General features: G+C 46.0%; 58 protein-coding genes, 1 tRNA gene, 5 pseudogenes and 1 riboswitch (2 of these 65 running past the window's edge). Of the genes and pseudogenes, 22 read left to right on the forward strand and 42 right to left on the reverse strand.

Features of this window, described 5'->3' with window-relative positions; all coding sequences use genetic code 11:
- Positions 1-593, reverse strand: partial view of an arginine--tRNA ligase gene (gene argS / locus BQ1619_RS07880; RefSeq protein WP_114663295.1) — the 5' portion only. Its footprint begins 1135 nt before the window's first position; 593 of the gene's 1728 nt are visible here — the first part of the coding sequence; the start codon lies at positions 591-593; its stop codon lies beyond the left edge, outside the window.
- A gap of 35 nt (positions 594-628) precedes the next feature.
- Here argS and BQ1619_RS07885 point away from each other — a divergent pair, with 35 nt between their 5' ends.
- The gene (locus BQ1619_RS07885) at positions 629-946 is read left to right on the forward strand and encodes a DUF1840 domain-containing protein (RefSeq protein WP_114663297.1); all 318 of its coding nucleotides are present in this window, start codon (positions 629-631) and stop codon (positions 944-946) included.
- On the opposite strand, the gene metH is transcribed toward BQ1619_RS07885, so the two are convergent.
- From metH to BQ1619_RS10765, 7 genes and pseudogenes are all read right to left on the reverse strand, one after another.
- Positions 943-3693 carry a methionine synthase gene (gene metH, locus BQ1619_RS07890; protein ID WP_114663299.1) on the reverse strand — a complete coding sequence of 917 codons (2751 nt, stop codon included), beginning with the start codon at positions 3691-3693 and terminating at the stop codon, positions 943-945. The two genes, BQ1619_RS07885 and metH, sit on opposite strands and share 4 nt — an antisense overlap.
- A complete protein-coding gene (locus tag BQ1619_RS07895; protein ID WP_114663301.1) occupies positions 3690-4754 on the reverse strand; it encodes a homocysteine S-methyltransferase family protein in 1065 nt (354 codons plus the stop codon). The genes metH and BQ1619_RS07895 overlap by 4 nt, the downstream gene beginning before the upstream one ends.
- 160 nt (positions 4755-4914) lie before the next feature.
- Positions 4915-6747, reverse strand: coding sequence for a glutamine--fructose-6-phosphate transaminase (isomerizing) (gene glmS, locus BQ1619_RS07900; RefSeq protein WP_114663303.1), 1833 nt, complete (start codon positions 6745-6747; stop codon positions 4915-4917).
- Entirely contained in the window at positions 6747-8261 is a 1515-nt protein-coding gene (gene glmU / locus BQ1619_RS07905; RefSeq protein WP_114663305.1) for a bifunctional UDP-N-acetylglucosamine diphosphorylase/glucosamine-1-phosphate N-acetyltransferase GlmU, read from the reverse strand. Before glmU ends, glmS begins: the two co-directional genes overlap by 1 nt.
- Positions 8258-9166 (reverse strand): tRNA 2-thiocytidine(32) synthetase TtcA, encoded by a 909-nt coding sequence (ttcA, locus tag BQ1619_RS07910; protein ID WP_114663307.1) that lies wholly within the window; start codon positions 9164-9166, stop codon positions 8258-8260. Before ttcA ends, glmU begins: the two co-directional genes overlap by 4 nt.
- Positions 9167-9191: 25 nt before the next feature.
- The gene (locus BQ1619_RS07915; protein ID WP_114663309.1) at positions 9192-9575 is read right to left on the reverse strand and encodes a dihydroneopterin aldolase; all 384 of its coding nucleotides are present in this window, start codon (positions 9573-9575) and stop codon (positions 9192-9194) included.
- Positions 9576-9598: 23 nt separating this feature from the next.
- A pseudogene (locus tag BQ1619_RS10765) lies at positions 9599-10413 on the reverse strand (SDR family oxidoreductase).
- A 25-nt stretch (positions 10414-10438) separates the two neighbouring features.
- On the opposite strand from BQ1619_RS10765, the gene BQ1619_RS07925 reads away from it, so the two are divergent.
- Positions 10439-11626, forward strand: coding sequence for a class I SAM-dependent methyltransferase (locus BQ1619_RS07925; protein ID WP_114663312.1), 1188 nt, complete (start codon positions 10439-10441; stop codon positions 11624-11626).
- Here the strand turns inward: BQ1619_RS07925 and BQ1619_RS10770 are convergent.
- The 3 genes from BQ1619_RS10770 to BQ1619_RS07940 are packed head-to-tail and all read right to left on the reverse strand — an operon-like array spanning position 11623 to position 15640.
- Positions 11623-12756 (reverse strand): polynucleotide adenylyltransferase, encoded by a 1134-nt coding sequence (locus BQ1619_RS10770; RefSeq protein WP_114663314.1) that lies wholly within the window; start codon positions 12754-12756, stop codon positions 11623-11625. The two genes, BQ1619_RS07925 and BQ1619_RS10770, sit on opposite strands and share 4 nt — an antisense overlap.
- Positions 12757-13665, reverse strand: a complete 909-nt coding sequence (locus BQ1619_RS07935) for a complex I NDUFA9 subunit family protein (protein WP_114663316.1) — start codon at positions 13663-13665, stop codon at positions 12757-12759.
- Positions 13666-13681: 16 nt separating this feature from the next.
- The gene (locus BQ1619_RS07940) at positions 13682-15640 is read right to left on the reverse strand and encodes a lytic transglycosylase domain-containing protein (protein ID WP_114663318.1); all 1959 of its coding nucleotides are present in this window, start codon (positions 15638-15640) and stop codon (positions 13682-13684) included.
- A 78-nt stretch (positions 15641-15718) separates the two neighbouring features.
- Here BQ1619_RS07940 and BQ1619_RS07945 point away from each other — a divergent pair, with 78 nt between their 5' ends.
- A complete protein-coding gene (locus tag BQ1619_RS07945; protein ID WP_114663320.1) occupies positions 15719-16345 on the forward strand; it encodes a 5-formyltetrahydrofolate cyclo-ligase in 627 nt (208 codons plus the stop codon).
- Position 16346: 1 nt separating this feature from the next.
- On the opposite strand, the gene metF is transcribed toward BQ1619_RS07945, so the two are convergent.
- The 3 genes from metF to metK all read right to left on the reverse strand — a co-directional run bounded on the left by metF (position 16347) and on the right by metK (position 20069).
- Positions 16347-17177: a methylenetetrahydrofolate reductase [NAD(P)H] gene (metF, locus tag BQ1619_RS07950; RefSeq protein WP_114663322.1), complete on the reverse strand. Its 831-nt coding sequence runs from the start codon at positions 17175-17177 to the stop codon at positions 16347-16349.
- A gap of 30 nt (positions 17178-17207) precedes the next feature.
- Complete coding sequence (ahcY, locus tag BQ1619_RS07955) at positions 17208-18653, reverse strand: adenosylhomocysteinase (RefSeq protein ID WP_114663324.1); 1446 nt, start codon at positions 18651-18653, stop codon at positions 17208-17210.
- A gap of 61 nt (positions 18654-18714) precedes the next feature.
- A riboswitch (S-adenosyl-L-homocysteine riboswitch) is annotated at positions 18715-18826 on the reverse strand.
- A gap of 76 nt (positions 18827-18902) precedes the next feature.
- Complete coding sequence (gene metK, locus BQ1619_RS07960; protein ID WP_114663326.1) at positions 18903-20069, reverse strand: methionine adenosyltransferase; 1167 nt, start codon at positions 20067-20069, stop codon at positions 18903-18905.
- A 202-nt stretch (positions 20070-20271) separates the two neighbouring features.
- On the opposite strand from metK, the gene BQ1619_RS07965 reads away from it, so the two are divergent.
- The 4 genes and pseudogenes from BQ1619_RS07965 (at position 20272) to dapF (ending at position 22941) form a co-directional block, all read left to right on the forward strand.
- Entirely contained in the window at positions 20272-20922 is a 651-nt protein-coding gene (locus tag BQ1619_RS07965) for an LpxL/LpxP family acyltransferase (RefSeq protein ID WP_197711915.1), read from the forward strand.
- A 34-nt stretch (positions 20923-20956) separates the two neighbouring features.
- Positions 20957-21121 (forward strand): hypothetical protein, encoded by a 165-nt coding sequence (locus BQ1619_RS09345; RefSeq protein ID WP_197711916.1) that lies wholly within the window; start codon positions 20957-20959, stop codon positions 21119-21121.
- Between the two features lie 479 nt (positions 21122-21600).
- Positions 21601-21927: pseudogene (locus BQ1619_RS10090) on the forward strand (LpxL/LpxP family acyltransferase); the annotation flags it as partial.
- A 159-nt stretch (positions 21928-22086) separates the two neighbouring features.
- Positions 22087-22941: a diaminopimelate epimerase gene (gene dapF, locus BQ1619_RS07975; RefSeq protein ID WP_114663328.1), complete on the forward strand. Its 855-nt coding sequence runs from the start codon at positions 22087-22089 to the stop codon at positions 22939-22941.
- Between the two features lie 10 nt (positions 22942-22951).
- Here dapF and pyrE read toward each other — a convergent pair whose 3' ends face one another.
- Entirely contained in the window at positions 22952-23620 is a 669-nt protein-coding gene (gene pyrE, locus BQ1619_RS07980) for an orotate phosphoribosyltransferase (protein WP_114663330.1), read from the reverse strand.
- 8 nt (positions 23621-23628) lie between these two features.
- On the opposite strand from pyrE, the gene BQ1619_RS07985 reads away from it, so the two are divergent.
- On the forward strand, positions 23629-24453 hold the full coding sequence (locus tag BQ1619_RS07985) for an exodeoxyribonuclease III (RefSeq protein WP_114663332.1): 825 nt from the start codon (positions 23629-23631) through the stop codon (positions 24451-24453).
- Here BQ1619_RS07985 and BQ1619_RS07990 read toward each other — a convergent pair.
- From BQ1619_RS07990 to gatC, 12 genes and pseudogenes are all read right to left on the reverse strand, one after another.
- Positions 24429-25760 (reverse strand): AmpG family muropeptide MFS transporter, encoded by a 1332-nt coding sequence (locus BQ1619_RS07990; RefSeq protein WP_415066280.1) that lies wholly within the window; start codon positions 25758-25760, stop codon positions 24429-24431. The two genes, BQ1619_RS07985 and BQ1619_RS07990, sit on opposite strands and share 25 nt — an antisense overlap.
- 3 nt (positions 25761-25763) lie before the next feature.
- Complete coding sequence (gene metW, locus BQ1619_RS07995; RefSeq protein WP_114663336.1) at positions 25764-26354, reverse strand: methionine biosynthesis protein MetW; 591 nt, start codon at positions 26352-26354, stop codon at positions 25764-25766.
- Complete coding sequence (gene metX, locus BQ1619_RS08000; protein ID WP_114663338.1) at positions 26351-27490, reverse strand: homoserine O-succinyltransferase MetX; 1140 nt, start codon at positions 27488-27490, stop codon at positions 26351-26353. The genes metW and metX overlap by 4 nt, the downstream gene beginning before the upstream one ends.
- On the reverse strand, positions 27487-28137 hold the full coding sequence (slmA, locus tag BQ1619_RS08005) for a nucleoid occlusion factor SlmA (protein ID WP_231968602.1): 651 nt from the start codon (positions 28135-28137) through the stop codon (positions 27487-27489). Before slmA ends, metX begins: the two co-directional genes overlap by 4 nt.
- A 10-nt stretch (positions 28138-28147) precedes the next feature.
- On the reverse strand, positions 28148-29050 hold the full coding sequence (gene argB / locus BQ1619_RS08010) for an acetylglutamate kinase (protein ID WP_114663341.1): 903 nt from the start codon (positions 29048-29050) through the stop codon (positions 28148-28150).
- A gap of 12 nt (positions 29051-29062) precedes the next feature.
- A complete protein-coding gene (gene dksA / locus BQ1619_RS08015) occupies positions 29063-29440 on the reverse strand; it encodes an RNA polymerase-binding protein DksA (protein ID WP_071466393.1) in 378 nt (125 codons plus the stop codon).
- 233 nt (positions 29441-29673) lie between these two features.
- Positions 29674-30730, reverse strand: a pseudogene (locus BQ1619_RS08020) (CobW family GTP-binding protein).
- A gap of 69 nt (positions 30731-30799) precedes the next feature.
- A complete protein-coding gene (locus tag BQ1619_RS08025) occupies positions 30800-31801 on the reverse strand; it encodes a tyrosine recombinase XerC (protein ID WP_114663343.1) in 1002 nt (333 codons plus the stop codon).
- On the reverse strand, positions 31782-32453 hold the full coding sequence (locus tag BQ1619_RS08030) for a DUF484 family protein (RefSeq protein WP_114663346.1): 672 nt from the start codon (positions 32451-32453) through the stop codon (positions 31782-31784). The genes BQ1619_RS08025 and BQ1619_RS08030 overlap by 20 nt, the downstream gene beginning before the upstream one ends.
- 34 nt (positions 32454-32487) lie before the next feature.
- Positions 32488-33957: an Asp-tRNA(Asn)/Glu-tRNA(Gln) amidotransferase subunit GatB gene (gene gatB / locus BQ1619_RS08035; RefSeq protein WP_114663589.1), complete on the reverse strand. Its 1470-nt coding sequence runs from the start codon at positions 33955-33957 to the stop codon at positions 32488-32490.
- Positions 33957-35474 (reverse strand): Asp-tRNA(Asn)/Glu-tRNA(Gln) amidotransferase subunit GatA, encoded by a 1518-nt coding sequence (gene gatA, locus BQ1619_RS08040; RefSeq protein WP_114663348.1) that lies wholly within the window; start codon positions 35472-35474, stop codon positions 33957-33959. The genes gatB and gatA overlap by 1 nt, the downstream gene beginning before the upstream one ends.
- Positions 35471-35764, reverse strand: coding sequence for an Asp-tRNA(Asn)/Glu-tRNA(Gln) amidotransferase subunit GatC (gene gatC, locus BQ1619_RS08045; protein WP_114663350.1), 294 nt, complete (start codon positions 35762-35764; stop codon positions 35471-35473). Before gatC ends, gatA begins: the two co-directional genes overlap by 4 nt.
- A gap of 61 nt (positions 35765-35825) precedes the next feature.
- Here gatC and BQ1619_RS08050 point away from each other — a divergent pair, with 61 nt between their 5' ends.
- From BQ1619_RS08050 to rodA, 5 genes are all read left to right on the forward strand, one after another.
- Positions 35826-36869, forward strand: a complete 1044-nt coding sequence (locus tag BQ1619_RS08050; RefSeq protein ID WP_114663352.1) for a rod shape-determining protein — start codon at positions 35826-35828, stop codon at positions 36867-36869.
- A 24-nt stretch (positions 36870-36893) separates the two neighbouring features.
- Positions 36894-37757 (forward strand): rod shape-determining protein MreC, encoded by an 864-nt coding sequence (gene mreC / locus BQ1619_RS08055; protein WP_231968603.1) that lies wholly within the window; start codon positions 36894-36896, stop codon positions 37755-37757.
- 66 nt (positions 37758-37823) lie between these two features.
- On the forward strand, positions 37824-38348 hold the full coding sequence (mreD, locus tag BQ1619_RS08060) for a rod shape-determining protein MreD (protein ID WP_114663353.1): 525 nt from the start codon (positions 37824-37826) through the stop codon (positions 38346-38348).
- Between the two features lie 8 nt (positions 38349-38356).
- The gene (gene mrdA / locus BQ1619_RS08065) at positions 38357-40264 is read left to right on the forward strand and encodes a penicillin-binding protein 2 (RefSeq protein ID WP_114663354.1); all 1908 of its coding nucleotides are present in this window, start codon (positions 38357-38359) and stop codon (positions 40262-40264) included.
- Positions 40246-41397: a rod shape-determining protein RodA gene (rodA, locus tag BQ1619_RS08070; protein ID WP_114663355.1), complete on the forward strand. Its 1152-nt coding sequence runs from the start codon at positions 40246-40248 to the stop codon at positions 41395-41397. Before mrdA ends, rodA begins: the two co-directional genes overlap by 19 nt.
- A gap of 51 nt (positions 41398-41448) precedes the next feature.
- Here the strand turns inward: rodA and BQ1619_RS08075 are convergent, their stop codons facing one another.
- Both BQ1619_RS08075 and BQ1619_RS08080 read right to left on the reverse strand, forming a co-directional pair.
- Positions 41449-41733 carry an HU family DNA-binding protein gene (locus tag BQ1619_RS08075; RefSeq protein ID WP_162784629.1) on the reverse strand — a complete coding sequence of 95 codons (285 nt, stop codon included), beginning with the start codon at positions 41731-41733 and terminating at the stop codon, positions 41449-41451.
- Between the two features lie 116 nt (positions 41734-41849).
- A complete protein-coding gene (locus tag BQ1619_RS08080; RefSeq protein ID WP_231968604.1) occupies positions 41850-42209 on the reverse strand; it encodes a hypothetical protein in 360 nt (119 codons plus the stop codon).
- Between the two features lie 75 nt (positions 42210-42284).
- Between BQ1619_RS08080 and BQ1619_RS08085 the strand changes: the two are divergent.
- Positions 42285-43271: pseudogene (locus BQ1619_RS08085) on the forward strand (aspartyl/asparaginyl beta-hydroxylase domain-containing protein).
- Positions 43272-43273: 2 nt separating this feature from the next.
- On the opposite strand, the gene BQ1619_RS08090 reads toward BQ1619_RS08085, so the two are convergent.
- The gene (locus tag BQ1619_RS08090) at positions 43274-43570 is read right to left on the reverse strand and encodes a DUF167 domain-containing protein (protein WP_114663357.1); all 297 of its coding nucleotides are present in this window, start codon (positions 43568-43570) and stop codon (positions 43274-43276) included.
- Between the two features lie 22 nt (positions 43571-43592).
- On the opposite strand from BQ1619_RS08090, the gene can reads away from it, so the two are divergent.
- The 6 genes from can to BQ1619_RS09355 are packed head-to-tail and all read left to right on the forward strand — an operon-like array spanning position 43593 to position 47325.
- Positions 43593-44258, forward strand: coding sequence for a carbonate dehydratase (can, locus tag BQ1619_RS08095; RefSeq protein WP_114663358.1), 666 nt, complete (start codon positions 43593-43595; stop codon positions 44256-44258).
- Positions 44176-45135, forward strand: a complete 960-nt coding sequence (locus tag BQ1619_RS08100) for an LpxL/LpxP family acyltransferase (protein WP_197711917.1) — start codon at positions 44176-44178, stop codon at positions 45133-45135. The genes can and BQ1619_RS08100 overlap by 83 nt, the downstream gene beginning before the upstream one ends.
- 54 nt (positions 45136-45189) lie before the next feature.
- Positions 45190-45939 (forward strand): metallophosphoesterase family protein, encoded by a 750-nt coding sequence (locus tag BQ1619_RS08105; protein ID WP_114663359.1) that lies wholly within the window; start codon positions 45190-45192, stop codon positions 45937-45939.
- Entirely contained in the window at positions 45929-46189 is a 261-nt protein-coding gene (locus BQ1619_RS09350; RefSeq protein WP_197711918.1) for a hypothetical protein, read from the forward strand. The genes BQ1619_RS08105 and BQ1619_RS09350 overlap by 11 nt, the downstream gene beginning before the upstream one ends.
- 11 nt (positions 46190-46200) lie before the next feature.
- Positions 46201-47121: a serine/threonine-protein kinase gene (locus BQ1619_RS08110; RefSeq protein ID WP_197711919.1), complete on the forward strand. Its 921-nt coding sequence runs from the start codon at positions 46201-46203 to the stop codon at positions 47119-47121.
- Positions 47122-47136: 15 nt separating this feature from the next.
- Positions 47137-47325, forward strand: coding sequence for a universal stress protein (locus BQ1619_RS09355; RefSeq protein ID WP_197711920.1), 189 nt, complete (start codon positions 47137-47139; stop codon positions 47323-47325).
- A gap of 69 nt (positions 47326-47394) precedes the next feature.
- Here the strand turns inward: BQ1619_RS09355 and BQ1619_RS08115 are convergent, their stop codons facing one another.
- Positions 47395-48666 carry a dicarboxylate/amino acid:cation symporter gene (locus BQ1619_RS08115; protein ID WP_174222105.1) on the reverse strand — a complete coding sequence of 424 codons (1272 nt, stop codon included), beginning with the start codon at positions 48664-48666 and terminating at the stop codon, positions 47395-47397.
- A gap of 100 nt (positions 48667-48766) precedes the next feature.
- On the opposite strand from BQ1619_RS08115, the gene BQ1619_RS08120 reads away from it, so the two are divergent.
- Both BQ1619_RS08120 and BQ1619_RS08125 read left to right on the forward strand, forming a co-directional pair.
- On the forward strand, positions 48767-49504 hold the full coding sequence (locus BQ1619_RS08120; RefSeq protein ID WP_114663361.1) for a pseudouridine synthase: 738 nt from the start codon (positions 48767-48769) through the stop codon (positions 49502-49504).
- Between the two features lie 56 nt (positions 49505-49560).
- Positions 49561-51189: a peptide chain release factor 3 gene (locus BQ1619_RS08125; protein ID WP_114663363.1), complete on the forward strand. Its 1629-nt coding sequence runs from the start codon at positions 49561-49563 to the stop codon at positions 51187-51189.
- A 28-nt stretch (positions 51190-51217) separates the two neighbouring features.
- Here BQ1619_RS08125 and BQ1619_RS08130 read toward each other — a convergent pair whose 3' ends face one another.
- From BQ1619_RS08130 to BQ1619_RS08185, 11 genes and pseudogenes are all read right to left on the reverse strand, one after another.
- Positions 51218-51784, reverse strand: a complete 567-nt coding sequence (locus BQ1619_RS08130) for a hypothetical protein (RefSeq protein WP_114663365.1) — start codon at positions 51782-51784, stop codon at positions 51218-51220.
- A complete protein-coding gene (locus BQ1619_RS08135; protein WP_162784630.1) occupies positions 51778-52191 on the reverse strand; it encodes a patatin-like phospholipase family protein in 414 nt (137 codons plus the stop codon). Before BQ1619_RS08135 ends, BQ1619_RS08130 begins: the two co-directional genes overlap by 7 nt.
- 664 nt (positions 52192-52855) lie before the next feature.
- On the reverse strand, positions 52856-53215 hold the full coding sequence (locus BQ1619_RS08140) for a DMT family protein (RefSeq protein ID WP_114663369.1): 360 nt from the start codon (positions 53213-53215) through the stop codon (positions 52856-52858).
- A gap of 230 nt (positions 53216-53445) precedes the next feature.
- Positions 53446-53970: pseudogene (locus BQ1619_RS10095) on the reverse strand (MBL fold metallo-hydrolase).
- Positions 53967-54350, reverse strand: coding sequence for a hypothetical protein (locus BQ1619_RS08155; protein WP_114663376.1), 384 nt, complete (start codon positions 54348-54350; stop codon positions 53967-53969). The pseudogene BQ1619_RS10095 and the gene BQ1619_RS08155 overlap by 4 nt, the downstream one beginning before the upstream one ends.
- Positions 54351-54406: 56 nt before the next feature.
- Positions 54407-55378: an NAD-dependent epimerase/dehydratase family protein gene (locus BQ1619_RS08160; protein WP_114663378.1), complete on the reverse strand. Its 972-nt coding sequence runs from the start codon at positions 55376-55378 to the stop codon at positions 54407-54409.
- A 104-nt stretch (positions 55379-55482) separates the two neighbouring features.
- Positions 55483-56133 (reverse strand): aquaporin, encoded by a 651-nt coding sequence (locus BQ1619_RS08165; protein WP_114663380.1) that lies wholly within the window; start codon positions 56131-56133, stop codon positions 55483-55485.
- Between the two features lie 160 nt (positions 56134-56293).
- Positions 56294-56611, reverse strand: a complete 318-nt coding sequence (locus BQ1619_RS08170; protein ID WP_231968605.1) for an arsenate reductase ArsC — start codon at positions 56609-56611, stop codon at positions 56294-56296.
- A complete protein-coding gene (locus BQ1619_RS08175) occupies positions 56608-56931 on the reverse strand; it encodes an ArsR/SmtB family transcription factor (RefSeq protein ID WP_114663382.1) in 324 nt (107 codons plus the stop codon). The genes BQ1619_RS08170 and BQ1619_RS08175 overlap by 4 nt, the downstream gene beginning before the upstream one ends.
- A gap of 116 nt (positions 56932-57047) precedes the next feature.
- Positions 57048-57123, reverse strand: a tRNA-Phe gene (locus BQ1619_RS08180).
- 58 nt (positions 57124-57181) lie between these two features.
- Positions 57182-57671, reverse strand: the 3' portion of a protein-coding gene (locus tag BQ1619_RS08185) for a response regulator (protein ID WP_114663384.1). It continues 191 nt past the right edge of the window; the window shows 490 of its 681 coding nt (coding positions 192-681); its start codon lies off the right edge, out of view; its stop codon occupies positions 57182-57184.

A 57671-nucleotide genomic window follows, 5' to 3' on the forward strand; every position in this document is an offset into this window, starting at 1 on the left:
TCGCCAGGCTTTAGGCCCTTCAAACGCGCTTGTACAGAAAGTGCAAGATTTGCAATTTGCACTCCAGCATCGTTGTAATAAAACTCCCGATGTACCTTAATGCCCTGGGTAGCCAATAAGTTTGCTAGAGCATCCCCGAGAGCCGCCTGCCTTCCATGACCTACATGCAATGGGCCCGTTGGGTTTGCCGAGACAAACTCAATCATGGCGCTATCAACCGGACTATTGCCATGCTTCATTTCGCCGAAATGGGTGCCAGCAGCAAGAATCTCCTTAACTACAGCCGTTTTGGCCTGGTTACTGAGGCGAAAATTGATAAATCCTGGTCCAGCAATTTCACAAGAAGCAATCAGTTGGTTATAGCCGTCTTGGCTTTGCAAGCGCGCAACCAGGGCTTGCGCCAACTCACGTGGATTAAGCTTCCATGCCTTTGAAAGCTGAAGCGCGATATTACAGACTACATCGCCATGATCCACAGCTTTGGGGCGTTCCAGACGGGGCGCAGGCGGCTCACCTAAACCGCGTTCTTGAGCCAACCCCTGGAGGGCTCCACTTAACATTTCAATTAAACGATTTTTATTAGTTCGCAACATAGATGAGTGAGTTTATCAGGTGGTAAGCTAACGAAATGATCTATCAATTTCGCTCCAAGGCCGGTCCAGACGTCATTATGTTGGCTGATCTGACGCAACGAATTTTTGATATCTTTGGCCACCTATTAGAACCAAGGGGTATTCTCACCGAAGAACAGCTCCCAGCTCTCATTATCAAATTAGAGACTGCCATTCTTAAGGATATGGAGGATCGTACTAAAGCGAAAGCGGAGGTCGAAGCAGGGGTTGAAAAACCAAAGTTGGCAGATCGTCTGGGCCAAAGAGCATATCCGTTTTTAGAGCTGATGAAGCAGGCTAATTCTAAAAACGAGCCCGTTATATGGGGCGTCTAGTCCACCAAGCTGGCTAACTGGCGACGGATTTGATCCACGGTTTGTCCCCGTCGCTTGGCAAGGTCCTCAATCTGATCGACTGCAATTTTTCCAACATTGAAATATTTCGCATCAGGATGAGCCAAGTAAAAACCACTCACGCTAGAAGCTGGGTTCATAGCTAAAGACTCCGTTAAAGTCATCCCAATATTTTCAGATCCCATAACGCGCAATAAATCTTGCTTAACTTCGTGCGCAGGGCAAGCAGGGTAACCAGGTGCAGGACGAATGCCACGATACTCTTCATCAATCATCTGATCATTCGTCAATACTTCGTCAATCGCATAACCCCATAGGTTGGTACGAACGCGATGGTGCATTAATTCAGCAAAGGCCTCCGCCAATCGATCGGCAAGCGCCTTCAACATAATCGCACTGTAATCATCATGCTTGGCCTGAAACTCAGCCGCTTTCTTTTCAACACCGTGACCGGTGGTGACTGCAAAGCAACCCAAGTAATCTACAACACTGGACTCTTTTGGAGCAACGTAATCCGCTAAACAGCGGTTTGGTCGGCGAACACCATCAATGATTGGACGCTCGGACTGCTGACGTAGGTTATGCCATACAAATAATGGATGCTGACGAGCCTCATCGCTATATAAAACTATGTCATCACCCACAGAATTGGCAGGATAAAAAGCCACCACCCCATCAGCTTGTAACCATTGACCTTTAATGAGCTTATCCAACATAGCTTGAGCATCTTGATAAACCTTGCGCGCTTCGACGCCTACCACCTCATCTTCCAAGATTGCTGGGAACTTGCCCGCCAAATCCCAGGTTTGAAAGAAAGGGGTCCAATCAATATATTTTGCAATATCAGCTACAGCAAAATTTTTAAACACTCGGCGCCCAATGAACTTTGGCTTCTCTGGCACATAAGACACCCAATTAATCATCTCGCGATTTTTGCGGGCAGCAGCCAATGAAATGGTTGGGGCCACTTTTTTATTAGCATGCTGCTCTCGAATACGTTGATAATCATCACGCAAGTCTTGAACAAATTTCTTAGCACTCTCGTCAGACAATAAACTTGAGGCAACCGATACAGAACGCGAAGCGTCAGGCACATACACCACGGGCCCATCGTAATGAGGAGCAATTTTTACAGCGGTATGCACACGAGAGGTGGTGGCGCCACCAATCATCAACGGAATTTGACGCTCACGGAAATACTCATCACGCTGCATCTCCTGTGCGACATAAGTCATCTCTTCAAGCGATGGTGTGATTAAGCCTGAAAGGCCCACAATATCGGCGTTCTCCTCTTTGGCGCGTTTGAGAATTTCAGCACAAGGCACCATGACACCCATATTGGCTACTTCAAAGTTATTACATTGCAACACTACCGTCACAATATTCTTGCCAATATCGTGAACGTCACCTTTTACCGTAGCCATCACAATCTTACCTTTTGCCTTGGCTTCTCCACCAGCAGCGATATGTTGCCGTTTTTCTTCTTCGATGAACGGTATTAAAGTAGCAACCGCTTGCTTCATGACGCGCGCACTCTTCACCACTTGCGGCAAAAACATTTTGCCAGCGCCAAACAAATCGCCAACAACATTCATGCCATCCATGAGAGGACCTTCAATCACCTCGATTGGCCTGCCACCTGCGCCCATAATTTCTGCACGCAGCTCTTCGGTATCCGCCTCGATAAAGGTAGTAATCCCATGCACTAAAGCATGCGTAAGACGCTCACGAACAGGAGCCTCACGCCATACCAAGTTCTCCACCTGCTTGGCACCATCTCCCTTAAATTGGTCAGCAATCGCCAACAATCTCTCGGCAAGGGATTGCCCATCTTTCTCTTTGAAACGATTGAGCACAACGTCTTCAACGCGTTCACGCAATTCTGGGTCCAAATCAGCATAGACCCCCAATTGACCAGCATTAACAATGCCCATGTCCATCCCAGCTTGTATGGCGTGATAAAGGAACACGGTGTGAATTGCTTCACGCACACGATCATTGCCGCGGAATGAAAAGCTGACATTCGACACGCCCCCGCTGACCTTAGCGCCGGGCAGATTTTCTTTTATCCAACGCGTGGCTTCAATAAAATCAACTGCATAGTTATCGTGCTCTTCGATACCAGTGGCAATTGCAAAAATATTAGGATCAAAAATAATATCTTCAGCAGGAAAACCAATTTCATTCACTAAGATGTTGTAGCACCGCTGACAAATCTCGGTTTTGCGCTGAAATGTATCCGCTTGACCAACTTCATCAAAAGCCATGACCACGGTAGCAGCGCCATAACGCCGAATTAAGCGAGCTTGCTTGCGAAACTGCTCCTCACCCTCTTTCAAAGAGATGGAGTTCACAATTGGCTTACCCTGAATACACTTGAGACCCGCTTCAATTACACTCCATTTAGAGGAGTCGATCATGATCGGTACGCGCGCAATATCTGGCTCAGATGCAATCAAGTTCAAGAAACGCGTCATCGCCGCTTCCGAATCCAACATTGCCTCATCCATATTGATATCGATGACCTGCGCCCCATTCTCAACTTGTTGACGCGCCACCGCAAGAGCCTCATCAAATTGATTATTCAAAATCATGCGTGCAAACGCTTTTGATCCTGTGACGTTGGTTCGCTCACCAATATTGACAAAGCCAACATCCGTTGTCACATTGAATGGCTCAAGACCAGAAAGCTTCATTGCCGGCATAGCGTGTTTGTTCGTCGTTATCATGCCGGCACCTCGGCATTGTCACGACAAAAAGCACGTGGCTTACGTTTAGCGACCGCACTAGCAATCGCACGAATATGGTCAGGAGTAGTTCCACAGCAACCGCCGACCAAATTTACTAATCCATCTTTGGCAAAACCATCGACTAACTTCGACGTAATGTCGGGCGTTTCATCAAAGCCTGTATCGCTCATCGAATTTGGTAATCCTGCATTTGGGTAGCACGATACTGCCGTGTCACAGATGCGTGAAAGCTCAGCAATACATGGGCGCATCAGCGCAGCGCCTAAGGCGCAATTCAAACCAAAAGTCAGCGGCTTGATATGGCGCAAGCTATTCCAAAAAGCCTCAACGGTTTGGCCAGAGAGAATTCGACCAGAAGCATCCGTGACTGTTCCGGAGATCATGACTGGCAAACGCCCACCAGTTTCTTCAAAGAACTCATCCAATGCAAACAGTGCGGCTTTTGCATTCAAGGTATCAAAAATTGTTTCGACCAAAAATAAGTCAACACCACCTGCAAATAAACCTTCAATTTGCTCTCGATAGGATGCGCGTAAGGCATCAAAGGTCACATTCCGTGCGCCCGGATCATTCACATCAGGAGAGATGCTCGCCGTCTTTGGTGTGGGTCCAATAGCGCCAGCAGCAAAACGCGGTTTGTCTGTGGTGCTGTATTTTTCACAAGCAGCTCGCGCTAATCTTGCTGACACCTCGTTCATTTCGCGAGCCAAACCAGCCATTTTGTAATCTTCTTGCGCTACGGATGTTGCACCAAAGGTATTTGTCTCAATAATATCGGCGCCTGCATCCAAATATTGCTCATGGATTTTGCTAATAATTTGCGGCTGGGTCAAAACCAATAACTCATTATTGCCCTTGAGATCTCCGGGATGATCCACAAAACGAGAATTACCTGACAAACCACGGTAATCCGCTTCGCTCAATTTATATTGTTGAATCATGGTTCCCATCGCGCCATCCAAAATGAGGATGCGCTGTTTTAGCAGCTCAGGAAGAACCTGGCCGCGGGTATAGGGCTGGGACAAACCATTAAATTGCATTGCTTGATCGAATTACTCTCTAGAATCCCTTATTCTATTGGAAAAGCTACTTTCTATTTATCTCGGAGTTTCTATGTTTGGAACTATTCCAGAATTTAAGACATTTGAACACAAAAACGATGTCTAAACTTTCCAAAGCCCTATATGTCAGAGCAAAGAATTACTCGACTGTCACGCTTTTTGCCAGGTTTCTAGGCTTATCTACATCTGTACCACGAGCGCATGCCGTGTGATATGCCAGTAACTGTAACGGCACAACGTGCAAGATCGGTGACAGGCTGCCGTAGTGTTCAGGCAAGCGAATCACATTAATGCCATCGCTACTCAAGATTTCAGTATCTTGAGTAGCAAAAACATAAAGCTTCCCGCCTCGCGCTTTTACCTCTTGCATATTCGATTTGAGCTTTTCTAAAAGCTCATCATTTGGTGCCACAGTAACTACCGGCATCTTCTCAGTCACGAGGGCTAAGGGTCCATGCTTCAATTCACCTGCAGGGTATGCTTCCGCATGAATATAGGAGATCTCTTTGAGCTTTAACGCACCCTCAAGCGCAATTGGATAGTGTCGGCCACGACCCAAAAAGAGTGCGTTTTCGCATTTCGCAAATGCATCACTCCAGGCCATAATTTGTGGCTCAAGCGCCAATACAGCATGAAGCGCCTTTGGCAAATGACGCAAATCTCGGAGAAGTTCCTTTTCGCGCTCAGCAGAAACTCTGCCTGAACGCTTCGCTAATGAGGCTGCTAAAAGATATAACGCAAGTAATTGGGTGGTAAACGCTTTAGTTGATGCAACACCAATTTCGGCCCCAGCCTTCGTTAAGAAATGCCAATCAGTCTCACGCACCATCGCGCTACTAGCTACATTACAAATAGCTAGGGTGTATGTATGCCCTAAAGATTTTGCATGGCGTAAGGCAGCCAAAGTATCTGCTGTCTCGCCCGATTGGGAAACCACCACAATCAATGTCTTAGGATTCGGAACGGTAGTGCGATAACGGTACTCACTGGCGATTTCTGCCTGAGTAGGAATACCAGCAATATCTTCTAACCAATACTTTGCAACACATGCAGAGTAGTAGCTCGTGCCACAAGCTAATATTAAGATTTGATCAAAAGCATTCCAGTTTGCCGCGTTTGCTCCAAATAACTCCGGCCCAAATGCGGCAATATTTGCAAGCGTGTCTCCAATTGCTCTTGGCTGCTCAAAAATTTCTTTTTGCATGTAATGCTGATAAGGGCCAAGTTCAACAGAATCTGCCTGCGAAGGCATAGGCTTTTGTTCACGCTTTACTGATTTTCCTGACTGATCCAAAACATCAACACTACCTGCCTTAAGGATGGCTACATCACCTTCCTCTAAATACATCATGGAATGCGCTCGACCAGCCAAAGCCAAGGCATCTGAAGCTAAGAAGTGTTCTTGATCACCAAGCGCTACCACCAACGGCGAACCAACTCGGGCACCAACTAATGTCTCAGGGCTATTTTGAGCTATCACCCCTATGGCATAAGCACCAAATAACTTAGGCAACACTGCTTGTACTGCTTTTGCAATATCTTTTCGGTCTGTCCGCTCGTACTCCTGATGAATTAAATGAGCAATTACTTCTGTATCCGTTTCAGAGGTAAACACATAGCCAGCCGTTTTTAATTCTGCACAAAGCGCCCCGTAGTTCTCAATAATGCCGTTATGAACAACGGCAATTAATCCGCCAGAGATGTGTGGGTGCGCATTTTGCGTATCGGGTTTGCCATGAGTGGCCCAGCGAGTGTGTGCAATACCCAATGTTCCCCGAAATTCTTTACCCTGCTCAGCCAGCTCAGAGACACGGGCAGTTGTTCTGGCACGCTCAATCGGATGCTTCAGGTCGTCGCCATTGATGACTGCAAAACCACATGAGTCATAGCCACGGTACTCAAGGCGACGTAGACCTTCCACCAACACATCAACGATATTCTTATGAGATGCTGCGCCAACAATACCGCACATTATTTTTTACCCTTTACAACCTTCTTAACAACTTTCTTTGCCACTTTCTTTTTAGTAGCTTTATTTATAGCTACTTTTTTAGTGCTGACTTTTTTTGCTGTAACAGCCTTTTCTTTTTTAACTGGGCGTTGCCACTGCAAAGAAATTTGTTTAGCCCTGGATACAGTTAACTGATTAGCGGGCGCATCTTTAGTAAGCGTTGTTCCAGCTCCAAGTGTTGCACCGCGACGAACACGTACCGGGGCAACCAGCTGAGTGTCCGAGCCAATAAACACATCATCTTCAATAATGGTTTGGTGCTTATTTACACCATCATAATTGCATGTAATCGTGCCCGCCCCAATGTTTACTCTTGCACCAACAATCGAGTCACCGACATACGCTAAGTGATTGGCCTTGCTGTTCGCGGAAATTTTGCTATTTTTCACTTCAACAAAATTACCAATATGCACATCATTCGATAAATCTGCCCCGGGACGTAAACGCGCATAAGGCCCGATCACCGAGTGGCTACCAACTTTTGCGCCATCGAGATGGCTATAAGCGTGAATCGAAACCGCTTTACCGATTTCGCTATTGCGAATCACGCAGTAAGGGCCAACCTTTGTACCTGAGGCTAATGTAACGCAGCCTTCAAATATGCAACCTACATCAATGGATACATCAGTGCCACACTCTAACGTTCCACGCACATCAATGCGTTCAGGGTCCGCAAGAGATACACCCGCATCCATTAATTGGCTAGCAATATTAAGTTGATGAACTCGCTCAAGTGCAGCCAGTTGATCGCGACTGTTAACACCAATCGTCTCAAACTCATGGTCGGCTTGAGCGGTGCGAATAGGCACACCATCTTTAACAGCCATCGCAATGACATCTGTTAAATAGTATTCACCTTGTGCATTGCTAGCACGTAACGCTTTGAGCCATTTTTTTAGAGCATTTGTTGGGAGCACCATAATGCCCGTATTAATTTCTTGAATCGCTTTTTGGGAGGCTGATGCATCCTTCTCTTCGACAATCTCTTTAACGGATCCATCCGCATCGCGCACGATACGGCCATAACCCGTTGGATTCAGTAAATGCTGAGTAAGTAGTGCCAATGCTGAATCTTTGCCACGAACACCATTTGCTAACTTTGCTAGGGTGCTCAACGTTTTCTGCGTGGTAAGCGGTACATCGCCATACAACACTAAAGTAGGTTCGCTTACATCAAGCTTGGGAAGGGCTTGCAAGAGCGCATGCCCTGTGCCTTTTTGTTGTGCTTGAAGTGCGGTGCTTACTTTGCTAAATCGAGAGTCTTCTTTTGCAGCAATAGCCAAAAATGCTTCTACATCTTTTGTGCCATGACCGACTACGGCGATCGGACCCTTTTTCGAGGTCTTACCTTGTAAAGATAAAGCAGTATTCAGAACATGCTGAAGCAGCGGCCTGCCTGCCAGGGTTTGCAAAACCTTGGGCAACGCAGACTTCATCCGCTTTCCTTGCCCTGCAGCCAATATGACGATATTCATAAAAGAGGATTATAAGCCCCCTGAATTAGGGTTCCGCAAGCTAATTCGTCTAATTCTGCCTCATCGATCGCCTTATCTCCCGCAGATCTAGCAGCAATTCCAGTTAACTCAGTCGAGAGCTTCAGATTTTGAAAATCAAATGCTTCGCTATCCATCAAATGGGAGGGTACGATGTGGTGCATGGAGCGGAACACATTTTCTACACGCCCAGGATGCTTTCTCTCCCAATCACGCAACATCTCTTTCATAACTTGGCGTTGAAGATTAGGCTGACTGCCACATAAATCGCAGGGAATAATTGGGAAGCTCATATCTCCCGCATAACGCTCTAGTAATTTTTCTGGAACATAGGCCAAAGGGCGAATCACGATATGCTTGCCATCATCCGATCGCAGCTTTGGTGGCATCCCTTTAAGTTTTCCAGCGTAAAACATATTGAGCATCAAGGTTTCTAAAATGTCGCCGCGATGATGTCCTAGCGCAATTTTTGTGGCGCCCAATTCATCTGCAACACGATACAAAATACCGCGCCGCAAACGAGAACATAAGCCACACGTTTTTTTACCCTCCGGGATAACCCGCTTCACAATATCGTAGGTATCTTGCTCTTCAATATGAAACGGGATATCTAAGCTCTTAAGATAGCTTGGCAGTATCTCTGCGGGAAAATTCGGCTGCTTTTGATCCAGGTTTACTGCAACAATATCGAAACGAATAGGGGCACGTTTACGCAGCTTCATCAATATGTCGAGCATTGCATAACTGTCCTTGCCTCCAGACAGGCACACCATGACTTTATCGCCGTCTTCGATCATGCCAAAGTCGCCAATAGCTTGCCCGACTAGGCGGCAGAGTTTTTTCTCTAGCTTATTTTCTTCAAAGAGAACTTTTCGTATATCGCCCATGACTATTCTATTTTTCTCAACCCTTTTACGGGGATTTAATTCTAAAAACCTCGATTCCTACAGAGTGGCAATCCGGATAAACATCTGGCTTTGAGGTGCTAACCCGCGCCGCCAAGACTTTGGGATGAGCCAACATCGCACTCACAATGTCATCACAGAAGGTTTCCTGCAAATGAATATGGCCTTTCGAGGCAATCGCACGAATGGTCTCGCGCATAAAGTCATAATCTACCACCTCATCCAGTTGATCTTTAGTGGGTGTATTCATCGACAAGGGAATATATAAGTCCACATTGGGAATGACGCGTTGCTCTGCTTTTTTCTCAAAATCGTGTACACCAATATTGATGTAAATCTCATAGTCACGCAAAAACAAACGTCGACAATCAATGAGAGCGTGATGAGGCATATAAAGTGGTTTTTTAGAACGAATTAAATTGTTTTAAACATCACATCTCGGGTAGATGGCAATAAGTGTTGGCCACCGTCTACATAAAGAGTGGTGCCGGTGATCGCATTTGCTTCTGCCAAAAATACTGCAGCCCTTGCAATATCTATTGGAGTGGAAGATTTTCCTAGAGGTGTCATTTGATGGGCTTTCATAAAACCTGCTTCTGTTTGATCACCTGAAGGCAAAGAAATTCCTGGCGCTAGCCCAACGACTCGTAGATATGGTGCGAAATCCATTGCTAATAGTTCAACCGAAGTTGCTAGCGCTGCTTTTGATAAGGTGTAAGACAAAAAATCTGGATTTGAGTTGATCAACTTTTGATCAAGCAATTGAATAACCGATAGGACTGAATCCAAGCGCTCCGTCACTTGATTTCTTTATGAAACTCAAACATCTGCTGTGCTAGCAAAATTGGAGCCGTTAAATTTACGCGCATATGCTCCACCAAACGTTTGCTACTTAATGGCGCCTCTGAATTTGCGCGATCGTATTCAAAGATTGATGCGCTATTTACCAAAGAATGCAAATTCAAAAATTGCTGGCTTACTTGAGAAAATAGGTCCTGAACTGCTTGCTCACTTGCTAAGTCTGCCTGGAATGCCTCTGCGTTGACACCGAATGCCCGAATCTGAGCAACTGTATCTTGGGCCTCTTTTTCAGATCGACCATAATGAACAGCAACATCCCATCCTTGACGCCCAAAATGAATGGCAATCTCTCGACCGATGCACTTTGCTGCGCCAGTCACCAAAACGGCTTTTCTGGGTTCGGATGGGGTGGTTGAACTAGGGTTCAATTAAATTCTCTTAGACTAGCGAGCTATGGATATTACCTTGACCAGCCTTGAAACGGAGCATAGCGAGCTTCTGAAGGCCAAAATAGCCTCTCAAATCGCCTCCAATGGTGGCTGGATACCCTTTTCACGTTATATGGAAATGGCTCTCTACGAGCCAGGAATGGGCTATTACAGCGCTGGCGCTCATAAGCTCGGGTCTGGCGGAGACTTTACAACTGCGCCAGAGTTAAGCCCATTATTTGGGGCGGCAATTTGTTCAACCCTCATTCCAGTTCTTGAGGGACTCAAAGCCCAAGGTTTACCCACTCAAATTTTGGAGTTTGGCGCTGGCACAGGAAAGCTGGCGACATCCATTTTGATGCGTTTAAATACGCTTGGTTTTCGATTGGATCGCTATGACATCGTGGAAATTTCTCCAGACCTAGCGCAACGCCAACAAGAACGCATTTTTAATACGATCACGCAACTCAATAGTAAGACGCAATGTGATTGGGTTACATCACTACCGAATGATTTCAAAGGGGTGATTCTTGCTAATGAAGTAATTGATGCCATTCCATGTGATGTCATCATTTATCGACAAGGATTTTGGTATTGGTACGGGGTTTCATTTAAACATGGCAAGCTGGCGTGGAAAGTTGGCAACCCAGTAAACCAAGCGATGCTTCCTGAAACATTATTAATTAGCAGCTTTCCAGAGGGTTATGTTACTGAACTACATGCTCCCGCTAATGCATGGATGCATCATGTTGCAAAACAACTTCACAGCGGACTATTTTTGACATCTGATTACGGCTTTCCAGAGGGCGAGTACTACCACCCACAAAGAATCTCTGGCACCCTGATGGCACACCATCGTCATCATGCCATTCAGGATCTGTTCCATTTGCCAGGTCTGTGTGATATCACCACTCATGTGCAATGGTCACAGATCGCTCAAAATGCTCTTGCTGAAAATGCCGATGATGTTTTTTTGACAAACCAGGCCGCCTATTTGTTGGACGCCGGGATTGGAGAAATTGCATTGGAAGAGGGTGACCCAAGCAATCCGGAAACATTTTTGCCCATCTCAAATGGATTGCAAAAATTATTATCTGAGGCGGAGATGGGCGAACTGTTTAAAGCCTTTGCTTTTTCAAAAAATCTTCAAGTGTTATTGCCCGGAGCCACCCTAGAAGATCTGCCGGGACTTCGAGGTAGAAATAGAATTTAAGAATTCTTCTGAAGTGCGGCTGTAATAACTGCCAAGCGCGCTACCTCAAATGCGCTACCAATTCGCTCTCCATTTGACCGATCCTGCGCGGCAACACCAGCAATAATCTCTGCGGTATTGAGAGCTTGAGCATCTCGCATTGCTTGAATCAATGGAAAAACATTGAATCCGATTTTTTGCGCCAGATCGAGTAGTGTCTGAGCCCGATCTGGCTTGCGCCAGATATCTGCGCGATTAAACCACGCCAAAACATCAACAGCTTGATATACACCATTGGTCCGATTCATAAAAGCAATGAGCTCGCTGAAGATCTCGCTGAAGTCTCGAACATCCGCTGGCATACGAATACAGTCTGCCCAAGACCGAATCTCACTGGCTGGCATATGCATTACTAAGATTGCGCAGCGCTCACTCAAGTCATTTTTTTTGAAATCGAAATACGCAATCAGCGTTTCACGAAAAGTCTCTTGTGCAAACAGCGTATTTAACGTTGGGGGGAGAATCGTTTTAGCTGCTCCCGTATTCAGAAGCACTTGAAACATGTGCATCGGTTTGCTGGAGACCAAGCCTTTCGCAAGTTCTTGCCAAATACGCTCAGCCGATAGGGTAGTCAATTCATCCGCCTGCACAATCGCTTTTAATGCCTGCATAGTTTCATCTGCAATACGAAACTCTGGAAAGCGCGCAGCAAAACGGGCAATCCTCAATAGTCGCAGTGGGTCTTCTGCAAATGCGTCGGATACATGACGAAACACTTTTGCCGCTAAATCCTCTTGCCCGTTATAAGAATCGAAAATTGGGCCGACCAATTCTCCATTCTCATTTACTTCCTGAGCCATGGCATTGATTGTCAGGTCACGGCGTTGTAAATCCTGCTCTAAGCTAACTGATGGATCGGCATAAAAATGAAAACCTTTATAGCCTTTACCTGTTTTACGCTCTGTACGCGCTAATGCATACTCCGCCTGTGTTTCGGGGTGCAAAAAAACCGGGAAATCTTTGCCCACTGGACGAAAACCTTTAGCAATCATTTCTTCGACAGAAGAACCGACCACGACATAATCAATATCGTGCGTCGGCAAGCCCATCAAGGCATCCCGAATAGCGCCACCAACGGCGTAAATCTTCATTTACTGATTGCCTTCTAAGCTACGATGACTTAAGTTAAAGACTTTCGTTAGAGCATCGACCCCCTCAGGAGATAATGTATTGGGTAAACTCATTGAAGCAATATTGTCCCGAGACATTAATGTTGGTCCCGGCAAGAATTCAAAAGCGAATGCCTGCAGATACCCCACAACTGCAGGCACAGGAATAATGGCGCAAGATGTTTTTGCTTTGCGCGCAGCAAATTCCACGATCTCTTTCATGGAGTAAACCTTGAGACCCACCAAATCATAGGATTGATGAATGGTTTTGGGCATGGTCAATGACCTTACAAATGCACTCGCAACATCATCTACACTTACCGACTGAAATTTAGCTTGGTGATTGGCCAATGGCATCGCTGGAAATAGCTTGGTGAGCTTTGCAAATAAATTGATAAATTGATCTTGCGCACCAAAAATGACGGATGGTCTAAAAATAGTCCAATTTAAGTCGCTTGCTCTCACTACGGCTTCACCATCGCCATTACTTCGCTGATACATAGATGGCCCATGGGGGTCTGCGCCAAGGGCACTCATGTGAAGGTAGCGCTTGAGGCCATGCAACTGCATAGCAGTAATAATGTTCTTAGATAGATCTACGTGTGCCGCTTTAAATACCTTGCCATAAGGTTGCAAAGGCTTATCGTGTAACACACCAACCAAATTAATGACTGCTCCATTTCGCTGAATGCGAGAGCACAGATACTGCAACTCATCAAAGTCATGAATATCAGCCTCTTCTAAGTGAATTTTTGGCAACATTCTGAGCTCACGTCCTGCAGTAGGATGCGCAGATGGAATTAACACTGAATATCCAGCGGTCTGTAATTGTGCGGCCATAGTGCGCCCAACAAACCCATTGCCGCCAATTAACAAAATGTCATATTGCATAGCATCTCCACTTTAATTAGGGCAATTCAGAGGGTGTTGCCGCTTTTGGCGCAATGACACTGAGCCGTTGTTTTAAAGATTGCACTTGCCCATTCATTACAGATGAATAGTAATTTGCATTTGATAAAACATTCTTGACATAAGTACGCGTTTCATTAAGCGGAATCGTTTCAGTAAAAATAGCGCCTTCAGTAGGGCCTGTCAGCTTTTCGCGCCAGGCCTTCGAACGTGAAGGGCCTGCGTTATAAGCTGCTGAAGCCAGCACCCAAGAGCCATTTAAATCAATTAGCACCATATTGAGGTAGTTGCTGCCAAGAGTTAAGTTTGTATTGGTATCGCTTAACTTATCGTTTGTGTAATTTGTCATGCCGATTTTCTTAGCAACATACTTTGCAGTGTTTGGCATGACCTGCATCAGACCAGATGCACCAACTGAAGAAGATGCATTCATAATGAAGCGAGACTCTTGACGAATGAGCCCATATGCCCAAGCAAGATTTAAATCGCTTTGTCTTGCAATCGGCGAAAGCTCATCGCGGAATGGGGTTGGATAGCGCAAACTAAAGTCATGCTCTTGTTTAGTGCGATCAGCAGTATTAACAACGCGGTCATATAAATGGATACGCTTGGCATGCTCAGCAGCAGCTAATAGTTGTCGGTCTGTCATGTTGCGTAATTCCCAATTCCACTCACGATTTCCTTCAAAGCGCAGATTCATAGCATATAAACGCTCTCCGCGTATAAAGCCCTTACGAGTAGCCATTGCATCAATTTCTTGTTCAGTCACTTTTGTGCGTGAAGGTGCATGGTTCGATTTGCCCAACTCCTCTCGTGCTAATTGACCATAAAAGTTATATTGATCTGCAATCAGCTCAAAGCTCTCTTTGGCTTTTGCCTCTTGCCATTCCGCCTTCAATGCACGGCCATACCAGTATGTCCAAGCAGGATCTTTGCTGCGCACTGCAGGATTCATACCATCAATAGCATTCTTTACAAGTGCCCAATCTTTGGCGCGCAAGCCAGCGCGAACTTTCCACTCTTGCGACTCCACTGAAAGCAATTCGTTGTAACCCAACTCTTGTTGAAAGCGATAAGCGTCATCAGCATTAGGGTCTAATTTTTTGGCTAAAAATTGTCCAATGACACCCCAAGCTACTGCTTGATTTTCTTTGCTATAGTGCGATGCAGTTTGCAAAAAGTCTCGATACGCTTTTGCAGGATCAGCTTTAGCAGCTTTCACAATATCGTCAATAGGATCATCGCCACCAAGGCGTTTGGCCATGGTATCAAAACCCCGTTCACTCGCAGCACGGCCAATTGCTTTTGCCTCGCTTGGCGTCATCCCACCAGCCCCTACTAAAGAGGGCACCAATTCCTGACATGCTTGGCCAAAGTAACTGGGGTCCAACAGAATGGCCCTCGAATCAATCGCCAACTTTGTAGGGTTTTCACCCTGCGATAACTTTGATAGCAAAGAATAGCATTTCACTTGGGTGTCATCATCCAGGACAAACTTCGCATATTCAGCATCAAAGCGCGCCCAATCTTTTCGTTTACCCAAAACTAATAGCCAATCATTGCGCAAGCGATCTGCTAGAGCAGTACCCTGATACTGGTTCAAGAATGCAGCTACTTGCGCATCTGCACTATAGTCATTGCGGGCTCCGCCAGCACTGTCAAACAATTGAGGCTTAATTCGAAAGTAAGCCACGTAGTCATCAAATTGGTAATTCACCAAATTGGATGAGAGCTGTTGTGTCCGAAACACATCATTCTTCTTAGCGGCCTCACGCAGATCGATAAACATCCGATCGGTGTCGGTAATCTCGGGGGGCGCTGACTTACTTTCAAAGGACTTAGGTAAGTGTGGCTTTTTGGACTTTTCAGCAAACGCATAGGGCGAATTTAGGGCCAGGCCCAAAATTAAAATCTTGACCCACTGATGGCAAATACGAATTTTTGACTTCTTTTCCACTATCCAACCTTATACAAATATCTTCAATACTTCTTTTGCATCAACTTAATTACTATATCTTCTAATTTTCACCCGATAATGGCCGATATGCACGGGAATTCACCAAAAACACTTCGCCAAGAATTATTAAAACAACGCAAAGAATTTGCTGCGGGGAATAACTACGCACCAGCTTCCGGCGCAATCATTACCAGTCTGAATACCTTTTTAGAAAACGAAGGAGCTTATTTAAAAGCAATCGCCTTGTACTGGCCTATCCAAGATGAGCTGGATTTGCGACCAGCACTTATAGAATGGTCAAATCAGTCTGCAGACCGTCAACTGGCGCTCCCCTTCGCGCGGCCCGATAAGCAGCTCGATTTTTATCGATGGGCAACGGGAGACAGCCTCATTCCAAATCAGCATGGCGTACCTGAGCCAGACCCGAACAATCCAAATAGACCCGCAATCTCACCCGAGTGCATCTTGATACCTTGCGTGGGGTGGTCAAGGTCAGAATTAAACGGAAAATCGCGTTATTGGCGCTTTGGTTATGGAGGCGGCTATTTTGATCGTACGCTTTCCGTTTTACGCAAAAAAAATCCCAAGCTTATTTGCATTGGGATTGGATTTGGTTGGCAAAAATTAAATGGCAATCAATGGACAGCGCAAAACCACGACGAGCCTCTAGATAAGCTACTCACAGAATCAGGTTTGCACCACTAAGTTATTTCGTTAAGGCTAAGTTTTCGGCAATTGCCAACACTGCGTCGGCTTGATTCAAAGAGTAAAAATGCAAGCCTGGAGCCCCTGCTGTCAATAGCTGATCACACAAGTCTGTTACCACCTCTTCCCCAAAAGCCCGAATGGAAGCAATATCGTCCCCATAAGACTGTAAGCGCAGCCGAATCCAACGCGGAGTCTCAGCGCCGCATGCATCTGAAAATCGCAACAACTGGCTGCTATTCGTAATCGGCATGATTCCAGCAATAATAGGCTCTGTAACACCTAAGTCATATGCTTCATCCACAAAACGAAAATAAGCATCCGTGTTGTAGAAATACTGTGTAACAGCGGAGTTGGCACCAGCCTTCATTTTCTGAACGAAGAAGTCTACGTCGCTTACGGGTGATTTTGCTTGCGGATGAGTCTCTGGATAAGCAGCTACATCAATATGAAACCAATCGCCTGTTTCAGAACGAATAAATTCCACTAACTCATTGGCATGATGAAACTCGCCATACTGCCCCATGCCTGACGGCAAATCACCGCGCAAGGCAACAATCCGCTTCACACCTAGAGCTCGATACTGCTTCAGCATCTCACGTACGCTTTCACGCGAACTACCGACACACGATAAGTGCGGCGCGACCGCTGCACCAGCAGCGTGGATGTCGCTAACAACCTTTAATGTGCCTGACTGAGTGGATCCACCAGCCCCAAACGTCACAGAATAGAACGAGGGTTTGAGCGTTTCGCTGAAACGCTCGCGCACCAAGTGCAACTTATTCTCACCTTCCGGTGTTTTGGGAGGAAAGAACTCGACGCTTAATTCCATGATGTTGAGCCTAGGGTTTTGTGAATTGGATTAATAGCGATAATGTTCTGGCTTGTAAGGACCTTCTTTCGTTACACCAATATATGCTGCTTGCTGATCAGTCAGTTCCGTTAACTGAGCATTGAGCTTCTTCAGTTGCAAGCGTGCAACCTTCTCATCCAAATGCTTTGGCAGCCTGTAAACACCTATAGGGTATTTATTGGTGCCCCCTGCATTCCATAACTCAATTTGTGCAATCACTTGATTTGCAAATGAAGAGCTCATTACATAAGAAGGATGGCCAGTGCCACAACCAAGATTAACCAAGCGGCCTTTCGCTAAAATAATCAAACGCTTTTCTGGCTGACCATTCGCGGCCGGGAAAATAACATGGTCAACTTGGGGCTTAATCTCTTCCCATTTGTATTTTTCAATACCAGCTACATCGATTTCGTTGTCAAAGTGACCAATGTTACAAACAATCGCTTGGTCTTTCATTTTCACCATATGGTCATGCGTAATCACATGGTAGTTGCCGGTTGCTGAAACAAAGATGTCCGCTTTGTCGGCAGCGTAGTCCATCGTCACAACGCGGTAGCCTTCCATTGTCGCTTGAAGAGCGCAAATCGGATCGACTTCAGTTACCCATACCTGAGCAGATAAGGCGCGCAGAGCTTGCGCAGAGCCTTTACCCACATCGCCATAACCGCAAACGACAGCGACTTTACCTGCAACCATCACATCGGTTGCGCGCTTAATAGCGTCAACTAAGGATTCGCGGCAACCATAAAGGTTGTCAAACTTACTCTTGGTCACAGAGTCGTTGACGTTAATTGCGGGAAACTTCAACTCGCCTTTGGCAAACATTTGATACAAACGATGCACGCCTGTAGTTGTCTCTTCAGTAACGCCTTTTACTTTTTCCAAACGCGTGGAGTACCAAGTTGGATCTTCAGCCAACTTTCTCTTGATTGCCGCAAAAAGAATGGTCTCCTCTTCGCTAGTTGGGTGGTTGAGGCAAGCCCGATCTTTTTCCGCGCCCCACCCCAGGTGCAACAACAAGGTAGCATCGCCGCCATCATCCAAAATCATATTGGTATAGCCGCCATCCGCCCATTCAAAAATGCGATGAGTGAAATCCCAATACTGCTCAAGGGTTTCGCCCTTAATGGCATATACAGGTGTGCCATTAGCTGCAATCGCTGCTGCAGCATGATCCTGCGTAGAAAAAATATTGCATGAGGCCCACTGCACTTCAGCGCCAAGAGCCTCAAGGGTCTCGATCAGTACTGCTGTTTGAATGGTCATGTGCAATGAGCCAGTGATACGCGCTCCACGCAAAGGTTGTTGCGCAGCAAATTCATCGCGAATAGCGATCAATCCTGGCATTTCAGTTTCAGCAATTGCAATTTCTTTGCGACCAAAGTCGGCCAAAGTGATGTCGGCAATTGCGCAACGCGTTACTACAAAGTTTTTTAAATCAGTAACAGTATTCATGAATGCTCCAGCTAAATACGATCCAATGCTGGAGTACAAACTCGCTAGCCGTTGAATCATGGGTTAGCGAGCGCAGTTGCAATTAGCAAATCAGAGAATCAACTCAGAATTCACTCCCTTCAAGCCTGGGGAAATGTTGGATCTCAACACTCCTTGCAACGCTCCTTGAAGGTGTGGCGTAATTGTAAACAATTACCCATATTTCGCCTTACTACATCAACAAACAGCCTTTCTATGCATCCAAAGGCTTTATAGACCTGCCACAGCGCGCAGCGCAGCTGCTTTATCAGTCTGCTCCCACGCAAACTCTGGCTCTTCGCGACCAAAGTGGCCGTAGGCCGCAGTTTTACGATAAATGGGGCGCAACAAATTGAGCATCTTCACAATACCCTTTGGACGCAAGTCAAAGTGCTCAGAAACCAACTGAGCAATCTTCTCATCTGAAATTTTGCCTGTGCCAAACGTGCTCACCATCACTGAAGTTGGCTTCGCAACACCAATCGCATAAGAAATCTGAATCAAACACTTACTTGCCAAACCGGCAGCAACCACATTCTTAGCAACATAACGTCCAGCATAAGCAGCGGAACGATCAACCTTTGATGGGTCCTTGCCGGAGAACGCGCCACCGCCGTGAGGGGCTGCACCGCCGTAGGTATCAACAATAATTTTGCGACCCGTTAAACCACAATCCCCTTGTGGGCCGCCAATAACAAAGCAGCCAGTGGGGTTCACCAAGTAATTAATTGCACCCTTAATTAAATGTTTAGGCAATACTGGTTTAATAATTTCTTCGATCACCGCTTCGCGCAACTTTTCGAGAGAAATATCTTCGTCATGCTGAGTAGACAGAACCACGGTATCAATCGAATCGGGCTTACCATCCACATAACGCAAAGTTACTTGTGACTTTGCATCTGGGCGTAACCAAGTTAAGCGTCCATCACGACGCAATTGAGATTGGCGATTAACTAAACGGTGTGATAAGTGAATTGGTAGTGGCATGAGTTCGGCCGCCTCATCACAGGCATAACCAAACATCAACCCTTGATCGCCGGCGCCTTGATCTAAGCCATCATCATGCGCTTTGTCTACGCCTTGGGCGATATCGGGGCTTTGCTTATCGTATGCCACTAGTACAGCGCATCCTTTGTAATCAATACCGTAGGCGGTATTGTCATATCCGATTTCGCGCAAAGTATTGCGAGCGACTTGAATGTAGTCTACGTTTGCATTGGTAGTAATTTCACCAGCTAATACAACCAAGCCGGTATTACATAAAGTCTCCGCTGCTACACGAGCGGTGGGATCTTGAGCCAGAATGGCATCAAGGATCGAATCTGAAATTTGGTCTGCTACTTTATCGGGGTGACCTTCAGAGACAGATTCTGAGGTAAAGAAGTAATCATTTGCCATTGCATATTCCTTAAAAATTAACACGATCTTTGGGACAACTCGACGCGCCTGGAACCACAACGGCGACGCTTTAGCAGAATTTTTGAATCGCCCCGCAAGTTGTCTTAACTCAGCGATGTTGTAATTTTATCTGAAATCCATGGAATCGATCAAGGTACGCTGAAATTTGGTCTATATGGCTTGATTGAATATCATCGGGGGGGTGAGAAAATTCCTACTCAAGCTTGGTCTAGATTTGGTTGCCGTGCTTCCCTTAGCGGTAGTGCAGGTATTAGGCGCCTTTTTGGATCTTCTCGCATATATTGGATCAAAGCAATATCGCTCACTCTTTAAGCCTCAATATGCTGCGGTTGTTAAGTCTCGCAATCTTCCTTTTGAGCTATGGAAGGCAGTCCGAGCCTCAGGAATGCTCTTCTCAGATAGTCTTTGGATTTGGCGCAATCCTAAAAAGGCGCTTCATTTAGTTGAGGTTCAAGGCTGGAATATTGTCGAATCCGCCATTAATGAAGGTCATGGCTTAGTCATGTTGACCCCCAATCTAGGAGGCTTTGAAATTATTCCGCGCGTTCTTGCGCAGCATTTTCCGGCCACGATTTTGTATCGCCCCTCACGACAAAATTGGCTCAATGAAATAGTTGAAGAAGGCCGCGCCTATCCCAACATGCATTTCGTGCCGACCAATCTCAACGGCGTCCGCCAAATGACTCGAGCACTAACGCGCGGTGAAGCAATCGGCATTCTTCCTGATCAAGTACCAAGCGGTGGAGAAGGAGTATGGGTTCTTTTTTTGGAAGGCCGGCCTACACAACACCTTTACCTGCAAGGCTGGCAAACCGAAATAACACGCCCGTAGTGATGTTTACCGCAAAGCGTAAGTCACTAGGTTAATGCAAGCAACACGTCTTACGCCTTTTGCGGAAGATGCTACTTTGGCCGCAACAGAGTTAAACATCGCCATAGAAAATGCAGTACTAGTGGCTTCAGAGCAATTTATTTGGTCCTACACCCGCTATAAACATCCTGCGGGCGCAGGATTGCCTCCGAGTAATTAGCGCTCTATTTTTGCAATGACTTTGCTATCAAATTTCTTTAATTTCCTTGGGCTCAGCTTATTGCGTCTGTTTGCCTTTCTGCCCTACGCTGTAACCATTTATGTAGGCTATGGCTTAAGGTGGCTAGCAACACATATTCCAAATAGTCGAGCTAGGGTTGTCAAAAAAGTCTTCGTCTGTGCTTTCCTAGTTTGAGCGAGGATGAGATTAATCGACTTGCAACAGAGCATTGGAAGCTTTTGGTCGAAGCGTATTGGAAAAAAGTCGTATTTGGCTTGGTAGCGGAAATCAAATCAGGGATATTGTGACAATTGATTCCGAAATTCCGCTTGGTGATCTCAAGCCACGTCTTCTCATTAATCCACATTTTGTTGGTTTAGAGGGTGGGTTTATGGCGCTCTCTGTTTTGGCCAACAAACATGGGTGGCCAAAGGGGGCTGGGCTTTACCAAAGCATGAAAAATCCCTTCTTCAAAAAAAATGATCGAATGGCGCAATCGCTTTGGAGGGAAGTCCATTGAACGGCAAAGCAAGCTGCGCGACCTCATTCGAGAAATTCAAACTGGGAACTTTATCTTTATCGCGCCAGATATTGATTTAGGCCCACGAGATTCTGTCTTCGTTCCGCTCTTCGGAATACAAACCAACACGATCACATCTGTGTCAAAACTGGCAAAGCTCAGCGGAGCAGAGGTATGCTTAATGACCACTACTCTGAATCAAGACCGTAAAGGTTATACCTGCAATATCAGAAAGCCCTTACCAAACTTTCCGAGCGATGACGTTGAAAAAGATACTGCCCGACTAAATCAATACATCGAAGAGCTTGTTCGCCAAAGACCAGCAGAGTACTATTGGTTCATAAACGCTTTAAACATCGCCCTCCTGGCAAACCGAGCCTTTACGATTAGAGATATTTTGAGTAATTATCAAAACCATACTATACGAAAACTGCGCTTCACAAAAATGCATGGTGCTGGCAATGATTTCATTGTACTCAACGGAATTGATCAAGATTTAAGCGGCCTTACAAGGGAACAATGGCAAACCTTGGCTCATCGCCAGTTTGGCATTGGTGCAGATCAAATCTTGCTAGTTGAAAAAGCGACTCGGGCGGATGCTGACTTCAAGTATCGAATTTTTAATGCCGATGGCGGTGAAGTAGAGCAGTGTGGAAATGGCTCTCGTTGCTTTGTGCGCTTTGTGATAGATCAAAATTTGTCCGACAAAAATCCTTTGCGCGTTGAAGTGGCGCACACTGTCCTCACTCTCAAATCGCATCCCGATGGTCAAATCGAAGTGGATATGGGCGCACCTATTTTTGAGCATAGTCATATTCCGTTTAATTCAAACGGGTTGGCTAGCATGCAAAAGTTTCATGAGACGCTGTATGCCCTGTCGTTAGATATGCCAGCAACGCATGACAGCTTTGTCGGAGTGCTTTCAATGGGCAATCCACATGCGGTTCAATTGGTAAGCGATGTTGCTAGCGCGCCCGTCCTCGAAGAAGGCCCCAGCATTGAACAGCATCCCGCATTTCCGAATCGAGTCAATGCGGGCTATATGCAAATCGTTAATCGCAATGAAATTCAATTGCGTGTATACGAGCGTGGCGCTGGCGAGACCCTAGCGTGTGGAACTGGTGCTTGTGCAGCAGTTGTATCAGGAATACGCAGAGGCCTATTAGACTCTCCAGTCAGAGTGCATACCCGTGGCGGTGACCTTCAAATCGCTTGGGGCGGCCTAGTAAATGGCATAGCGCAGAATGTCATCATGACTGGGCCAGCAGTTACTGTCTTTGAAGGCAAAACAACTATCTAAGAAATACTTCTTAGATGCCGTACTTATCCAGATACGCTGTTACGGCTGGCAAGTAATTGCTGAGTTGACTATCGCTTGATGCAGTTAAAAATGACATTAAGCCGGTTAAATTCGCAATTGAAATTACCGGCAAACCAAATTCTTGCTCAACCGCTTGAACAGCAGACTTTTCGCCAATCTCCGTTGCGGTTCCCGATCGCTCCATCCGGTCGAGCGCAATCAAAACGGCTGCTGGCTCTGCGCCTGCTTTTCGTATTAAATCGACCGACTCCCTAACTGAGGTGCCTGCAGAAATAACGTCATCAATAATGACCACCCTACCTTTGACGGGCGCACCAACCAAAACACCGCCCTCACCATGATCTTTTGCTTCTTTACGGTTATAGGCATAAGGAACATTAATACCGTTATCAGCCAGTGCAATTGCAGTAGCAGCTGCTAGCGTAATGCCCTTATAAGCTGGGCCATACAACATGTCAAACTTCAGATGAGATTCTTGTAAAGCTTTGGCGTAATAACGGCCTAAGGCTCCCAAGCGAGCTCCATCATCAAATCCACCGACATTAAAAAGATAGGGCGAAAGTCTGCCAGCTTTAGTTTTAAACTCTCCGAAGGACAAGACCTTTGCGTCTAAAGCAAAGCGAATGAAATTATCTTGATTTGAAGTATTTGAGCTCATAGGCCTACATGTTACGCATCATTTCAGCGAACCTCAACGGCATTCGATCCGCAGTCAAAAAAGGCTTTTTGCCATGGGCAATCAAGCAAAAAGCTGATTTTATTTGCCTACAAGAATTTAAGGCGCAACGCGACGATCTCGAAGATACCATTCTGAATCCAAACGGCATGCACGGATTTTTCCATGATGCTGAGAAAAAAGGATACAGTGGTTGCGGTATTTATACCCCTCACAAACCTGAAGAAGTCCTCTATGGATATGGCAATCCCGAGTTTGATGCTGAAGGTCGATATGTCGAGGCTCGCTTCAAAGAACTCTCCATCATTTCTGTTTATATGCCCTCAGGCTCAAGCTCGCCAGAGCGCCAAGAGGCCAAATACCGCTACCTCGATAGCTTTCTACCACACCTCGTCAACCTCAAAAAATCGGGCCGTGAAATCGTATTGTGCGGCGACGTCAATATCGCTCATCATGAAATCGATCTTAAGAACTGGAAGGGTAATATTAAAAATTCTGGGTTTCTGTCTAAAGAACGAGCATGGCTTACCAATCTTTTTGACAATGTAGGCTACGTAGACGTTTATCGCAAACTCGAGCCTAAGGCTAGTGAGTCTTGTTATACGTGGTGGAGCAATCGTGGGCAAGCGTATGCAAAAAATGTGGGGTGGCGCATTGACTACCAGATCGCAACACCAGGCATCGCTGCTAACGCAAAAAAAGCTACTGTATATAAAGACGAAAAATTTTCAGACCACGCGCCGCTTACGATCGATTACGACTGGAAACTTAAACATCTATCCCAAAGAAATTATTCATCTTCTTTTTTGATCTGAACAATCTTGAAATGCATTGTTACCCAAATCAACAAAAGAACTGGGGCACCAATAACAGCTGTGCCATAGAAAAAAGCTTGATACCCAAAGTGATCAACAAATACACCCGAAAATCCTGCGAGCCACTTGGACAATAACAACATCATGGAGCTAAATAGAGCGTATTGAGTAGCCGAATATCGAATATTTGTGAGCGCCGATAGGAACGCTATAAATGCTGCACTAGCAATCCCTGAGCTCAAGTTATCCGCCGATATTACCCAAATCAAGCCCTGCAGATCATGGCCTTGGTTTGCCAACCACGCAAACAATACATTGCTCACGGCGGATAACACTGCGCCTAAAAATAAAATGCGCAAGACCCCAAAACGCAATGTCAGCACGCCACCAACAAATGCGCCGACCAAAGTCATCACAACCCCAAATCCTTTGCTTACTGCAGCCACCTCATTTTTGGTGTAACCCATATCGACGTAGAACGGATTGGCCATGATTCCCATTACAACATCGCTAATGCGATAGATAGCAATCAACGCCAGTATCAAAACAGCATGCCAACGATATCGAGTGATAAATTCCGCAAAGGGCTCAATTAGAGTTTGATAGAGCCAATCTTTGGCATTGCAAGCTTGCGGTAGGGCATACGCTGCGGGCTCGGCACTAAGTAGGGCGGTTAAAACCCCAACGCCAATGGAGGCGGCCATACAAAGGTAAGCGAACTGCCATGCAGCGGCATCATAGCCACTGCCGATCTCCGCCCTTGCAGCAAGCCATAAAACTCCTGCTCCAGCCCAAATCAAAGCTAATCGATAACCCGTTTGGTAAGTCGCTGCTAGGGCCGCTTGATGATCGCTATTCGCAGATTCAATTCGGAATGCATCTAGGGCTATATCTTGAGTTGCAGAACCAAACGCAACCAAGAGTGCGCACCAAACCATAGGATTGAGTGCAACTTTGGGATCCAATGTCGACATCCCCAGAAGACCCAAAATAATGAGTGCTTGCGCAAAAATCAGCCAACTTCTTCTACGACCGAATAATTTTGTAAGCACTGGAATTTGCAGGCGATCTACTAAAGGCGCCCAGACCCACTTAAATGCGTATATCAAGCCAACCCATGTGAGATACCCGATCGTGCTGCGATCGATACCGGCCTCACGCAACCAAAAACTGAGTGTTCCCAAAATGAGAAGTAATGGCAAGCCCGCGGAATACCCTAAAAAGAGCATTCTTAGACAAGGCCATTCGAGGTATACCCGAAAGTCTTTTAGCCAAGATTGAACTGCAGTGAACACCGGAGTATTGATTTTCTAGGCTCGGCGAACGCGAAACAATGCCAAACTTCCGAATAAATTTGGCAGCAATGCCACCTGTCGACCATCATGCAATATGCATTGATCAATCTCTTGTAGCCCAAGGCGAGAGGCAAGCTTCTCAAAATCTGCCACTGTTAATACGAGCACATTCGGCGTGTTGTACCACTGATATGGCAGACTCTTCGACACAGGCATGCGTCCCAACGCAACTGCCAAGCGGTGGGACCAATGGCCAAAATTTGGGAACGATACGATGGACTCTTTGCCAATACGCACCACTTCACGCAAGATCTTCTCAGTCTGATGAATTGTTTGCACGGTTTGCGAGAGAACAACGGTGTCAAAACTATTGACCTCAAATAATGCTAAACCGCCTTCTAAGTCTTGCTGGATAACGTTCAAACCTTTTTGAACGCATGACAAAGCTCGAGCATCATCAATCTCTACACCATAGGCGTGGACTGGTTTTTGCTTTTGTAAAAACTCCAAAAAGCTACCGTCACCACAACCAAGATCGAGCACCTGACTATTGGGCGCAATCCAATTTGCAATCGCAGCAAAGTCAGCGCGTTTATTCATCATCATACCTGAACCTCACGCATCTGCTTAAAGTACGCTCTAACTAAATTGTGATATCGAACGTCATCCAATAAAAAAGCATCGTGGCCATGAGGCGCATCAATCTCTGCATAGGTCACCTCACTCTTGTTGCTCAAAAGCGCTTGCGCGATCTCACGGCTTCGATTCGGCGGGAAGCGCCAGTCCGCAGAAAAACTCACGACTAAGAACTTTGCCTGTACCTCAGCTAAGGCACGGTTCAAGCTACCATCGCAACGCCGGGCTGGATCAAAATAATCTAGAGCGCGAGTGATCAACAGGTACGTATTCGCATCAAAGTACGTTGAGAATTTGTCACCTTGATGGCGCAAATAGCTCTCTACCTCAAACTCCACGTCAAAGCTAAAACTGTAGTCATTTGACTCTCCATTTGGACGCTGTAATTCACGCCAAAACTTCTCTGCCATATCATCATCAGATAAGTAGGTAATGTGCCCAACCATGCGGGCCAATCGCAAAGCGCGCTTTGGAACAACAGCATGCTCGTAGTAGTTACCGCCATGAAAATCGGGGTCAGACAAAATAGCGTTGCGCGCAACTTCATTGAACGCAATATTTTGCGCGCTTAATTTAGGAGTATAGGCAATCACTACACAATGCTCTAAACGCTTCGGGAACTGAATTGCCCAAGCCATTGCCTGCATTCCACCCAAACTTCCACCCATCACTGCTGCAAACTTCCGAATGCCTAACTTGTCATCTAGGCGAGCTTGAGTATTGACCCAATCCTCTACAGTCACAACCGGAAAATCAGCGCCGTACGGCTTACCAGTGGCAGGGTTGATACTCATGGGGCCAGTAGAACCAAAGCAAGAGCCTAAGTTATTAACGCCGATGACAAAAAAATGATCGGTATCTGCTGGCTTACCAGGACCAATCATGTTGTCCAACCAGCCAATATCTTCTGGGTCTTCTGGGCTTGAGCCAGCGACATGATGTGACGCATTTAGGGCATGACAAACCAAAACGGCATTGCTCTTATCGGCATTCAATTTGCCGTACGTTTCAATTACTAAGTTATAGCCAGATAATATTGCGCCGCTCTGTAAAGGCAGAGGCTCGGCAAAATGAATCGTGTTTCTAGAGAAGTGTAGCTCGCTCATTCTGACAAGAGCAAACGCAGACTGACATCGGAAGCATCCGTTGGCAACTTCTTAAAACCACTACGAGCAAAACGATGCCAGCGACCCAGCACAAAGCTCATCAACATTGCAGCACGAATACCAACCTCTTCTTGACCCAGCTTAGACCAAGTGCCACCCTGGGTTTGGGCGATACGCAAAGCCTGTTTTAGAGAAACTTCCACACGATCGAGCACTTGAGTAATGCGTTCTTGCAAGCGGTCATCCTCTTGCAATAAGGCATCGCCCAGTAGCACACGGGTCATGCCAGGATTCTTTTCTGCAAAAAACAATAGCATTTGGAGAATGCCGCGCGCTTGCGCCAGGCCAGACTCTTTTTTTTGGTTGATTTGATTAATTAATCCAAAAACCGTTTGTTCGATAAACGAAATTAAGCCCCAGAACATCTGCGCCTTACTCGCAAAATGTCGGTACAAAGCCGCTTCAGAAACATCAATTTTGGCCGCCAATGCAGCTGTAGTGGCACGCCCCCCCTTTAGGGTTTTGCAACATTTCTGCAAGTACTTGCAAAATCTGCAGGGGCGCTCTCCGGGGCAAGGGCGCTTGCATGCCTTACCAGCGTCAGCACTGCTGCTGTCGATATCTGCTGGCTCTATAGATTCACGCATAGCTCTCTTCTTATCTCGACCGAATCATCGTGCCGAATGCTTGCTCGGTCAAAATTTCTAGCAACAAAGAGTGTTCGATGCGGCCATCAATAATATGCACAGAATTGACACCACTCTTTGCAGCATCTAAGGCTGAAGAAATCTTGGGCAACATACCGCCAGCAATCGTGCCGTCTGCAAATAATGCATCAATTTCACGAGCAGTTAAATCGGTGAGCAATTTACCGTCTTTGTCCATCACTCCCGGAGTGTTAGTCATCATGACCAACTTTTCTGCATGCAGAATTTCAGCCATCTTGCCAGCAACTAAATCAGCATTAATGTTGTAAGCCTGACCCTCTTTGCTAAAACCGATTGGGGAAATTACTGGAATAAACGCGTCGTCCTGCAATGCTTCTACAACCGCCGGATTGATTGCCTCGATTTCACCAACAAAGCCGATGTCCACCTTTTCGCCTGGCGCAGTATCGCTAGGAATCATCATTTTCTTAGCGTGGATCAAACCCCCGTCCTTGCCAGTCAATCCTACCGCCTGGCCGCCAAAGTGATTAATGAGCATCACAATATCTTGCTGCACTTCACCGCCAAGAACCCACTCAACCACTTCCATGGTCTCTTCATCGGTGACGCGCATGCCCTGAATAAATGTTTTAGTCTTACCAATCTTTTTCAGTGCTTCATCAATTTGCGGTCCGCCACCATGAACCACCACTGGATTCATGCCAACCAACTTCAACAAAATCACATCGCGTGCGAAGCTCTCTTTGAGACGTTCCTCAACCATGGCATTGCCACCGTACTTAATTACGATAGTTTTGCCGTGATAGGCACGAATATAGGGTAGAGCTTCAGCAAGAATCTCCGCCTTCAACAAAGGCGAGATATCACCAAGAGTAGGCAAATGCTTGGTCATTACAGATTCGCTTTATTCGCCGAATAGTTTTTGACGAAGTTCGCGGCGCTCTTGTGCCTCAAGAGATAAATTGGCTGTAGGCCTTGCAATTAAACGGTTTAAGCCGATTGGCTCTCCGGTTTCTTCGCACCAACCGTAATCACCAGACTCGATGCGGCCCAGTGCTTGCTCCACTTTCTTCAATAACTTGCGTTCACGATCGCGCGTACGCAATTCCAATGCGTGCTCTTCTTCAATGGTTGCGCGATCCGCTGGATCTGGAACCAAAATATTTTCACGTAGATGCTCTGTTGTCTCAGAAGCGTTCTTCAGAATGTCTTCTTTGAGGGTTAGTAATTTTTGACGGAAAAAATCCAGCTGTGCAGCATTCATGTAGTCCTTGTCAGACATCTTGAGCAATTCAGCTTCAGTCAAAGGCGCGCCTTTAACCGCTTTCGTGCTTGCCGCCTTGCTGCTCGCTTTTGATGTGCTTGCAGGTTTTGTTGCTGTTTTTACCGTCATCTCGTTCTTTCCTGAATTGGAAGCATTAATGCCTCATTCTGCCAAACTTTTGTTGCCTAAGAATCAATATTTTTCCGTATTAAACATTCTTGACCGTGGCGGCGGATTGTACCCGAATCCGCCTAGACCAAATATCCCTCTAGCCCAGCCAGCAACGTATCTTTCGGCAAATCAATGCCAATAAAGACCATACGGGTTTGCTTGGGCTCTGTGCCCCATGGACCAGCTAAATCGCTCCCCATCATCTGGTGGACACCCTGAAACACCACTTTTCGGCTGGCTCCCTTCACATAAAGCACGCCCTTGTAGCGCAGCATCTTTTCCACAAATACCTCAAAATGCCCCCCAAAAAATCTTCGAGCTTTTTATGATCAAAGGGTTTATCACTACGAAAAACGAATGACTGAATGCGATCGGTATGTCCTGCATGACCATGATGATGGTCGTGGCTATGATCATGCCCGCATGTGCTGTGATCGTGATCATGAGGGTGGTCATGGCCGCAATGTGCGTGGTCATGATCCTCGTGCTCCAGGAAATGGGGATCAATATCCAACTTTGCATTGAGATTAAAACCCTTCAGGTCCAAGACCGCATTTAATGGCACTACCCCTTTTGAAATCGCGCTAATTGGCGCTCGTAGATTCATGTGCATCAAACGATGACGCGGCGCCTCTACTTCTGCAGGCGATACTAAATCGTTTTAGTAATAAATATCTGATCCGCAAAGCCCACTTGGCGCTGGGCCTCTTCATGTTCATTCAGTTGTTGTTGACCATGCTTAGCATCCACCAATGTCACCACAGCATCCAATACATAGTGATCCGCAACTTCATCATCCATAAAGAAGGTTTGCGCTACCGGCCCTGGATTGGCGACACCCGTGGTTTCGATGACTACGCGGTCAAAGTGAATCTTTTTATCCTTACGCTGCTCCCACTAAGCGCTTAATGCTTCTACAAGGTCGCCACGAATCGCGCAGCAGATGCAGCCTACTCATTTGGACGATATTTTCTTCATGGTTCTGAACCAGAATATCGTTATCAATATTTTCCTCACCGAATTCGCTTTCGATGACTGCAATTTTCTTACCGTGATCCTCAGTAAGAATGTGCTTTAACAGGGTGGTCTTTCCACTCCCCAAAAGGCCCGTCATATGGTTACCGGAATTAATGCCATGAATGATCCAATCGATTTCTTTAGATGATGCATTTCCCAACTAGGAACCCTACTATCTTACCGAGTTCCTCAGCCTTTGCCAGCCTTCGCACGGGGATGCGCTTTATCGTATGCCTGAGCAAGATGCTGAAAGTCAAGCGAGGTATAAATCTGGGTACTAGCGATACTGGCGTGCCCCAACATCTCCTGCACAGCACGCAAATCTTGCGAAGACTGCAGTACATGACTCGCAAAACTATGGCGCATCATGTGGGGATGCACATGTGTTGGCAACCCCGCACGAATGGCTAGGGTGCGCAAACGTGCCTGTACAGTGCGCGGCGATAATCTCTTGCCGCTGGCAGATAAAAATAGAGCAAGCGATTGATTGGGGTGCGCACCAGAGCCCCGAATTTCACGCCAGGTAAGCAGCGATTTCATCGCAGGGGCGCCAACTGGAACTGAACGTCTTTTTCCACCCTTACCCAATACGGTCACTTCAGCGGCATCCCAATCAAGCCAGCCAGCAGACTCTTGCTGGCGATCTTTACTTTGCATTACACCAATCCCCAGCAGTTCAGATAAACGCAAACCCGAGGAATACAACAAGTCAATAATGGCAGCATCTCGAATCGACTCTAGGTCTTTTTTCTCCTCCGCCTCTTTAACGGCTTGATTAACCAAGGCTAGCGCCTGCTCCACCGATAGCGCCTTTGGCAAGGACTTAAGACGCTTGGGAGCCTTGACATCATCCACCGGATTGGCAATTAAGTTGCTAGCAACTTTACCAACTCGTACATCACGACGAGCATCTTTTTCTGTTATCCAGTCATACCAACCACGCCATGCTGAGAGTGCTCTCGCAATGCTTCTAGACGATTTTTCTTTGGAGTGTAAGCGACCAGCCCATCGACGCACATGTGCATTACTAACTTTTAATAAATCTACCGAATCTTCTGCTGCAAAACCTTGAAGATCGCTTAAATCCATCCCATATGCCTTAAGCGTATGCTTCGACAGTTGCCGCAGTACATGAAGCTCATGCAAGTACTCTTGCATGAGTGGATGAAGTTCAGTCGACTTTAACTTCATAAGCTTGGATGCGATCCAAGGCTGCGGCAGTAAGCTCTGCAATTTGACGCAAATAAAATGCGCCCATGTCTGCCATAAAACGCGTTTCGTCTTTGCTTGCCAGCAGTACGGCAAGGTGACTGTTGATGCCCATGCTCTTTCCTAGAGGCAAGCCAATGGCTACCATGCTCTGCCACCCGGGAGAAATAGCTACTTGGGTAACAAGCAGGTCTGTGCTCGCCGCTGCCAACTCTTTTGCCGAGCCACATAATGGCGTATCAACCCAAGGACTAAATGCCGAATTGGGTGACAGCAATTTTGCGGCCTCCACCTCAAACACTTCTGCCAATCCAGTAATAATGGCGGCCTCGACATCCGCTTTTGTATTCGCTTTCATCAAGCGCAATAACCACGCAACCAAGCTTTGCTGAGTTTTATCATTGCGGCTACCAAAATGCAGCATCTCACTTAAACGGCGATTGAGCTCTTGATTTTGAGTTCGTAATACCGTCATTTGACGTTCTTGCAATGAGATGGCGCGATCTTCATGAGGGTGTTTAATCCGAATCTCATTAAAGAGATTGGCATAGCACTCAAAGAATCCAGGAGTGGCTCGCAACCATTCTGCGACCAATTCTTCTTGTTCTGCCTGCTTTGGATCAATTGCACTCATCGATTTCTCTTTCAAATACTGCCAATCATTGTTCTTAACTTAATTTATTGCGCAACAACTCATTTACTTGCCCAGGATTTGCCTTGCCCTGGGAAGCCTTCATAATTTGACCAACTAACGCATTAAAGGCCTTCTCTTTTCCAGAGCGGAACTCTTCTACAGACTTCTGGTTAGCCACCAACACTTGATCGATGATGGCTTCAAGCGCTCCGCTATCGCTAATTTGTTTAAGGCCTTTAGCATCAATGATTTGATCAACCGAGCTAATCCCTTTGCCAGAAACTGCCTCTTCCCAAAGGATTGCAAAAATATCTTTGGCAATCTTGTTTGAGATAGTTTCATCCGCAACGCGCGTAAGTAGGGGCGCTAAATGTTCCGCTTTTAATGGCGCATTTGCTGTAGCGATTCCCGCACGATTTAAAGAAGAAGCAAATTCACCGGCAATCAGATTTGCCGCCGCTTTTGCCAATGGTTTACCAACAATAGCTAATAGATCTTCAAATACTTTTGCGGTATCACGATCTTGGGTAAGTAACTGAACATCGTAGGCACTCAATCCATATTCACTTTGCCACTGCTCACGAAGCTGCGCAGGCAATGCTGGCGTGCTACTGCGCACTTGATTAATCCAAGCTTCATTGATGACTACCGGCAATAAGTCTGGGTCAGGGAAATACCGATAATCATTTGCATCTTCTTTGCTACGCATACTGCGCGTTTCGCCACGGTCAGGATCGTAGAGTCGCGTTTCTTGAACCACTGTTCCGCCATCCTCAATCAATTCAATCTGACGACGCACTTCATATTGAATAGCCTCCTCAAGAAAGCGGAAAGAGTTTAGATTCTTAATCTCACAACGAGTGCCAAATTCTGCCTGCCCTTGCGGACGCACCGATACGTTGGCGTCGCAACGGAAAGAGCCTTCCTGCATATTGCCATCACACACGCCCAACCACACTACCAGGTTATGCAGCGCCTTAGCGTAGGCAACAGCCTCAGCAGCGCTGCGCATGACTGGCTCAGTAACAATCTCCAAAAGTGGAGTACCTGCACGATTTAGATCAATGCCGCTAGAGGGCTCACCATAGGGACCAATAAAGCCCTCCTCATGAACCGATTTACCAGCATCTTCTTCCATATGCGCACGGGTTAATTCAACGGTCTTAACCTCATCGCCAACCAGAATGTAGATTTTTCCGCCCGCCACTACGGGAATTTCAAATTGACTGATTTGATATCCCTTTGGTAGATCGGGATAGAAATAATTCTTGCGCGCAAAAATACTTGTAGGTGGAATAGTCGCGCCCACTGCCAATCCAAAACGAATCGCATGCTCTACTGCTTGACGATTTAATACTGGCAATACTCCTGGCAACGCTAAATCAACTGCACAAGCTTGCGTATTAGGTTCTGCGCCAAAACGGGTGCTAGCACCACTAAAAATTTTGGATTGCGTTTGTAGTTGTGCATGGGTCTCAAGACCAATAACGACTTCCCACTGCATCATGCCACCTCGCTTGCTTGACGTAAATGCCAATCAGTAGACTGCTGATATTGATGGGCTACTTGTAATAGGCGCGCTTCAGAAAAATAATTTCCAATTAATTGCATGCCAATTGGCAAATTATTCGCATTAAATCCGCAAGGGGCGCTCATTGCTGGCAAGCCTGCCAAATTGGTTGAGAGCGTATAAATATCCTCTAAATACATTTGCACAGGATCGTTTGATTTTTCACCTAAGCGCCAAGCCACATCTGGCGCTACAGACCCAAGGATGACATCACATTCTTTAAATGCCGCCTGAAAATCCGAAGCAATAATGCGTCGGATTTTTTGTGCTTGCAAATAGTAAGCGTCATAGTAACCGTGACAAAGAACGTAAGTGCCTATCAAAATACGCCGCCTGACTTCTGCACCAAAACCTTCGGTTCGAGATCTTTGATACATATCGCCTAAGTCTTTGTAGTTGCTTGCACGATGGCCATAACGCACACCATCGAAACGACTCAAATTGCTTGATGCTTCCGCAGGAGCTAAAACGTAATAAACCGGAATGGAGAGTTTCGTTTTAGGAAGACTAACGTCAACCAGCTTAGCCCCTAAGCTTTCTAAAATTTTGGCAGCTTCATTAACTGATTTAGCAACATCACTCGCCAAACTCTCTGCAAAGAATTCTTTTGGCAATCCAATACGCAATCCCTCTAATGGCTTCGCAGAATTTGCATTGCTATCTTGCCAAGGTTGATTGAGGTAACGACCATAGTCCTCACCAGCGTCTGCCAGCGAGGTGGAATCTTTTGGATCATGTGATGACATTGCCGAAAGCAATAACGCGCAATCCTCAGCCGTCTTGCCCATGGGGCCAGCCTGATCCAAAGAAGAAGCATAGGCAATCATCCCGTAGCGGGAAACGCGCCCGTAAGTAGGCTTAATCCCCGTTAATCCACAAAATGCGGCAGGCTGACGAATTGAGCCGCCCGTATCGGTCCCAGTGGCAATCGGAGCTAAGCCTGCTGCAACTGCAGCCGCAGATCCGCCAGAGGACCCCCCAGCCACGTGAGCAGCATTCCAGGGATTGAGAACCGGTCCATAGGCTGAATTTTCATTGGATGAGCCCATCGCAAACTCGTCCATATTGGTTTTACCCAAGCAAACCATGCCTGCACCATGGGGGTTACCTTCACCCGGAATTCCGAGGTTGGCAACCACGGTGGCATCAAAAGGACTTTGATAGTTGGCCAAAATCTTGGAGGCTGCAGTGGACTTCCAGCCACGGGTCACGAATACATCTTTGTGCGCAATCGGAATCCCCGTCAATTTGCCGGCATTTCCAGAAGAAATTAATGAATCTGCTTTATCTGCTTGCTCTAAGCTTAAGTGAGCATTCACATCTATAAACGCATTCCACCGTTTTCCAGTCTCAATGCGCTCTAAAAAGTGCTGTGTAAGCTCCTTACTGGAAACCTTTTTTTCAGCTAAAGCTTTCGCCATCAAGGCAATTGGGGTGTTGTGCCAACTCATTCAATCACCTTTGGAACCAAGAAATAGCCATCCTGTTGAGCGGGGGCAGATTGCATATTTTGAGCACGGTCATCAGATTCGGTGACGTGATCGGCGCGCAAAGGTTGGGCCAGTTCACGTAAAAATAAAATGGGGTGGGCGAGTGGCTCTAGCCCGATTGTATCGACAGCCTGCATTTCTTCCACAAGGGAAAAAACCGCCTGTAGTTGGGGCAAAACTGCCTCGGCTTCTGCCTGACTTAACTCAAGCCTGGAAAGGTGCGCAATGCGCTGGACATCATTAAGTTTCATGGAGCGCTAGAGTATCATTCTCATATATTTTCATTAACACTTTCTATTTTCCCACTACAGCATGTTTGGTTTTTTCCGTAGCTTCTTTTCCAATGACCTAGCCATCGACCTAGGAACCGCGAACACCTTAATTTATATGCGTGAGCGGGGCATTGTCCTTGATGAGCCATCGGTTGTGGCAATTCGCCAAGAAGGCGGTCCAAACGGCAAAAAGACCATTTTGGCAATTGGAAAAGAAGCAAAAGCAATGTTGGGACGCGTTCCCGGCAATATTGAGGCCATTCGCCCCATGAAAGATGGTGTTATTGCTGATTTCACCATCACCGAGCAAATGCTCAAGCAATTTATCAAGTTGGTACATGAAAGCAAATTATTAAAGTTTAGTCTGCGCATCATCATTTGCGTTCCCTGCGGATCTACTCAAGTTGAACGTCGCGCGATTCGCGAGTCTGCTTTGGGTGCTGGTGCTTCACAAGTCTTTTTGATTGAGGAGCCTATGGCTGCTGCAATTGGTTCTGGACTACCAGTTTCCGAAGCGGCGGGTTCAATGGTAGTTGATATCGGTGGTGGCACAACCGAAGTTGGCGTGATGTCATTGGGTGGCATGGTCTACAAAGGATCAGTACGCGTTGGTGGTGATAAGTTTGATGAAGCGATCACCAATTACATCCGTCGCAACTACGGGATGTTGATTGGCGAACAAACTGCTGAGCTCATTAAGAAGACTATTGGCTCCGCCTTCCCAGGCACTGAGGTGCGTGAGATGGAAGTAAAGGGTCGCAATCTTTCAGAAGGTATTCCACGTAGTTTCACTGTTACCAGCAATGAAATTCTTGAGGCACTAACAGATCCATTGAATCAAATCGTGACTGCAGTTAAGGCGGCGCTTGAACAAATTCCACCTGAGCTCGCATCAGATATTGCCGAGTGCGGCATGATGCTGACAGGCGGTGGCGCCTTATTGCGTGACCTTGATCGCCTGTTGTTAGAAGAAACCGGTTTGCCAATTCATGTTGCAGAAGACCCATTAACTTGCGTAGCACGTGGTTGTGGTATTGCACTTGAGCGCATGGACAAGTTAGGCGGAGTGTTCTCGCACGAATAAGCGACTTACACGTCGAACAGGGAATTGCAACATAGCGCTCCACCACTTTTCAGACAGGGCATTCCGGCTCTACTTAAACTGATTGTCTGTCTGTCGATCAGCATCGCTCTGATGCTGATCGATTTTCGTTTTAAAGCACTCGACCCGATTCGCAGCAACGTCAATTGGATTTTGCGTCCACTCGAATACGTGATGATGGCGCCACGTAATGCATTCGAAGCGCTCTCGGAATATTTCACAACTCGCGCAAGCCTTGATCAAGAAAATCAAGTAATGAAAGTTCGCCAAGCAGAGCTCTCGTTGCTTGCAAATCAGTCCGAGTTCTTAATGGTTGAAAACCAAAACCTTCGCGAATTAATGGCGCTTCAAAAACAGGTGCCATTCAAAACATTGCCTGTTGAAATTCTGTTCAACCCACCTAACCCCATTTCACAGCGGATTGTGATTAACCGTGGCAGCAATGATGGCTTAAAACTTGGCAATCCGATTGCTAATGGTGCTGGCATTCTTGGTCAAGTCGTCAGACTTTACGAGCGTTCTGCAGAGGTCTCCCTGCTCGAGGATCGGGATTTTTCCGTCCCCGTCCAAGTGGCTCGAAATGGCCTCCGCGCCGCGGTTTTTGGGGCGGGGCGCGGAAACCCTCTGGAATTACGTTATTTGCCGGTAGCAAGCGATCTTGAGGTAGGTGATATTTTGCTGACCTCTGGAATTGACGGGGTGTATCCACCGGGTTTTGCAGTGGCTGTTATCAGCAAAATTGAGCGAAACACGGATAAAAATTCATCCAATGTATTTTGCGTACCTGTTGCCGCAGTCAATCGTTACCGACAAGCGCTTGCCTTGTTATATGACCCACAATTTGACGCCAAGGCTCCGAACCTTGAATAACAAATCCTCTAACGGCACTTCATCAACAAACACACCTAGTCGTCAAACGCGTGCGCGAGGAATGCAATGATCGACTTTCAGAGCGGTTACATTCTTAGACCGGTCAATCCCGTTTTTATTTATTTCAGCCTGTTTTGCGCGCTGTTATTAAATTTATTACCAATTGGCAATTATGGTTGGGTGCCTGACTGGTTGATTGTTTGCATCGTCTTTTGGAATATTCACCAGCACCGTTATGTGGGCGTGATCTGGGCATTTATTCTGGGATTAATGATGGATGTACATAATTCTGATTTATTGGGTTTACATGCATTTAGCTATTCTTTAGTTGCTTACATTGCTATTTCTTGGCATCGTCGCATCATTGCGCTCAGCGTTCTCTCCCAAGCCTTACATCTTCTCCCCATTTTTTTACTGGTCTCACTTTTTCCAGCCTTAGTTCACTGGGCATTAAGCGGGGAGCTTTATTGGTGGGCCTTGACAGGCTCCATCCAGGCTGTAATTGAAGCGATGCTTTGGCCGATTTCCACTCGAATTTTGCTTGCTCCACAGCGTCGCCCAATCGACGTTGATCACAATCGTCCACTTTAAGAAGCTGCATGGTTTCTTTTAAAAAGCCTGATCTCGATTCATTTCAAGAACGCATTCATATTGCGACTTTATTTGTTGCGTTTTGCTTTTTATTGTTAGTCGCTCGCTTGGTATGGTTGCAGTTAATCAGTCATAGTAAGTACGCTTTATTAGCAGAGAGCAATCGCATCGCATTGGTACCTGCACCAGCAAATCGTGGCCTCATCATCGATCGCAACGGGATTGCGATTGGTCGAAATTACTCTGCTCTCACCTTAGATGTCAATGCCGAAGAAGTAAACGGCAATGTAGACCAGCTCATCAGCGACCTTTCTGAAATCATCGATATTTCTCCGAGGGATAAACGTAATTTCAAGCGATCCCTTGAAGATTCTCGCAATATGGGCACTTTCCCCCTGCGCTCGATGCTCAATGAGGCAGAAACCGCCCGTTTCATAGCCAATCGTTACCGGTTTCCAGGGGTCGAGATCCGCGCCAGAAGCTTTAGAGAGTGCCCCTACAACGAGTTGGCATCGCATTTAATAGGGTATATCGGTCGCGTTTCCCAGCGGGATAAAGAGCGGATGCAATCCGAAATTGAGAACTCGAGATCGGACGACCCCGATGCATTGCAGGCCTCTTTTTTACCTGGCATTCAATATGTCGGAAAAATTGGCTTAGAGCAGAGTTATGAGAATGTATTGCGCGGAGTGCCGGGCTACGATCAAGTAGAAATTACTGCTGGCGGTAAACCAGTGCGTACTCTCTCTAGCTCGCCATCGATCCCTGGTAAAAATATTGTTCTCTCTGTTGATATCAAGTTGCAGTATTTAGTTGAGCAACTTTATGGAAATTTTCGCGGGGCTTTTGTGGCGATTGAGCCAGAAACTGGGGACATTTTGGCGTTTGTCTCTAAACCCAATTTCAATCCCAATGATTTTGTTGAGGGCATAGATTCGGTAACGTGGAAAGAGCTGAACGACTCACCGCAAAAGCCTCTCTATAACCGTCCCCTCAAAGGTATTTATCCTCCGGGCTCAACCTATAAACCGTTCATGGCGCTGGCCGCACTAGAAAATAAAAAGCGCACGCCCTCACAAACCATATCTGATCCTGGCTACTTCGATTTTGGTAGCCATACCTTCCGCGATGACAAAAAGGGTGGTCATGGGATTGTCGATATGCAAAAGTCGATCGTTGAATCATGCGACACCTACTACTACATGCTTGCTCGTGACATGGGCGTAAACATGATGCATGACTTTATGAAGCCATTTGGTTTTGGTCAAATCACTGGCATTGATTTGCAAGGCGAAGCTAGGGGGGTTTTGCCATCGACTGAGTGGAAAAAAAATACCTTCAAGAAACCTGAACAACAAAAATGGTATGAAAGCGAAACAATTTCTCTCGGCATTGGTCAAGGCTACAACGCATTTACCATTTTGCAGTTGTCACATGCTATGGCCAACCTAGCCAATAATGGCGTGGTGATGAAACCTCACTTAGTTAAGGCAATTGAAGATCCTTTTACTCGCAATAGAGTACTGACCACCCCTAAGGAAAGTTATCGCATAGATCTAAGCCAAGAGAATATCGACATTATTAAAAAGGCTATGGTTGAAGTCAATATTTCTGGAACATCGGCCGCAGCATTTAAAGGTGCCGGATACGTTGCCGGCGGCAAGACTGGAACAGCACAAGTGTTTAGCTTGAACTCCAAGGAATACAAACATGGGGCGACGGCAGAATTTTTGCGCGACCACGCGCTCTACATTGCATTTGCGCCTGTAGAGAAACCAACCATCGTGATTGCGATGGTGGTGGAGAACGCGGGTTTTGGTGCGCAGTATGCTGCGCCAATTGCGCGCAAAGCACTCGACTACTATGTCGAGGGCAAGTGGCCCAAGGAGATTCCTGAATGGAAAAGAGTCCCTTAAATAAAATCCAAACACTTTTTTTTAGTTTTTTCTCTGGTTTAGATCGCCAGCTAGGCCTGATTCTGCTTGGCTTGGCGGCTGCGGGGTTTTTTACTTTTATTTCGGCAAGCCAAAATACGCTTGTACAAATCGCCGATGAATTACGCAACCTCGCACTCTCTGTTGTAGTGATGTGGCTAGTCTCTCGTATTCCACCAAAGTGGTTAGAGATGGGTGCGGTTTGGATTTATGGGCTTGGCGTTTTGCTATTAGTTGTGGTGGCAGTATTTGGTTTAATTAGAAAAGGTGCGCGTCGCTGGCTCAATATTGGTGTTGTAATACAACCATCTGAAATCATGAAGATTGCGATGCCACTCATGCTGGCATGGTATTTTCAAAAGCGGGAAGGCATTCAAAAAACTTGGGACTATGCTGTCGCAGGAATTATTTTGGCTATTCCTGTTTTCTTAATAGCCCGCCAACCCGATCTTGGAACAGCTTTATTGGTATTTGCAGCGGGCCTATACGTCATTATCTTGGCGGGATTACCCTGGAAATGGATCTTACCTTTCGTGGGCATTGGTGCGATCGGTATTTTGCTCATCATTATTTTTGGTAGCGCCATCTGCGCTCACGATGTAGCTTGGCCATTTGTACATAATTACCAAAAGCATCGCGTCTGCACACTACTTGACCCGAGCAGCGATCCGTTAGGCAAAGGTTTTCATACGATTCAGTCTATGATTGCAATCGGCTCTGGTGGCTTTTTCGGTAAGGGCTGGTTTCAAGGAACACAAGCCCACCTGGAATTTATTCCAGAAAAACATACTGACTTTGTGTTTGCAGTCTTCTCAGAAGAATTTGGATTGCTTGGTAATTTCATTTTGCTAGCGCTGTTCTTTGCATTAATTAAACGCGGTCTTGCAATCTCCGCTAGCGCGCCAAATTTATTTACTCGCTTATTGGGCGCTGCTGTCACCCTAATATTTTTTACTTATGCATTTGTAAACATTGGAATGGTTAGCGGATTGCTACCGGTTGTTGGCGTGCCATTACCGTTTATTAGTTATGGTGGCACGGCTCTAGTAACCCTAGGATTTGGAGCGGGAATTTTAATGAGCATTCATCGTCATCGTAGATTGGTGCAGAGTTAGGTCAAAAAACACTCATTGTTAACAGCAATCTTTTTTATCAACAAGGAAGAATCACTTCTTACGCTTGTTAACTGAATCTTTAAATGCTTTACCAGCAGAAAACTTAACAGTTTTAGCAGCGGCGATTTTGAGTGGCTCGCCAGTTTTTGGGTTGCGACCCATACGTGCAGCGCGCTTACCAGATGCGAAAGTACCAAAGCCGATCAGTTGTACTGAATCACCTTTAGTAACAGCTTTGATAATGTTCTCGATAGCGAAATTCAATGCGAATTCAGCTTTAGCTTTAGAGATCTCCGCGTCGTCAGCAATTGCTGCGATTAGTTCGGCTTTGTTCAAGTGAAGCTCCTTATAGATATTGATGTCGGCGCACATTGCGCTTACATGATTTTAACCACAAAAAATTACGAAAATAAAGCTGCGTAACAACAATTTTTAAAACAACAACAAATTATTCATCCAGCACTTCTATGCCATTGACAAAATATTCGGTATCTCCAAAATAGGTTGTCGGCAATCCAATGTGCTGTGCGTATTTTAGAGCCACTTTTTCCTAAGTTAGCATTAATTTTTTGCGCCACAGCATCATCGCGCACCGTAAAGAGGAATTTTTCCGACATGGTTCCTGGCATGGAAACCATCGCCAATTCACCTTCCCAAGTTTTACAAATGTAGCCACGATTCGAGAATTTCTGCACATATCCAGCCCGCTCTCCACTGCCATAGCTCCAAGTGAGCATGATCCAGGTATACGCTGAAATACCCGCTAAGCCAATTAAAACAAGGCTTAAGAGCCACTTTATAAAGCTATTCATTCGATTTCTCCAGGCTATATCCACACAAACCCTAAGCAGCAATAGGGCATCTATTTTCTGCGTTTCTTTAAGTATATGAGGATAACTATAGAAGAAATAGTCGATTCACCGCCTCTATCCAAATTAAAATGGCACTCATTACTTTGGATTGGCAAATCGAATGCACGCGCGTCACATCATCTTTTTATCTTTGTAATATCGGCAATTTACGTCTACTTTAGGGGTAGAGTACGCTTTGGGGTGGTTCGATCGCTTACCGACTACCAGGTTTTGCTAGCCCCCATCAACTCTCTGTTTTACTTATTTTCTAAGGTAAAGGCGAGCGCATTTATTCCCGTGAGCCAGTCTCCTGAAATGTAGCCCCTGAAAGATAGCTGGGAGATCATTTGTCAGGAAGCATTAGCCCTCAACGCTGATGGCGCCATAGCAGCGGCTACCGGCTATAACGATATTGGGTTTAACTCGTTCTTCAGGACAGGGTGGAAACGCTTCCACCTCTACTGGTACGGCAAAGACTTGCCATCGGCCCAGGTGAGCTGCCCAAAGACCGTTGCGCTGCTCAAATCCATTCTCTCTGTTAAGGCCGCTATGTTTGCCTCCCTGCCGCCCGGGGCAACGCTGGTGCGCCATCGCGACCCTTATGCCGGATCCTTACGCTATCACGTAGGCTTGGTTACGCCCAATGATCCAAAGTGTTTCATTGATGTTGATGGAGAGCGTTATTTTTGGAAGGACGGAGAGCCCGTGATGTTTGACGAAACCTACATTCATTACGCTGCCAACGAGACGGATCAACAGCGCATCGTTCTATTTTGCGATGTGGAGCGCCCTGTTCATACCAAAGTAGTGCAATTGCTGAATCGTTAGTTTGGACGTTATGTCATGAGTGCTGCAGCATCACAGAATGTTGAGGGCGAAAAAGTTGGCTTTGTAAATGTCTTGTTTACTTATTTTTATCAACTGCGTGCACAAGCAAAAAAGCTTGAAGCCAAACATCGTTCTGTCTATTACATTGGAAAGTGGGTATTAATTTTAGGAATTTTGTGGGCGCTCTTTTGGTAGGTCTAAGGCTTCAATAATTGGGTTATTTGCTCAGCATCTATTGAGCCCCAAATTTCAAGTCTCTTCTTGCGACTATTTTGGCCAGATAAAAATTGGATTTGCTTTTGTGGGATCTTCAGTTGCTTAGCTAACCAGGCCAACAAATGCTCATTAGCCTTATTTTCTAGTGCTGGGGTCTGCAGTGAGATCTTCAGACAGCCATCATGTACGCCCACTACCTTGGTCTGTTTTGCACCAGGCTGACAGTAGAGGCTCAGGGCGATTCCCGTGGGGGTTTGTTTTAACCAAATCGGCGTCATAAAAGTACTTTAAACTTAATCCATGCCACATAAACATTCTCAAGCTCTTGAACAGCTATTTGCCAATAATCGCACCTGGGCTGAGAGCATGGTGGCAAAAAATGCCGACTTCTTTAAACGCCTGGTTTCTCAGCAGGTTCCCGAATATCTTTGGATTGGGTGCTCTGATAGTCGTGTGCCCGCAAATGATATTGTGAACTTACTTCCAGGTGAATTGTTTGTTCTTCGAAATGTAGCAAACGTTGTTGTTCATACCGATCTAAATTGTTTATCAGTTATTCAATTTGCGATTGATTTATTAAAAGTAAAACACATTCTGGTTGTGGGTCACTATGGTTGCTCTGGAGTTCATGCGACGCTAACTGACAAACGTGTAGGCCTTGCAGATAATTGGTTGCGTCATGTCAAAGATGTTCATCAGAAATATGAACGCTATTTATGTGATGCCATTCCAACGCCAAAGCGCCAGGATCGATTGTGTGAGCTCAATGTCATTGAACAAGTCGTCAATGTTTGTGAAACCACGATTGTTCAAGATGCGTGGGCGCGTGGACAAGAGTTAACCGTGCACGGCTGGGCTTATCGCCTCGAAACCGGACTCGTGAATGGTCTCGGAATGTCGAGCAGCTCTACCGAGGAAATGCTCGAGCGCTTCGCCAAATCCATCAAGCGATACGAAGCGGAATAGCGCTCGTTCGCTCAAATCTTTTTCGAATAGCGTTGGGGTTGTTTTTCTCAAACACCTATCCCTACTTCCCTCTAACATCCTGGTGTCGCTGAGTTATGGCCTAGGGTACATCGCCGCCAGAATTCCTGAAGATAAAAATCGAGTGGTAACAACCAATCTGCAGATGTGCTTTCCCGATCTGAGCTCGAAGGAAATTGATTCACTCAGTAAAAAACATTGGCGCCTTCTTGGTCGAAGCTTGGTTGAAAAACGCATTATTTGGCTTGGAACCGAAAAGCAATTGAGCAACATGATTGAGGTTAAATCCGATATTGATCTAACGAGTCGGAAGCCGCGTATTTTGGTGAACATGCATTTCACTGGAATTGAAGGTGGCATTATTTTGAGCGCCTTAGCAAGAAAAATGGACTGGCCTCGCACTTCAGGATTTTTTCAGAAGATGAAGAATCCATTTTTTAACCAGAAGATTATTGATTGGCGTAATCGCTTTGGCGGCAACTCGATTGATCGGCAAGGAAATGCCAAAGCTATTATTCGTGAAATTCGCAATGGCGGCTTCATCATCATTGCTCCTGATATTGATCTGGGCCTAAAAGATTCTGAATTTGTTCCCTTCTTTGGAATCGAAACCAATACGGTTACAACGATCTCGCGACTTGCAAAAATTACGGGTGCCGATGTGTGCATGATGAGTACCTCTCTAAAGGAGGATGAATCTGGATATCTTTGTGAAATTAGCCACCCACTAGAAGACTTTCCGAGCGATGACCAAAAGGCGGATACCGCTCGCTTGAATCAATATTTCGAACAAGAGATTCGTTTACGTCCCGCTGAATATTATTGGGTGCATAAGCGCTTCAAAAATCGCCCTACTTAGTGCCGAGCCCCTATAACCCTTCAAAGTAAAGGACTTTTGTCCTATCATTGAAGGATGTCAGAGCGTATTGGACTATTTGCCGATCTCCACAGTAATTTAGAGGCTTTCGAAGCCTGCATCAGCAAGGCGGAAGAGCTCGGCGTTACCCGCATGGTTTTCTTAGGGGATCTAGTTGGATATAACGCAGATCCTGCAGCACTCATTGATCGAATTGCTGGTTTAGTCGAATGTAAAAAAGCGATTGCTATTCTTGGGAATCACGATGAGGCGGTTTTTAAAGATCGTCGCGACCAAATGAATGCGAGCGCCAATGCTGCAATTGAATGGACTAAAACACAATTAAGCAGTAGTCACGTCGATTTTCTAAAAAATCTTCCGCTCATTGTGCATGAAGAAAATATTTGCTTTGTTCATGCTTCTGCATACAACCCCGGCGACTGGAATTACGTTACGGATAGTATGAGTGCTTGGCGTTGTGCCCAAAATTCAGGCAAGAGCTATGCCTTTGTGGGTCATGCTCATGAGCAGGCGCTCTTTTATCAAAACGCGGTTGGTAAATTAATCCGTTTTGCCCCTCACCCTGGGAATGACATTCCGGTTTTGCAACATCGTCAATGGGTTGGCGTTGTTGGCTCTCTTGGCCAGCCCTGCGACGGCAACCCAGAGGCATGCTTTGCCGTCTTTGAACCAAGCGCAGAAGTACTAACATTTCATTGCGTACCTTACGATCATTTCTTAGCCGCTGAAAAAGTGCGTCGCTCAGGACTGCCCGAAGATTTGGCGAATCGAATTCATGGCCATTAATACCGACATTCAAGCCGTCGACGACATTTTTCAAGAAAGCAAAGTTGTTGACGGATTTGTCATCGGCAAGGAAGTTCACCGCGGTGGCATGGCAAGCCTTTACTCGGCAACTAAAGAGGGCATTGATGTTCCTATCCTGCTAAAAATTCCACGTGTTGGCAGAGATCAACCTGTTGAAAGCCACATTGGGTTTGAAACTGAACTCACGATCTTGCGCTCACTCAAAATCCATACGTACCAAAATTTTTAGGCGCCGGCAATATGGCGACCCGACCCTATATTGCAATGGAGCGCGTAGAAGGTCGACCACTAGAAGATCTTATTAAAGAGGGCAAAGAATTTACGATTGATGAAGTTGTAAAAATTGGCGCCGATCTTGCCCAAGCCGTGCAATCACTGCACTCGCAAGATACTATTCATCTAGAAATCAAGCCCGAGAATATCTTGATTGATGACAAAGGCAAACTGACACTGATTGATTTCGGATTGTCACATCACGCACGCTTCCCAGACTTGCTCGCCGAAGAAATACGCAAAGGGGTTGGCTCAGCACCCGACATTTCACCCGAACAGGTTGCTGGAATTCGTTCGGACTCGCGCAGCGATATCTACTCCATCGGCGCCATCATGTATGAGCTCCTCACCGGCGAGCTGCCATTCGGCAATCCTCAAACTATGAGTGGGTTAAGAAGGCGCATGTGGGCAGAACCTTTTCCACCTCGCGCCATCCGCCGTGAAATTCCGCGCTGGCTTCAAGAAACAGTTCTCAGATGCCTAGAGCCTCGCGCGGCGGATCGCTATCAGAGCGCGGCGCGACTTCGTCAAGTCTTGCGAGATCCTGAGGGCGTGACACTAACGGAACGTGCGGACCGAGTGGAGCCTCCGAGCTTCTGGCAAAACTTAAAAGGCATGTTTAAGGCTGCAGGCTATGAGCCCTCTCCGAGTCCTAGACCTAGTATGGGTGACTATGAGGCACAAGATACTCGCCAATCCGATGAAGATCTACGTAAACGCATGCAACTGACGGCAAAAAAATGCTGTTGGCTTATCCAAAAAGCCGCCTGGTTTGTATTAGCACTATCAGCAGCGCTCCAACATTTAAAGGCAACCAAGAAAATGAAACCGCCGGCGGAATTGTGCGCGGTCACTTGGTGCAGCTCATGGATTGGGCAAAGCCACTAAATTCCGCCCGAAAGAGTGTCATTTCATGTGCTTGAGGCGATGGATCCAGCTACGCGCATTGCGGACTTTGCCAAAGATAATGACGCATCGCTAATTCTGATTGGCGCATCGCATAAGCTTCCTAATAAAGTAACGCCATGGAGAACCTCGATGACAAAAATTGTCGAAGAGGCCCCCTGCAGCGTTCATATAGTACGCACTTAAGCGCCACTATTTCTACTTCATTCTTTCTTGCTTTTCGTCCAAGATCAGTTCTGGATCTTGAGCCTCAACCTAATTGTCTTTGTTAAGGACATCCGTTAATTGTTTTTGATCTAATTCACCGGTCCATTTAGCAACTACAATCGTCGCAACGCCATTGCCTACTAAGTTAGTTAAAGCGCGCGCCTCAGACATAAATCGATCGATGCCAAGAATAATTGCCAAGCCAGCAACGGGCACATTTCCAACCGCTGAAAGAGTTGCCGCTAAAACAATAAAGCCGCTTCCAGTAACACCAGCAGCACCCTTTGAAGTCAGCAACAGCACTAATAACAAGGTAATTTGTTGCATGATGGTCATGGGAGTATCGGTAGCTTGTGCAATAAATACTGCGGCCATAGTCAAGTAAATAGATGTGCCATCCAAATTGAAGGAATATCCGGTTGGAATGACGAAGCCTACACAGCTTTTTTTGGCGCCTAAAAGCTCCATTTTTTCCATCATCCGCGGCAATACGGATTCAGAAGAAGAGGTTCCCAAAACAATCAGCAACTCTTCTTTGATATAACGCACAAACTTAAAAATACTAAAGCCATTTAATCGTGCGATGATGCCAAGCACAACAAACACAAATAGCAAACAAGTGATGTAAAAACTACCCATCAATTTACCCAAGGAAAATAACGAGCCAACGCCATACTTACCGATGGTAAAAGCCATTGCACCAAACGCTCCAATTGGCGCAAATTTCATGATGATACCAATGATGTCAAATAGTACGTGGGAGAATTTTTCGATTAAATCAAACCCCAACGTTCCGCGACCACCAAAGCGATGTAAAGCAAATCCAAACAGCACAGCAATAAAGAGCACTTGCAGAATTTCGCCTTTAGCGAATGCATCAACAGCAGTGCTTGGGATAATGTTCAGCAAGAAATCTGTTGTGGTTCCTATTTTTCCAGGGCCGGTATACGCAGCAATACCCTTGGTATCTAAAGTAGTGGGATCGATATTCATGCCGGTGCCTGGTTGTAAAACATTCACAACCACCAGGCCCACAATGAGAGCAATCGTGCTGACGATTTCAAAATAAAGAAGTGCAATGCCACCCGTCTTGCCAACTTTCTTCATATCTTCCATGCCGGCAATACCGACAACTACCGTACAAAAGATAATCGGGGCAATCAACATTTTGATGCCCTTAATAAACGCATCGCCAAAAGGTTTCATTTCTGTTCCAAAGGAGGGATAGAAATGTCCCAACAGAACACCCAGGGCAACCGCTACAAGGACTTGAAAATAGAGAATCTTATAAATTGGTGGCTTTTTGGTTGGGATCGTCATTGCGCTGCCCTTCATGTGCTGGTCATAGAGATTGAAGTGTAGCCCCTATGGGATGCTGCCTCGCATCAAATTTATTTGAGCTTTATCGGATAATGCTGAAATGGAAGAAAAAGTACGAGTCTCGAAACTGCTATCAGAGCTAGGGCTCTGCTCACGACGTGAGGCTGATTCGTATATAGAACAAGGGCTAGTCACCGTTGATGGTGAAGTAGTTAACGAATTGGGTGTTCGAGCATATCGCCATCAAAAGATCGAATTGCAGTCTGGCGCTAAAGCTCAACAAGCATCTCGCATCACTGTAATTTTGAATAAACCCGTTGGCTACATCCCTCATTACGGCGACGAACAAGAATATCAGCCCGCTGCATCGCTAATAACCCCAGAAAATCACTTCGGCAGCCCCCTAGATAAAGGCAGAAATCCACGCTTTAATACAAAAGGACTTGCTCCCGCAGGAAGATTAGATATCGACTCGACTGGATTACTTGTCCTCACACAAGATGGTCGCATTGCCAAACTACTGATTGGTGAGAATAGTCCCATTAAAAAAGAATATTTGGTTCGCGTTGAGGGCAAGCTTTCATTTGAAGATCTTGATCGACTAGGGCACGGATTGTCGCTTGATGGCGTGAAACTAAAACCTGCACAAGTGAGTTGGCAGAATGAAGATCAATTGCGCTTTGTACTGCGCGAAGGTCGTAAACATCAAATTCGACGGATGTGCGAAATGGTTGGACTAAAAGTTCTTGGACTCAAACGTGTTCGCATGGGGCGCATCTCACTTGGCCCATTACCGCCTGGTCAATGGCGATTTTTAAGGCCTGAAGAGCAATTCTGAAAAGCCTGCCCGCTTATAATTGCGCCCATATTTAGATTAACTAGCGCAGAATTACCATCGATACCCCCAGCCCAAACACCCCAGCAGCAGAAGTACTTAGACGCCGCAGTTTTGCCATCATCTCTCACCCAGACGCAGGGAAAACTACGCTCACAGAGAAACTATTGCTGTATGCAGGCGCCATTCAAATTGCAGGAAGCGTTAAAGCGCGTAAGGCCAGCAGGCATGCAACATCTGACTGGATGGAAATCGAAAAACAACGCGGCATCTCTGTAGCCAGTTCCGTGATGCAAATGGAATATCGAGATTGCATCATTAATCTACTGGATACGCCAGGGCATCAGGACTTTTCTGAAGATACTTATCGGGTATTAACTGCCGTTGACTCAGCACTCATGGTGATTGATGCCGCAAACGGTGTCGAATCTCAAACGCTCCGCCTCTTAGAGGTTTGCCGGGCACGCAATACGCCTATTGTTACGTTCATTAACAAACTGGATCGCGAAGTAAAACCGCCAATGGAGCTCATGGATGAAATTGAATCCGCTCTTGGTATTGAAGTCGTTCCCTTTACCTGGCCAGTGGGCATGGGCAAATCGTTTGCGGGCGTTATTGATATTGCCAACATGCAAATGCGCATGTTTAAAGCAGGCGAAGATCGTGTCACCGAAGACTCGCATGCGGTTGTGGATGTGTATGACCCTGATTTAAAAGCACGTCTTGGCACCGATCTTGAAAATGCTTTAGCTGAAGTTGAATTAATTAAAGAAGCCATGCCGGCTTTTGATCGGGACGCCTTTTTGGCAGGTCGCCAATCCCCCGTATTTTTTGGTTCTGCTATCAACAACTTTGGTGTTCGGGAAATTCTGAATACCTTGGCGGAATTAGCACCCTCTCCGGGTTCGCGTAAAGCTCTTCAGCGCGAAGTCAATCCTGGTGAAAATAAATTCTCGGCCATGGTCTTCAAAATTCAAGCCAACATGGATCCGGCACATCGTGATCGCGTAGCGTTTCTACGCATCTGCTCTGGGCACTTTGCACGCGGCATGAAACTGAAGATCTGCCGCAATGGCAAAGAAGTGCGCACAAATAATGCGCTCTCTTTTTTGTCACAGCGACGTGATATTTTGGATGAAGCGTTTCCGGGCGACATTATTGGTCTTCCCAATCATGGCCTATTGCGCCTTGGTGACACCCTTACTGAAGGAGAGCAGTTGCAATTTACGGGGCTTCCTTTTTTCGCCCCAGAAATATTTCGCATGGTCGAATCTGCAGATCCCTTACGCTCGATGCAATTGCGGACGGGATTAATGCAACTGGGTGAAGAGGGGGTCATTCAGGTATTTAGGCCAATGGCTGGCGGCACGATGTTATTAGGCGCCTTTGGTCAATTGCAATTTGGAGTGATGAGTCATCGCTTGCAAACCGAATATGGCGCTGAAGTGCGACTATTGCCAGCTCGCTATAGCCTAGCCCGCTGGATAAGCTCTGAAGATGCCGTAGCCCTGAAAAAATTTACACAAGAAAATATTCATCGTATGGCGGAGGACGTTGTTGGGGCGCCAGTGTTTTTAGCCTCACATAAATCCGAACTAGACGTTGCTCAGCAACGTTGGGAATCTATTCAATTCCACGCCCTCAGAGAACATGCGGGCTTAATTTACCAATCGGACTTAGCCGGATAAGAATTCTTATTGGCGGGCTGGGTTGCAATTAAATATGGCAATCAAATGAAGAGTCTTCCTTTTTAAAGGAAGCCGTTTTGCCAGATTGCGCACAATAAGCATTGGCTTTTTGCGTCAATTGCTCAATCGATTCGCCACTGCTATTTAGGAGGGTAACGTGATTTGCGTCAGATGCATCAGTATAGACTGGAGCGCATCCGCCTAAGGCACAGCCGAAGGCGCCAATAATATGTTTTGTTTTCGTTCCTCCAGCCTCTAGCTCTTTAATTTCTTGATTAATTGTGTTTGGAAGCGACGATAAACGCAGCCCCTGTTTTTGTTCATTGACTGTGCCATCCCCCAAGGAGATAACAATTGCACGCTTGACGCCAGCAATAACACCGCTGTGAGTGCTACTTTGCGACATCTCACCATCCATGCAGAGTCGATCCTTTACAAATGTCGGCCCAACCTGACCGGGCGCTGACGAACTTGCGGCGCAGGCCACATTAATTGGGACATTATTTTCAATAGAAACCACAATTCGTTGTCCGGTGTAACAATCGATTGCAGTGGTAAATAAACCATTAAATGGCCATGCCTTTGCAGTCAGCAATTTTTCATAGTTTTGTAATGCTTTGATGTGCCATCAGGATTTGATGATGCCATTGCCGCCTTACCAATTTTTTGGATGGACGCATAAGATCCATCACGCACCGAAAGTTCTGCCCGTTGAGCTCTAATCTGCGAAGGATTGAACTGTACTGCCGGCATCATCTCGGAAAGCAATTTTGGAAAGTCTGAAAATAAGTCGATTTCATCGGCCAAACGCCACAGATGGCCGGCCATGAGCATGGCGCCAAAAATTGAACCAGCAGAGGTTCCAACCACCACATTTGCTTTGCTTAAAGCTACCCCATTTCTTTTTAGAGCAACGGCATATCCTGCATACCAAGCAATCAGAGGAGTGCCCCCTCCACCCAATGCTAGCCCACGCTCTTTTCCTTTGGCAAAAGAATTCATAAAAGGCATCAGCCGAACTAGCCCATCTTTCCTAGTCTGCGGTAGATTCAACATCGCTCTTTGCAAGCTGCTCCTCTACTTGAGCAATCGTTTTTTAGATGGGCTTAGTTCTTGCGCGCCAGCGTGGGGCCCTGCAACAGTAACAATGCTTGCGGCGGAAGATTTCAAAAAAATTCTGCGGGAAAATTTTGTCATGATGGCTCCATTTGTTCCTATTCAATTTATAGTAGATTGAATAATTGTTAAGTGCTACAGGGTAGCTTCGGTGCTTGCTCTCTGCCAAGGGCTAAGATTCTTAGTCCTATCCAATCAACTTATATAAAGACCACCCCATATTCAAAACCACCAATCCAATCAGTGATTGAAAGTGAACTTCATTCCCAGTACGCGCTTGCTGAAGTTCGAAGGGGGCTCATTAATGCCCTTAGCATGAATCAAGCGGCCAATGATCAACGCAATACCCGGGATCGCCACTCTCGACCGCAAAAGAGAGCCTGATGAAAATGATGGTTAAAACGGAGGCAATGATTGAGGTGACTATTAGCATTTGGATCTCCAAAAGAATTTCTAAATACCAATCGGGAAATGAAAAACTGCCCGAAAGTATTTTGGGTATTTCTTAATGGGCTGAGATGGAGTCGGCCAGATTGAAGAATTCAGGCATTTACCCTCTAAACATAAAGTAGACGGCGCCCAAAAGGCAGAGGCCGGCCCAAATGTAATCCACCTTGAATGGCTCCCCCATATAGAAAATAGCAAATGGGACAAACACACTGAGGGTAATAACCTCTTGCACAATCTTGAGTTGGCCTGATGAAAGATACTGAAAGCCAATTCGATTGGCTGGGACTTGAAAAATGTATTTAAGCAATGATATCGCCCAGCTAGCAAATACAGCAATCCACCAAGGTTTGGAGGATAGATTCTTTAAATGGGCATACCATGCAAATGTCATAAAAACATTGGAAAGCACCAAAAGGCCAAGAAATGAAAACTGGCCGAGGAAATTGGTTAGATTAGGCATAGGCCAATCTTAACGGGTTTGCGAAGACTGCAAATGAAAAACCACCCGAAGGTGGTTTTAGTATTTCTTGGTGGCCCGGGGCGGAATCGACCAGGGCTGAGGATGCCTATCTTTTCATCGTCCAAATTTGACCATGCTTAAGCACAATAAAGTCTAAGGGCTCTGTTGAGGATTTTTTAGCAATCTCTAAATCTTTAGGCGCTTGATCGAGAGAATCATCACTGAGACCATCAAATGTTCCCCAATGAATCCCAAATAGCAGACTCAGCCTTAACATCTTTCATGACCATTAATGCTTCTGTAGGGTTAAGGTGGGATTCTTTCATAAACCATCTCGCCTCATATCCACCAACAGCTATCGCTGCCACATCAAACCCACCTATCTTTTTTCCAATATCTTTTGTATCTTGTGAATAGCCGAGATCCCCAGAAAACCATAGTCTTAGGTTCGGATGAATAACCGCCCAGCTTCACCACAAGGTTTCATAGCGATCGCCTAGTGCTCGAGCACTCCAATGCTGAACTGCCAGAAAATGTAAGTCGAGTTGATTGGTATTACCTTTAATGCTTACTTGATCATCCCAATCTAATGGAATGACATTTCGGTTGGGACCCTCTAATTTTGTACCTTGGATTTCTTTGGCAAACCAATATTGCGTCCAAAGCGGCACAAAAAACTGAATGCCTTGGTGGTCATTCATCAAGTTTTGAACGGTCTCACGATCTAAATGATCGTAGTGATTATGAGAGATCAATACCGCATTAATTTTTGGTAATTGATCATATGGAATCCCCGGCTCTTGATGACGCTTGGTCCTATAAAACTAAATGGTGAAACGCGGTTTCCCCAGTGCGAATCTGTTAGTAAATTAATTCCATCAACCTGAACAAGCAAAGTGGCATGGCCAACCCAAGTCAGCCTAGGTTCTGGATTATTACTTTTGATTAGCTCAAGATTGGGGGCAACTCCAAGAACTGGTACCTCAGGAGGCTTGGGCAAACCATCGAGCAGACGCTCAAATTGCCAGCGCCATAAACCAGGCTTGTCTGATCGATCCGCATATCGATTCACAAATCCATCGGCTTGATGATGCGCATTATTTGCGTTGTAGTCTGGATTAGTGGGTGAGGTCAAACTTCTACATGAAGTAAAAATAAGGCAAGCCATCAAAAGACATGCGCCACCAATCTTTAGATTCGTTCGCGACAATTTTTCATTCCTTGTTGAACTGTAATCATGGGCAAGTAGCCTAAAGTCTTTTTCGCACGAGTGGTAGCTAATGAGAATGGATAGCCCATCAAGCGCACCATTTCTCTAACTAACGGTGGGTCAGACTTTAAATTTAATACCTTCCAGATCCCCTCTATCAGGCCAGCAATCTTATAGGCAACCGATGTTGGTAAAGATAGTTTGGGGGCTTTGTAGCCACCAGCTCTCAAGCGTTGGGTCATAAATTCTTTAAAAGGCAAAAGGCTTTTGTCAGCGATAAAACACGCTGAGCCGTCTAATTCAGCCCTCAAGGCAAGTGATACGGCGTGACTTAGGTTGTCGACGTGACAAGTTGCGTACGGATACTGGCCACGATCAAACCAAGCGAACTGCCCCTGATCAGATGCTTTACCAATTTGTTTATCTACGGCATCACCATTGCCCCAAATAAATGGAGGACAAAGAGCAATGGTTTTGAAGTGCGCACCATGGGCTGATAAAACCAGTTGTTCTGCGATTGCTTTGGTTCTTGAGTAGGGCAACTCTGTAGAGCTACAGTAAGGCTGACTCTCATCGATATCAATTAGTGCTTTTCTCTCATTCATTGCCACAGAAGCGGCGCTGATAAAAATAAAGCGCTTAACCTGAGCAATTTTGGCATCTTCAAGAAGACTCTTTGTAATACCAATACTGGCATCTTCAAATTCTTTCTCAGGACCCCAAAACTTGAGATAGGCGGCACAGTGAATAACCGCATCGCAGTTGCTAAGCAGGACCTGAAGCGCCACATCATCATCCAAGCTGCCCAACCAATAACTGCTGCCTAGCGCTTCAATAGTTTTAATACCACTATCCGAGCGAATACGACAGACGACCTCGTGACCATCTGATAGCAACCTTTTTAAAAAGTGATTACCAGCAAAACCTGTGGCACCGGTTAGGAAAATTTTCATTACAAAATACTGACAAAACAAAATGAAGAAACCGCCCGAAGATGGTTTTAGTATTACTTGGTGGTCGGGGGAAACAACCAGGGTCTAGGATGCGCGACCTTATCTCAGGACTGTCGTTTAAAACGACAAAATAAGACAACCATCACCAATGCGGCGGCCAACGTCTCAGCCACTACAAAGCCTAAAACATCATTAGGAGCTATTCCAACAAAGGTATTGGTAAGGCTTCTTGCTAGAGTGACAGCAGGATTAGCAAAGAAGGTTGAGGAAGTAAACCAATGTCCTGCTGTGACTGTCAGTGCGACTAACATTGGAACTCGATCTTTTGCCACTTGATCACCGATGCGAATGACTGAGAGCAGCACCAGGGCTGATATAAATTCACTGACCCAAATACCTGAGCCTGTTCTTACTTTGGTTGACTCTTGCAGAATGGGCAAACTAAACATTAAATGGGTAAGCCATATTCCAGCAATTGCACCTATGAACTGACAAGCCCAATAGATGATCATTTTCTTAGCATCTAAATGTCCTAATTTCCAAAACATCAGGCTCACTACTGGATTAAAGTGTGCCCCAGAAATAGGGCCAAGCAAGGTGATGAGTACATAGAGACCAGCGCCAGTAGCAATACTATTTCCCAATAAAGCAACGGCGGCATTACCAGCACTTAACGACTCACCCAGCATTCCTGAGCCAACAACAATTGCTAATAGAAGTGCTGTGCCAACAAATTCACTGAAGTAGCTCTTCATACTTTTGTGTGAATATTTTTCAAAGCCATTGGATCTAACTCCTCTAGAGGCATATCCGCCAATAGATCAATGCGCTTCTTGAGTCCAATCATTACATCCCTAAATGCTCTATACGCTTATCACCCTCCGAGCCCTGAACCTGCGAGGAATCAGGAAATCCTCAGTGAGCTGTGGCAGGTTTACCCGGCCAAAAGGGACATTGCTCTCCAGCCGCATTGTCACAAACCGTAATAATGAAATCCATCTTGGGAGCATCGGGCAATCCATACTCATCCCAACTTTTACTTCTCAATTTGCTCTCGTCATATCCCATTTCAATTGCTAACTCCCTAGCAAAAGGATTAACTGATGTACCTGGGGTTGAATCTGCCGAGTACCCAACAAACTTGCCGCTGGAGTGAGTTGATGCGAGAGCCTCGCCAAGCACTGATCGGGCGGAGTTATGGGTACAGAGAAAGAGAATGATGTATTGCCTCATTTGGCTTTTTTAACCAAAGAAACTGAAACACACGATTTGCCACCACAACAGTTCTCCATTAAGAATCCGCTTAAATCTTGAACTAACTTAGCATTCGGGCGATAGATGAGATTGCGACTTTGACGCTCAACTAACAACAAGTCGGCACCAACTAATTCTTTTAGGTGAAAACTCAATGTGGCATTGGGGATGCCGAGTTTTTCAATAATCTGACTAGGCGTTAGACCAATATCCCCACGCTGAACAATCAGGCGAAAGATATTGAGGCGAGTTTCTTGTCCCAAAGCAAGGAAGGCGCTAATAGCATCTGCGTTTTTCATATTTCAATTATATGGAAATATATGTTTCAGTATTTTGACAAACGATGTCGTTTCAAACGACATCTAATATGAGGGGGGGAATAAAAACAGCCCAACAAGTGGGCTATTGTGATTCTTGGTGGCCCGGGGCGGAATCGAACCACCGACACAAGGATTTTCAATCCTCTGCTCTACCGACTGAGCTACCAGGCCAAGACCTGAAATTATAAAGGAAGGTCTGTTTTAGCCCAGAAAATACGGTTGTCGCCTCTTATTGCTCGCCTTTATTGCGCGAGGTGTCTATTCCTAAGGCTTTTAGTTTGCGATACAAGTGTGTTCTCTCAAGCCCTGTGTACTCCGAGATTTTAGTCATGCTACCGCCCATGATTTGCATTTGATGCTCAAAATAGGCTTTCTCAAAGAGATCTCTTGCTTCTCTTAGTGGCAAATCAAAATAGGTTTTTGCAATGCCACTGATAAATTCGCCCTCGGTAACTGTAGCAACGGGCTCCGAATTTAATGGCTTTGTGACAGCAGCGGGAACTCCTGATGAAATTATCTTTTCTTCGACAGGCTCAACATATTTTGGTGAACTCTCAAGCGCCTTGCTAACCGTCTTCAGTAATTTTTGTAATGCAATTGGCTTCTCTAGAAAATTCAAAGCACCTATGCGGGTAGCCTCTACAGCAGTGTCAATCGTCGCATGACCAGACATCATCACCACAGGCATTGTGAGTTGCCCGGTTTTTGACCACTCCTTT

Origin of the sequence: Polynucleobacter necessarius, from assembly GCF_900095195.1 — a bacterium.
Taxonomy (GTDB): Bacteria; Pseudomonadota; Gammaproteobacteria; order Burkholderiales; family Burkholderiaceae; genus Polynucleobacter; species Polynucleobacter necessarius_G.

Coding starts and splice junctions, on each gene's coding strand:
- BQ1619_RS07885 (WP_114663297.1), top strand. CDS start 629: ATGATCTATCAATTTCGCTCCAAGGCCGGTCCAGACGTCATTATGTTG.
- metH (WP_114663299.1), bottom strand. CDS start 3,693: ATGATAACGACGAACAAACACGCTATGCCGGCAATGAAGCTTTCTGGT.
- BQ1619_RS07895 (WP_114663301.1), bottom strand. CDS start 4,754: ATGCAATTTAATGGTTTGTCCCAGCCCTATACCCGCGGCCAGGTTCTT.
- glmS (WP_114663303.1), bottom strand. CDS start 6,747: ATGTGCGGTATTGTTGGCGCAGCATCTCATAAGAATATCGTTGATGTG.
- glmU (WP_114663305.1), bottom strand. CDS start 8,261: ATGAATATCGTCATATTGGCTGCAGGGCAAGGAAAGCGGATGAAGTCT.
- ttcA (WP_114663307.1), bottom strand. CDS start 9,166: ATGGGCGATATACGAAAAGTTCTCTTTGAAGAAAATAAGCTAGAGAAA.
- BQ1619_RS07915 (WP_114663309.1), bottom strand. CDS start 9,575: ATGCCTCATCACGCTCTCATTGATTGTCGACGTTTGTTTTTGCGTGAC.
- BQ1619_RS07925 (WP_114663312.1), top strand. CDS start 10,439: ATGGATATTACCTTGACCAGCCTTGAAACGGAGCATAGCGAGCTTCTG.
- BQ1619_RS10770 (WP_114663314.1), bottom strand. CDS start 12,756: ATGAAGATTTACGCCGTTGGTGGCGCTATTCGGGATGCCTTGATGGGC.
- BQ1619_RS07935 (WP_114663316.1), bottom strand. CDS start 13,665: ATGCAATATGACATTTTGTTAATTGGCGGCAATGGGTTTGTTGGGCGC.
- BQ1619_RS07945 (WP_114663320.1), top strand. CDS start 15,719: ATGGCCGATATGCACGGGAATTCACCAAAAACACTTCGCCAAGAATTA.
- metF (WP_114663322.1), bottom strand. CDS start 17,177: ATGGAATTAAGCGTCGAGTTCTTTCCTCCCAAAACACCGGAAGGTGAG.
- ahcY (WP_114663324.1), bottom strand. CDS start 18,653: ATGAATACTGTTACTGATTTAAAAAACTTTGTAGTAACGCGTTGCGCA.
- metK (WP_114663326.1), bottom strand. CDS start 20,069: ATGGCAAATGATTACTTCTTTACCTCAGAATCTGTCTCTGAAGGTCAC.
- BQ1619_RS09345 (WP_197711916.1), top strand. CDS start 20,957: ATGCAAGCAACACGTCTTACGCCTTTTGCGGAAGATGCTACTTTGGCC.
- dapF (WP_114663328.1), top strand. CDS start 22,087: ATGCATGGTGCTGGCAATGATTTCATTGTACTCAACGGAATTGATCAA.
- pyrE (WP_114663330.1), bottom strand. CDS start 23,620: ATGAGCTCAAATACTTCAAATCAAGATAATTTCATTCGCTTTGCTTTA.
- BQ1619_RS07985 (WP_114663332.1), top strand. CDS start 23,629: ATGTTACGCATCATTTCAGCGAACCTCAACGGCATTCGATCCGCAGTC.
- metW (WP_114663336.1), bottom strand. CDS start 26,354: ATGATGATGAATAAACGCGCTGACTTTGCTGCGATTGCAAATTGGATT.
- metX (WP_114663338.1), bottom strand. CDS start 27,490: ATGAGCGAGCTACACTTCTCTAGAAACACGATTCATTTTGCCGAGCCT.
- slmA (WP_231968602.1), bottom strand. CDS start 28,137: ATGCGTGAATCTATAGAGCCAGCAGATATCGACAGCAGCAGTGCTGAC.
- argB (WP_114663341.1), bottom strand. CDS start 29,050: ATGACCAAGCATTTGCCTACTCTTGGTGATATCTCGCCTTTGTTGAAG.
- dksA (WP_071466393.1), bottom strand. CDS start 29,440: ATGTCTGACAAGGACTACATGAATGCTGCACAGCTGGATTTTTTCCGT.
- BQ1619_RS08025 (WP_114663343.1), bottom strand. CDS start 31,801: ATGAAGTTAAAGTCGACTGAACTTCATCCACTCATGCAAGAGTACTTG.
- BQ1619_RS08030 (WP_114663346.1), bottom strand. CDS start 32,453: ATGAGTGCAATTGATCCAAAGCAGGCAGAACAAGAAGAATTGGTCGCA.
- gatB (WP_114663589.1), bottom strand. CDS start 33,957: ATGCAGTGGGAAGTCGTTATTGGTCTTGAGACCCATGCACAACTACAA.
- gatA (WP_114663348.1), bottom strand. CDS start 35,474: ATGAGTTGGCACAACACCCCAATTGCCTTGATGGCGAAAGCTTTAGCT.
- gatC (WP_114663350.1), bottom strand. CDS start 35,764: ATGAAACTTAATGATGTCCAGCGCATTGCGCACCTTTCCAGGCTTGAG.
- BQ1619_RS08050 (WP_114663352.1), top strand. CDS start 35,826: ATGTTTGGTTTTTTCCGTAGCTTCTTTTCCAATGACCTAGCCATCGAC.
- mreD (WP_114663353.1), top strand. CDS start 37,824: ATGATCGACTTTCAGAGCGGTTACATTCTTAGACCGGTCAATCCCGTT.
- mrdA (WP_114663354.1), top strand. CDS start 38,357: ATGGTTTCTTTTAAAAAGCCTGATCTCGATTCATTTCAAGAACGCATT.
- rodA (WP_114663355.1), top strand. CDS start 40,246: ATGGAAAAGAGTCCCTTAAATAAAATCCAAACACTTTTTTTTAGTTTT.
- BQ1619_RS08080 (WP_231968604.1), bottom strand. CDS start 42,209: ATGAATAGCTTTATAAAGTGGCTCTTAAGCCTTGTTTTAATTGGCTTA.
- BQ1619_RS08090 (WP_114663357.1), bottom strand. CDS start 43,570: ATGACGCCGATTTGGTTAAAACAAACCCCCACGGGAATCGCCCTGAGC.
- can (WP_114663358.1), top strand. CDS start 43,593: ATGCCACATAAACATTCTCAAGCTCTTGAACAGCTATTTGCCAATAAT.
- BQ1619_RS08100 (WP_197711917.1), top strand. CDS start 44,176: ATGGTCTCGGAATGTCGAGCAGCTCTACCGAGGAAATGCTCGAGCGCT.
- BQ1619_RS08105 (WP_114663359.1), top strand. CDS start 45,190: ATGTCAGAGCGTATTGGACTATTTGCCGATCTCCACAGTAATTTAGAG.
- BQ1619_RS09350 (WP_197711918.1), top strand. CDS start 45,929: ATGGCCATTAATACCGACATTCAAGCCGTCGACGACATTTTTCAAGAA.
- BQ1619_RS08110 (WP_197711919.1), top strand. CDS start 46,201: ATGGCGACCCGACCCTATATTGCAATGGAGCGCGTAGAAGGTCGACCA.
- BQ1619_RS08115 (WP_174222105.1), bottom strand. CDS start 48,666: ATGACGATCCCAACCAAAAAGCCACCAATTTATAAGATTCTCTATTTT.
- BQ1619_RS08120 (WP_114663361.1), top strand. CDS start 48,767: ATGGAAGAAAAAGTACGAGTCTCGAAACTGCTATCAGAGCTAGGGCTC.
- BQ1619_RS08135 (WP_162784630.1), bottom strand. CDS start 52,191: ATGAATTCTTTTGCCAAAGGAAAAGAGCGTGGGCTAGCATTGGGTGGA.
- BQ1619_RS08140 (WP_114663369.1), bottom strand. CDS start 53,215: ATGCCTAATCTAACCAATTTCCTCGGCCAGTTTTCATTTCTTGGCCTT.
- BQ1619_RS08160 (WP_114663378.1), bottom strand. CDS start 55,378: ATGAAAATTTTCCTAACCGGTGCCACAGGTTTTGCTGGTAATCACTTT.
- BQ1619_RS08165 (WP_114663380.1), bottom strand. CDS start 56,133: ATGAAGAGCTACTTCAGTGAATTTGTTGGCACAGCACTTCTATTAGCA.
- BQ1619_RS08170 (WP_231968605.1), bottom strand. CDS start 56,611: ATGAGGCAATACATCATTCTCTTTCTCTGTACCCATAACTCCGCCCGA.
- BQ1619_RS08175 (WP_114663382.1), bottom strand. CDS start 56,931: ATGAAAAACGCAGATGCTATTAGCGCCTTCCTTGCTTTGGGACAAGAA.